Consider the following 56604-nt stretch of genomic DNA (forward strand, 5'->3'; position numbering starts at 1 on the left):
ACGCCCGGTTACATTTCGAACCCGGAAGCTAAGCCTTTCAGCGCCGATGGTACTGCAGGGGGGACCCTGTGGGAGAGTAGGACGCCGCCGAACAACCCGCCCTTTTAGCTCAGTCGGTAGAGCGTCTCCATGGTAAGGAGAAGGTCAACGGTTCGATTCCGTTAAAGGGCTCCATCGAAGAAGGCCCCCGCCATATGGCGGGGGCCTTTTTTGTTTTTGGCCGCATCTTCGGGGGCGGGCCGGCGGGCTGGCGGGCCGGCGGGGTGTCGAGAGCTGGACGGGCAGGACGGGCAGGCTGAATCACAACGGTCTAGGGTGGTTGTGAAGGGCACATAAGGTAAGTCCGGCGGCTCCGAGGTGGTCCCACGGGCCGCGGCCTTGGCCCGGGAGGCGTGATGACCGAATCCCCCGACGTGGCGCCGCAGGGTACACAGAGCGACCCTGACGACTACCTCAAGCAGCTCGGAAGCTCGTGGCACTGGGCACTCGGCTTCGCCCTCGCGACCCTGATCCCCGGCATCCTCATTCTCGTCTGGCCCGACGAGACGCTGCACATCCTGGCCGTCATCATCGGTCTGCAGTTCCTGGTGGCAGGCGTCTTCCGCTTCGTCACCGCCTTCTCACACGGAGGCGACGGAGGTGGCAGCAGGCTGGCGGGCGTCCTGATCGCCATGATCGCGTTCCTGGCGGGCGTCCTGGTGCTACGGCATCCGATGCAGACGATCGCCGTGCTGTCCCTGATCGTCGGGGTGTTCTGGTTGCTGACCGGAGTGCTCAGGGCGTACACGGCGATCGCAGACCGCGCGCTCGTGCACCGGGGCATGCTCTTCGGCCTGGGCATGCTCGGCGTCGTGGCCGGAATCGTCGTGCTCTGCTTCCCGGTGGACTCCGCCGTCGCCCTGACACGGCTACTGGGACTCTGGTTCGTCCTGCTGGGTGTCTTCGAATTGGTGATGGCCTTCGCACTGCGCTCTTCCACGCGCCGGGTCATGAAGGCGCCGCCAACGGTGTGAGTCACCGACGGGCTCGGCTGCTTCAGTCGCCCGTTCGTTGCTGGGGGACGCGGAAGGCCAGGATGGCCATGTCGTCCGAGGCCGGATCGGCCGCGAAGCGTTCCACAGCGCGCAGGATGCGGGCGGCGACGGCGCCGGCGGTGAGGCCCGTACAGGTGGTGAGCACCTCGGCGAGGCCGTCGTCGCCCAGCATGCGAGTGCCCTCGCGGCGTTCCGTCACGCCGTCCGTGACGCAGAGCAGCACGTCGCCCGGGTCCAGTGTGAGGGTCTGTTCGTACAGGTCGAGGTCGTCGATCACGCCGAGCAGGGGCTGCGGGTCCGCGGCCGCGGTGACCTGGCCGTCCGGGCGCAGGCGCAGCGGCAGCGGGTGACCGGCGCAGACGACCTTCATCAGGGCGCCACCGTCCGGCTGGGGGTGGAGTTCCCCGTACAGGAGGGTCAGGAAGCGGCTGCGGGCGCCCTCGTCGAGGATGGCCGCATTGAGCCGCTCCAGTACGGCCGGGCCGCCCAGCCCTTCCCGGGCCAGCAGGCGCAGGGCGTGGCGGGCGAGGCCGGTGACGGCGGCCGCCTCGGGGCCCGTACCGCAGACGTCGCCGATGGCGAAGCCGTACGCGCCGTCGCGGATCGGGAAGACGTCGTAGAAGTCGCCGCCCACCTCGTTGCCCTCGCCGGCCGCGCGGTAGATGACCTCGACCTCCATGCCGGGGATCGCGGGGGAGCCGGGCGGGAGCAGGCTGCGCTGCAGGGAGCGGCTGATCGCGGTGCGCTCGGAGTAGAGGCGGGCGTTGTCCAGGGCGAGGGCGGCGCGGCGGGAGAGGTCCTCGGCGAGTTCGAGGATCTCCTGGCGGAAGTGCTCCTCGGACGGCTTGCCGAGGGTCAGCATGCCGATGACGCGGTTGCGGGCCAGGAGGGGGAGGACGACGGTCTCCCCGCCGACCGCCTGGGCCGTCGCCGGCCAGGGCCGGGCGCCGGCCTCGCGGACGGGTTCGGGCGGGCTGACGCGGGAGAGCAGGGCCTTGAGGCCGTCGATGCGCTCCTCGTCCTCGTGCAGGACGTACGAGAGGTACGGGTCCGAGGACTGGTCGGCGATGGTGTAGACGGCGCACCAGGTGGCCAGGGTCGGGACGGTCATCTGGGCCATGAGGGCCAGGGTCTGGTCCCGGTCGAGGGTGCCTGCGAGCAGGTCGGAGGCCTCGACGAGGAAGGACAGGGAGCCGCGGCGCAGCCGTTCCAGCTCGCCGAGGCGGGCGGATTCGACGGCGAGGGCGATGCGGTCGGCGGCGAACTGGAGGCGCAGGGCCTCGGCGTTGGAGTAGCGGCCGGGGTTCTCGGCGGCGACGCCGAGCGAGCCGGTGAGCCGGCCTTCGACCTTGAGCGGCACGGTGATCACCGAGCGCATGCCGGTGGCCTCCAGGAGCGGGACGGCTCCGGGGACGGCGGCGAGGTCGTCGTGGACGGCGGGCATGCGGGCGGAGCCGTACCGGTTGGTGCCGGCCTCGACGGGGACACGGGCGAAGCGCTGGCGGGTGGAGGGGAGCCCGGTCGTGGCGCGGACCTCCAGTTCCGTCTCGTCGTCGGTGGCCAGCAGCAGGAAGGCGGCGTCGGCGTCGAGCATGTCGCGGGCGCGTTCGACGGTGCGCTGGAGGAGGCCGTCGAGGTCGTCGGGGGCGGGGGAGCCGATGAAGACCTCGAAGGGGTCCGCGGGGCGGGGCTCGGAGAGCTGGAGGCTGTCGGCGGGGGCCACCCGTACGGGGGTCTGGAGCAGGGCCCGCTCGTCGTCGTGGACCAGCAGGCAGACGATGGAGGGCTCGCCGTGGGCATCGCGGACCCGCAGGTGGGAGGCGTACACGGGGATGACGCGGCCGTCGGCGCCGCGGATGCCGTAGCTGCCCTCCCAGCGGGACAGACGCAGGGCCTCGGCGATGCCGGTGCCGGTGCCGGGGGTCTGGGGCCAGGCGGCGAGCTCGGCGAGGGGGCGGCCGAGGACCTTCTCGGCTGTGTAGCCGAAGACGTGCTCGGCGTCCTCGTTCCAGGCGGAGATCGAGTCGGAGGCGTCGATCTGGAGGACGGCGACGCGGACCCGGCTGTCGGCGAGGGGCAGCAGGCGGTCCGGGACGACGGGTCCGGCGGATCGGGTACCGACCGGCCGGTCCGGGAGGTCGAGGCGGAACCACACGTGCTTGTGGGTGGCCGTGTACTCGACGCCCCAGCGGGTGGCGAGGGCGGCGCAGAGCATCAGCCCGCGGCCGCTCTCCCGGTCGGGGTCGGCGTACGGGCGCTCACCGGGGTGCTGGAGCGGGAGCTCGCGTTCGGGATACCGGTCGGCGATCTCGACCCGTACTCCGTCCCCGGAGCGCAGGCACAGGACCTCGGCCCTGGTGCCGGCGTGGACCACGGCGTTGGTGACGAGCTCGCTGGTGAGCACCACGGCGTCGTCGACGATGTCCGCGAAGCCCCAGCCCTGCAGGGTGTCGCGGACGAACGCCCGGGCCGCGGCGACCGAGCGCCCGAGGGGGTCGAAGCTGGCAGCCGCCCGAGCCGTGATCACGAATCTCCTTCGACGCGGTTGGACATCGGGTGCCAGGTTACTTACCTTCGCGGTCGGCATGGTGCCGTCGTCCGGGATTCCACCCGCAGAGTGCGGCCGGTGTGCGATGGTGCCGAAGTGTTATGGCCTGGTTCGGCCAGGGTGAAACACTGGGCAGGATCGGATAGCCGGGCGTGCGACTCGCCGGGTGTCGGTGGAACAGCGGTCGACCCTTTCGGGAGGGACACGGTGGAGTCTGGCGCAGCGGTGCGGCGAACGGGAACGCGCCCGAAGGGCGGGAGGTCCCGCCGCAACGGCACGACGGAAGTCGATACCGCGGCCCTGAACCGGCTGCTCACGGCCCTGGTGTCGATGCGGGACGGGAACTTCCGCAAGCGGCTGACGGTGTCCGGCGACGGCGTGATGGCGGAGATCGCCGCCGTCTACAACGAGGTCGCCGACCGCAACCTCCATCTGACGGGAGAGCTCTCCCGGGTGCGGCGGATGGTGGGCCGCGAGGGCAAGCTCAGCGAACGGCTGGAAACAGGCGCCTGCGAGGGCTCCTGGGCGGCCGCGATCGACGCCTCGAACCAGCTGGTGGACGATCTTGCGCGGCCGGTGTCCGAGGTGGGCCGGGTGCTGTCGGCGGTCGCCGAGGGTGATCTGGACCAGCGGATGGACCTGCGGACGCAGAGCCCGGACGGGGTCGGGCATCCGCTGCGCGGTGAGTTCCTGAAGGTCGGGCGTACGGTCAACAACCTGGTCGACCAGCTGTCCGCGTTCACCGACGAGGTGACGCGGGTCGCGCTGGAGGTGGGTACCGAGGGCAAGCTCGGCGGTCAGGCCCAGGTCCGCGGAATGTCGGGTTCTTGGAAGGATCTGACGGACTCCGTCAACACGATGGCGTACCGGCTCACCGCTCAGGTGCGGGATATCGCTCTCGTCACGACGGCGGTGGCTAAGGGCGATCTGTCGCGCAAGGTCACGGTGCACGTGGCCGGCGAGATGCTCCAGCTGAAGAACACCGTGAACACGATGGTGGACCAGCTGTCGTCGTTCTCCTCCGAGGTGACGCGGGTCGCGCGCGAGGTGGGTACGGAGGGTGAGCTCGGCGGCCAGGCGAAGGTGCCCGGGGTCGCGGGCGTGTGGAAGGACCTGACCGACTCCGTCAACACGATGGCGGGCAACCTGACGGCTCAGGTACGCGGGATCGCGCAGGTCACGACGGCCGTGGCCAATGGTGATCTGTCACAGAAGGTACGGGTCAGCGCGCGCGGCGAGGTGGCGCAGCTGGCTGAAACGATCAATCAGATGACGGAGACGCTGCGCACCTTCGCGGACGAGGTCACCCGCGTGGCCAGCGAGGTCGGGGCGAAGGGCCTGCTGGGCGGTCAGGCGCAGGTGCCGGGTGCGGCGGGTACGTGGAAGGACCTCACCGATTCGGTGAACACGGTCTTCCGCAACCTCACCACGCAGGTGCGGGACATCGCGCAGGTGACGACGGCGGTGGCCAACGGCGATCTGTCGCAGAAGGTCACGGTCGACGTGGCCGGCGAGATGCTGGAGCTGAAGAACACTGTCAACACGATGGTGGACCAGCTCCAGTCCTTCGGTGCGGAAGTGACGCGTGTGGCCCGTGAGGTCGGCGTCGAGGGTGAGCTGGGCGGTCAGGCGCAGGTGCCGGGTGCGGCGGGTACGTGGAAGGACCTCACCGATTCGGTGAACACCGCCTTCCGCAACCTCACCGGCCAGGTGCGCAACATCGCCCAGGTGACGACGGCGGTGGCCAACGGCGATCTGTCGCAGAAGGTCACCGTGGACGTCTCGGGCGAGATGCTCCAGCTGAAGAACACCGTGAACACGATGGTGGACCAGCTCTCCAGCTTCGCCGACCAGGTCACGCGGATGGCCCGGGACGTGGGCACGGAGGGCCGCCTGGGCGGCCAGGCGCGGGTGGAGGGGGTCTCGGGCACCTGGAAGGAGCTCACCGACTCCGTCAACTTCATGGCCGGCAACCTGACCTCGCAGGTGCGGCAGATCGCGCAGGTGACCACGGCGGTGGCCCGCGGCGACCTCTCCCAGAAGATCGACGTGGACGCGCGCGGCGAGATCCTGGAGCTGAAGAACACCATCAACACGATGGTCGACCAGCTCTCGGCCTTCGCCGAGCAGGTGACGCGGGTGGCCCGGGACGTGGGCACGGAGGGGCGCCTGGGCGGTCAGGCGCAGGTGCCCGGGGTGGCCGGCGTATGGCGTGACCTGACGGACTCGGTGAACGGCATGGCCGGGAACCTGACCTCGCAGGTCCGCAACATCGCGCAGGTGGCGACGGCGGTGGCCCGCGGCGATCTGTCGCAGAAGATCGACGTGGACGCGCGCGGCGAGATCCTGGAGCTGAAGAACACCCTCAACACGATGGTGGACCAGCTCTCGAACTTCGCGGAGCAGGTGACGCGGGTCGCCCGTGAGGTGGGTACCGAGGGCATCCTGGGCGGCCAGGCCGAGGTGAAGGGGGTCTCGGGCACCTGGAAGGACCTCACGCAGTCCGTCAACTTCATGGCGAACAACCTGACCTCGCAGGTGCGCAACATCGCCGAGGTGACGACGGCGGTCGCGATGGGCGATCTCTCCAAGAAGATCACCGTCGATGCGAAGGGCGAGATCCTCGAACTCGTCACCACCGTCAACACGATGGTGGACCAGCTGTCCTCGTTCGCGGAGCAGGTGACGCGGGTCGCCCGTGAGGTGGGCACCGAGGGCATCCTCGGCGGCCAGGCGCGGGTGCGCGGGGTGACCGGCATCTGGAAGGACCTCAGCGACAACGTCAACCTGATGGCCAACAACCTGACCTCGCAGGTGCGCAACATCTCGCAGGTCTCGGCGGCGGTCGCCAACGGTGATCTGACGAAGACGGTCACGGTCGAGGCGCGCGGCGAGGTCGCGCAGCTCGCCGACACCGTCAACACGATGGTGAAGACACTGTCCTCGTTCGCGGACGAGGTCACGCGCGTGGCCCGCGAGGTGGGTACGGAGGGCCGCCTGGGCGGCCAGGCGCACGTGCCGGGTGTGTCGGGTACGTGGAAGGACCTCACCGATTCGGTGAACTTCATGGCCTCCAACCTCACCGGCCAGGTGCGGCAGATCGCCATGGTCACGACCGCCATCGCCAAGGGCGACATGACCAAGAAGATCGACATCGACGCCCGGGGCGAGATCCTGGAGCTGAAGACGACGATCAACACGATGGTCGACCAGCTGTCCTCGTTCGCCGACCAGGTCACGCGCGTGGCCCGTGAGGTGGGCACCGAGGGCATCCTGGGCGGCCAGGCGCGGGTCCGGGACGTGGACGGCACCTGGCGCGACCTCACGGAGTCCGTGAACGAGATGGCCGGGAACCTGACCCGGCAGGTGCGCGCGATCGCGGCCGTGGCCACCGCGGTGACCCGCGGCGACCTCAACCTGAAGATCGACGTGGACGCGGCGGGCGAGATCCAGGTCCTCCAGGACAACATCAACACGATGATCGCGAACCTGCGCGACACCACCTTGGCCAACAAGGAGCAGGACTGGCTGAAGGGCAACCTCGCCCGGATCTCCGCCCTGATGCAGGGCCGCCGCGAACTGGACGACGTGGCCTCGCTGATCATGAGCGAGCTGACCCCGGTGGTCTCGGCGCAGCACGGGGCGTTCTTCCTGGCGCTGCCCTCGGGCGGGACCACCGAGATCGGGACCGACGGCGGTCCCGAAGGTTCGTACGAGCTGCGGATGCGCGGGAGTTACGCGTACGCGGGCGGGGCGGTGCCCACGTCCTTCCGGCCGGGGGAGGGGCTGATCGGGACCGTCGCAGCGGAGAAGCGGACGATCCTCGTCGAGAACACCCCGCCGGGCTACCTGAAGATCTCCTCGGGGCTCGGGGAGGCGCCGCCGGCCCATGTCATCGTGCTGCCGGTGCTGTTCGAGGGGAAGGTGCTCGGCGTCATCGAGCTGGCGTCCTTCCAGCCCTTCACGCAGATCCAGAAGGACTTCCTGAGCCAGATCGCCGAGATGATCGGTACGAGCGTCAACACGATCAGCGTCAACTCCAAGACGGAGATGCTGCTCAAGCAGTCGCAGGAGATGACCGAGCAGCTGCGCGAGCGCTCCGACGAGCTGGAGAACCGGCAGAAGGCGCTGCAGGCCGCCAACGCCGAGCTGGAGGAGAAGGCGGAGCTGCTGGCCCAGCAGAACCGGGACATCGAGGTGAAGAACACCGAGATCGAGGAGGCCCGGCAGGTCCTGGAGGAGCGCGCCGAGCAGCTCGCGGTCTCGATGCGCTACAAGTCCGAGTTCCTGGCGAACATGTCGCACGAGCTGCGCACGCCGCTCAACTCCCTGCTGATCCTGGCCAAGCTGCTGGCCGACAACGCGGACGAGAACCTGTCGCCGAAGCAGGTGGAGTTCGCGGAGACCATCCACGGGGCGGGCTCGGACCTGCTCCAGCTGATCAACGACATCCTCGACCTGTCGAAGGTCGAGGCGGGGAAGATGGACGTCTCGCCGACCCGGATCGCGCTCGTGCAGCTCGTGGACTACGTGGAGGCCACCTTCCGGCCGCTGACCGCGGAGAAGGGCCTGGACTTCTCGGTACGGGTCTCCCCGGAGCTGCCCGCGACCCTGCACACGGACGAGCAGCGGCTGCTCCAGGTGCTGCGCAACCTGCTGTCGAACGCGGTGAAGTTCACGGACACCGGCGCGGTGGAGCTGGTGATCCGGCCCGCCGGGGCGGACGTGCCGGCGGCGATCCGCGAGCAGCTGTTGGAGGCCGGTTCGCTGCTGGAGGCGGACGCGGACCTGATCGCCTTCTCGGTGACGGACACCGGGATCGGGATCGCGGCGAGCAAGATGCTGGTGATCTTCGAGGCGTTCAAGCAGGCCGACGGGACGACCAGCAGGAAGTACGGCGGCACGGGGCTCGGGCTGTCCATCAGCCGGGAGATCGCCCGGCTGCTGGGCGGGGAGATCCACGCGGCGAGCGAGCCCGGCCGCGGGTCCACGTTCACGCTCTACCTGCCGCTGCACCCGGGCGAGCTGCCGCCGCAGGGGTACGCGCCGCCCACGCCCGGCGGCGGGCGCGGCGAGGTGTACCGCAGGCAGGTCGACGCGGCGCGGCCCGCGCTGCCGGCGACCCCGGCGGCGGCCGCCTCCGCGGCGCAGGCGCAGGCGCAGCCGCAGCACGTACGGCCCGCGCTGCCGGCGGCCGAGCCTGCCGGTCAGGGGCAGGGCGGGGCCGCCCTGTTCCGGCGGCGGCGCAAGGCGCTGAGCGACCTGGAGCCGCGTACGGCGGTGCCGGGGCAGCCGAACGCGGAGGGGGCCGAGGGCGGTTGGGTCAACCCGGAGGAGGAACTTCCTGTGGTGCCCCGGTCGTACGACTTCCACGGCGAGAAGGTGCTCATCGTGGACGACGACGTCCGCAACGTGTTCGCGCTGACCAGCGTGCTGGAACAGCACGGACTGGCGGTGCTGTACGCGGAGAACGGCCGGGAGGGCATCGAAGTCCTGGAGCAGCACGACGATGTGACGGTCGTACTGATGGACATCATGATGCCCGAGATGGACGGGTACGCGACTACCTCGGCGATCCGGCGGATGCCGCAGTTCGCCGGGCTGCCGATCATCGCGCTGACGGCGAAGGCGATGAAGGGGGACCGGGAGAAGGCGATCGACTCCGGTGCTTCCGACTATGTCACCAAGCCGGTCGACCCGGACTATCTGCTGTCGGTGATGGAGCAGTGGATGCGCGGGAAGTGATCGACGGCCGAGCATTCTGATACCAATTGCTGACTGACTGTGGCGAAAACGGTGTGAAAGGGCGGGAGGCGGGGAACCTTCTGCTCCCCCACACCGTTTCTGCTTCGTGCACAGTGACATCTTGGTGACAGGGTGTGGCGATCTCGGGACTGGGGCTACGATGACCGGCACAAGGACGGACGGCGCAAGGATGCCGTCCTCTTCTGGGGCGGGGCCCGGCGTACAGGCCGGTGCCAGGAACCGGGGAGGCCCCGTGCCGGGGCGAGGAGGACAGGGCATGGTGCAGAAGGCCAAGATCCTCCTGGTCGACGACCGGCCGGAGAATCTGCTGGCGCTGGAGGCCATCCTCTCCGCGCTCGATCAGACACTGGTCCGGGCGTCGTCGGGGGAGGAAGCGCTCAAGGCGCTGCTGACGGACGATTTCGCGGTCATCCTGCTGGATGTGCAGATGCCCGGGATGGACGGATTCGAGACCGCCGCGCACATCAAGCGGCGTGAACGGACCCGGGACATCCCGATCATCTTCCTCACCGCGATCAACCACGGTCCGCACCACACGTTCCGCGGCTACGCCGCAGGCGCGGTGGACTACATCTCCAAGCCCTTCGACCCGTGGGTGCTGCGGGCCAAGGTCTCGGTGTTCGTGGAGCTGTACACGAAGAACTGCCAGCTGCGGGAGCAGGCGGCGCTGCTGCGGCTCCAGCTGGAGGGCGGCGGCTCCAACGGCGACGGCAGCAAGGAGACGGCCGGCCTGCTGGCCGAGCTCTCCGCGCGGCTCGCGGCGGTCGAGGAGCAGGCAGAGGCGCTGACCAAGCAGCTCGGCGAGGAAGCGGCCGACGCGGCGGTCGTGGCGACCGCGGCCCATCTGGAGCGCAAGCTCACCGGACTGCGGCGGGCGCTCGACGCCCTGGAGCCCGGGACCGGCGGCGGAACGCCGGTGCTGCCCGCGCAGAACTGAGCCCGTCGAGGGGCCGGCCGCCGGGCCGTTCGGGCAGGTCCCCGATCTGGCGGTGCGTCAAAGCGCTGACGCGGGGCGCGACACGAACGGGTGAAGGGGTGGGCACGCGTGTCCACCGGCGCGCGCACCGGTAACCTCGGCCCCATGGCCTCACGTACGTCCGGCAAGGGTTCCCAGAGCGCAGCGGGCACCGCGAAGGGCCGCACCGGCCGGACGACGGCGCCGGCGAAGAAGGCGGCCCCCGCGCGCGGGTCAGCCGCGAAGAAGACCGCGGCGCCCCGGCGCGCCCCCGCCAAGAAGCCGGCGCCCAAGCCCGCGCCGTCCCCCACCGGGGGTGTGGTGCGGTTGGTGCGCGCCGTGTGGCTGGGCTGTGCGCACGCGGTCGGCGCGGTCTTCCGCGGGGTCGGCCAGGGGGCCAAGAACCTCGACCCCGCCCACCGCAAGGACGGCGTCGCGCTGCTGCTGCTCGCCCTCGCGCTGATCGTCGCCGCCGGAACCTGGTCGAACCTGAGCGGTCCCGTCGGGGACCTGGTCACCATGCTGGTCACCGGCGCCTTCGGGCGACTGGATCTGCTCGTGCCGATCCTGCTGGGCGTCATGGCGGTACGTTTCATCCGCCATCCCGAGCAGCCCGACGCCAACGGCCGGATCGGCGTCGGCCTCTCCGCCCTCGTCATCGGCGTCCTCGGTCTCGTGCACATCGCCTGCGGGGCGCCCGGCCGCGACGAGGGCACCACCGCCATGCAGAACGCGGGCGGGCTGATCGGCTGGGGCGCCTCGAAGCCGCTGATCTTCACCATGGGCGCGCCGCTGGCCGTGCCGATGCTGGTGCTGCTCACGATCTTCGGGCTGCTCGTGGTGACCGCGACCCCGGTCAACGCGATCCCGCAGCGGCTGCGGCGGCTCGGGATCCGGCTGGGGATCATCGCCCCGAACGAGTACGACGAGGGGTACGGGGAGGGCGGCGCCCCCGCCGACCGGCACGACCCCGAGCAGTGGCGGGCCCGGTCGGGGGCCGCCGGCGCGAGTGCTCCCGCGGATTGCGCCGATCCCGCCGACGCCGCCGAGGAGCAGGCGCTCGCCCGGCGGCGGCGCCCGCGCCGGACCCCGGCCCGGCCGGCCGCCGAGCGGGAGATGGACGCCGTCGACGTGGCCGCGGCGGCCGCCGCCGCGCTGGACGGGGTGGTCTACGGCGGAATGCCGCCCTCCCCGCTGGTGGCCGACCTGACGCACGGCATCTCGGTGGAGCGCGGGGGAGCGGAGATCACCGCTCCGGTGCCGCCCGCGCGGGTGGAGCGGCCCAAGGCCGCCGAGCCGGACCCTGACCCGGAGCCGGCCGAGCCGCCGCACGACACCACCGCCGCGGCTTCCGGGACCCTGTCCGTGCCGGACCTCACCAAAGCCCCTCCGCCGACCCAGCCGCTGCCGCCCCGCGCCGAACAGCTCCAGCTGCGAGGGGACATCACGTACGCCCTTCCCTCGCTCGATCTGCTGGAGAAGGGCGGGCCGGGCAAGACCCGCAGCGCCGCCAACGACGTGGTCGTGGCCTCGCTGCGCAACGTGTTCACCGAGTTCAAGGTCGACGCGGACGTCACCGGCTTCACCCGGGGGCCGACGGTCACCCGGTACGAGGTCACGCTGGGCGCGGCGGTCAAGGTCGAGCGGATCACCGCGCTGACCAAGAACATCGCGTACGCGGTGGCCTCGCCGGACGTCCGGATCATCAGCCCGATCCCGGGCAAGTCGGCCGTCGGCATCGAGATCCCGAACACCGACCGCGAGATGGTCAACCTGGGCGACGTACTGCGGCTGGCGGACGCGGCCGAGGACGACCATCCGATGCTGGTGGCGCTCGGCAAGGACGTCGAGGGCGGCTACGTCATGGCCAACCTCGCGAAGATGCCGCACGTGCTCGTCGCCGGCGCCACGGGCTCCGGAAAGTCCTCCTGCATCAACTGCCTCATCACCTCGGTGATGGTGCGGGCCACCCCGGAGGACGTCCGGATGGTGCTCGTGGACCCCAAGCGCGTGGAGCTGACCGCGTACGAGGGCATCCCGCACCTGGTCACGCCGATCATCACCAACCCCAAGCGGGCCGCCGAGGCGCTCCAGTGGGTCGTGCGCGAGATGGACCTGCGCTACGACGACCTGGCCGCCTTCGGCTACCGGCACATCGACGACTTCAACCGGGCGATCCGGGACGGCAAGATCAAACTGCCGCCGGGCAGCGAGCGGGAGCTCAGCCCGTACCCGTACCTGCTCGTGATCGTCGACGAGCTCGCCGACCTGATGATGGTGGCCCCGCGCGACGTCGAGGACTCGATCGTCCGCATCACCCAGCTGGCCCGCGCGGCCGGCATCCACCTGGTGCTCGCCACCCAGCGGCCCTCGGTGGACGTGGTCACCGGCCTGATCAAGGCGAACGTGCCCTCGCGGCTCGCCTTCGCCACCTCCTCGCTCGCCGACAGCCGGGTCATCCTCGACCAGCCGGGCGCCGAGAAGCTGATCGGCAAGGGCGACGGGCTGTTCCTGCCGATGGGCGCGAACAAGCCGGTCCGCCTCCAGGGCGCCTTCGTCACCGAGGACGAGATCGCCGGGATCGTGCAGCACTGCAAGGACCAGATGGCGCCCGTCTTCCGGGACGACGTCACGGTCGGGCAGAAGCAGAAGAAGGAGATCGACGAGGAGATCGGCGACGACCTGGACCTGCTGTGCCAGGCGGCCGAACTGGTGGTCTCCACCCAGTTCGGTTCGACCTCGATGCTCCAGCGCAAGCTCCGGGTGGGCTTCGCCAAGGCCGGCCGGCTCATGGACCTGATGGAGTCGCGGGGGATCGTCGGCCCGAGCGAGGGTTCGAAGGCGCGCGACGTGCTGGTCAAGGCCGACGAGCTGGACGGGGTCCTCGCCGTCATCCGGGGAGAGACCCAACCGTGATTCGAGGGCGGGCAACCGTTTCCCCTGGGCCCGCGTCAAGTTGAGGGAGGTGGCGGCACCGGGCACGGTGCCGGGCCGCCACAGCACGCCGGACTTCCCACACTGTTCGGATTGCCATTCGGATGGCGTAGGAAGTCCACCCTCCGGTTGCTCCACCCTTTCGTCACCCCCCTAGACTGGACATCCAGCAGGTGGCTACACGCTCGAAAGGCGCCCTCGTGTCCATCGGCAACTCCAACTCCCCCGAAGATGAGCGTCCTTCGACCGACGACCGGTCCGAGGACCGCATCATCGAACGCACGGCCGAAGGCCCGTCCATCGGGACGGCCCTGAAGAAGGCCCGGATCGCCGCCGGGCTCACTGTCGACGAGGTCAGTTCCACCACCCGCGTGCGCATCCCGATCGTGCACGCGATCGAAGCTGACGATTTCACGCGGTGCGGCGGCGGCGTCTACGCCCGCGGTCACATCCGTACGCTCGCCCGCGCCGTCCACATCGATCCGGAACCCCTGGTCGACGCGTACGACGCGGCCCACGGCGGCCGGCCGGCACCCACGCCCGCCGCGCCGATGTTCGACGCCGAGCGCATCCGTCCCGAGCGGCAGCGGCCCAACTGGACCGCGGCCATGGTCGCCGCCATCGTCGCCGTGATCGGCTTCGTGGGCTTCACCGCCTTCAGCGGCGGCGACGCGAAGGACAAGCGGCCGGTGGCGGACGCCTCCGCCGCCCCGCAGGCGGCGCCCAAGCAGTCGGCCGGGAAGCCGGCCGCCCAGCCGCAGCCCCCGAGGGCCCCCAAGCCGGAGCCCTCGGACAGCGCGATCGCCGCCGCGCCCAAGGACCTCGTCACGGTGGTCCTGACGGCCAACGACGGCGAGAGCTGGATCTCCGCGAAGGACCACAGCGGCCGGCTGCTGTTCGACGGGACGCTGGCCCCGGGCGAGTCCAAGACCTTCACGGACAAGGAGTCCATCGACCTCGTCCTCGGTGACGCCGGGGTCGTGAAGCTCTTCGTGAACGGCAAGGAGATCAAGGACGACTTCCAGCCGGGTCAGGTGGAACGCCTCACATACACCAAGGACGACCCCCGCCAGGGACCGGCCCAGGCGGGCTGATATAGCGCTGAATCCGTGATTCCGGGTCCCCGGGGTGCTGCGCCGCACCCCGGGGATCTTGGTTTAACGGGACTTGGGGCGGGGGTCGGCGTTTGGACAAAGTAGTCTTGAGTCCATGCCCGAACGCCGTACCGTCGCCCTTGTCACTCTTGGCTGCGCCCGTAACGAGGTGGACTCGGAGGAGCTCGCAGGCCGCTTGGCGGCGGATGGCTGGGAGCTCGTCGAGGACGCCGCCGATGCGGACGTTGCCGTCGTCAACACCTGTGGCTTCGTCGAAGCCGCCAAAAAGGACTCCGTAGACGCCCTCCTGGAAGCCAACGATCTCAAGGATCACGGCAAGACCCAGGCCGTCGTCGCCGTCGGCTGTATGGCCGAGCGCTACGGCAAGGAACTCGCCGAAGCGCTCCCCGAGGCCGACGGCGTGCTCGGTTTCGACGACTACGCCGACATCTCCGACCGCCTCCAGACCATCCTGAACGGCGGCATCCACGCCTCCCACACCCCGCGTGACCGGCGCAAGCTGCTGCCGATCAGCCCCGCGGCCCGCCAGGACGCCGAGGTGGCCCTGCCTGGCCACGCGCAGGAGCCCGCCGAGGCCCCCGCCGACCTGCCGGACGGGGTCGCGCCCGCCTCCGGGCCGCGCGCGCCGCTGCGCCGCCGCCTGGACAAGAGCCCGGTCGCCTCGGTCAAGCTCGCCTCCGGCTGTGACCGGCGCTGCTCCTTCTGCGCCATCCCGTCGTTCCGCGGCTCCTTCATCTCGCGCCGCCCCAGCGATGTGCTGGGCGAGACGCGCTGGCTCGCCGAGCAGGGCGTCAAGGAGATCATGCTGGTCTCCGAGAACAACACCTCGTACGGCAAGGACCTCGGCGACATCCGCCTGCTGGAGACCCTGCTGCCCGAGCTGGCCGGGGTGGACGGCATCGAGCGCGTCCGCGTCAGCTACCTCCAGCCGGCCGAGATGCGGCCCGGCCTGATCGACGTACTGACCTCGACCCCCAAGGTCGTGCCGTACTTCGACCTGTCCTTCCAGCACTCGGCCCCCGACGTGCTGCGCGCCATGCGCCGCTTCGGTGACACCGACCGGTTCCTGGAGCTGCTGGACACCATCCGCACCAAGGCCCCGCAGGCCGGCGTCCGGTCCAACTTCATCGTCGGCTTCCCCGGCGAGAGCGAGTCGGACTTCAAGGAGCTGGAGCGCTTCCTCACCCACGCGCGGCTCGACGCGATCGGCGTCTTCGGCTACTCCGACGAGGACGGCACCGAGGCCGTCACGTACGAGAACAAGCTGGACGAGGAGACGATCGCCGAGCGGCTCGCGCACATGCAGCGGCTCGCCGAGGAGCTCACCTCGCAGCGCGCGGAGGAGCGGATCGGAGAGACCTTGGAGGTACTCATCGAGTCCGTGGAAGCGGTGGGCGGGGCCGATGAGGACGAGGCCGGCGCCTACGGGCGGGCCGCGCACCAGGCGCCCGAGACCGACGGCCAGGTCGTCTTCACGGACAGCACGGGCCTGGTGCCCGGCCGTATCGTGACGGCGAAGGTGGTCGGCACGCTGGGCGTGGACCTGGTGGCCGAGCCCCTGCACCTTGACGAGGAGGCGGCCGGATGACCGGAGTCCCGGCATCTGCGGCGGGCGGGACCGGCCGCCGGCCCGCGCCCGGCGCGAAGCTGGGGGCCGCGGCGGTCAATCAGGCCAGCCTGTGGAACATCGCGAACATCCTGACGATGATCCGGCTCGTCCTGGTGCCGGGATTCGTCCTGCTGCTGCTCGCGGACGGGGGCTATGACCCCGTCTGGCGGGCGTGGGCCTGGGCCGCGTTCGCCGTCGCCATGATCACGGACATCTTCGACGGGCACCTGGCCCGTACGTACAACCTGGTCACGGACTTCGGGAAGATCGCCGACCCCATCGCCGACAAGGCGATCATGGGGTCGGCGTTGATCTGTCTCTCGTGGCTGGGCGACCTGCCCTGGTGGGTGACCGGGGTGATCCTCGGGCGGGAACTCGGGATCACGCTCATGCGTTTCTGGGTCATCCGGTACGGAGTGATTCCCGCCAGCCGGGGCGGCAAGCTCAAGACGCTGGCCCAGGGGACGGCGGTGGGCATGTACGTGCTCGCGCTGACCGGGCCGCTGGCGAGCTTGCGCTTCTGGGTGATGGCGGTCGCCGTCGTGCTGACCGTCGTCACCGGTTTGGATTACATCCGCCAGGCCGTGGTGATGCGGCGCCAGGGTCTGGAAGCGGAGCGGGCCGCAAGGTGACATATGCGGTGGGGGAATCTCCGGCGGTCGGTGGGGCGTCTTCGGGCGCCGCGGAACCGGCGGGAGAGACCGGGTCCACCGCCGCAGTCGCCGCGGAGGTACTGCGCCTCCTTGCGGAGAGTGACCAGACGCTCGCTGTCGCCGAGTCGCTGACCGGCGGGATGGTGGCCGCGGAACTCACGGGCATCGCCGGGGCCTCCCGGTCGTTCCGCGGTTCGGTCACGGCGTACGCCACCGAGCTGAAGCACCGGATCCTGGGGGTGGACGCCGGGCTGCTGTCAGCGGAAGGTGCGGTGAACGCGCAGGTCGCGGCCGAGATGGCGGCCGGCGTACGGCGCGTGTTGGGGGCATCGTGGGGGATCGCGACCACCGGAGTGGCCGGTCCTGACCCGCAGGACGGGCAGCCGGTCGGCACCGTTTTCATCGCCGTGGCGGGTCCGGCGGGCAGGAAAACCGTCCCGCTGAGGTTGAACGGCTCCCGTGCGGAAATCCGTAGGGAGAGTGCACGGACAGTGCTCGAACTGCTCTCCAGCGAACTCCGCGAGAATGCGCGGGGGCAGGATACGGAACAGAACGGGGGGATTTGATGTTTGCAGCCCTGAGTGAACACGACATAGCTCCCCGCACGGCCGCGGCGCGAGGCGGTACGGTGGGGCGTGAAGGATGCGGCTACACGGTCAGAGGAGGGAGCCACCGATGATTCTGCTCCGTCGCCTGCTGGGTGACGTGCTGCGTCGGCAGCGCCAGCGCCAGGGCCGTACTCTGCGCGAAGTCTCCTCGTCCGCCCGAGTTTCTCTCGGCTATCTTTCCGAGGTGGAGCGGGGGCAGAAGGAGGCATCATCCGAGCTGCTCTCCGCGATCTGCGACGCGTTGGACGTACGGATGTCCGAGCTGATGCGCGAGGTCAGCGACGAGCTGTCGCTGGCTGAGCTGGCGCGGTCGGCTAGCGAACCGGTCACGGTACCGGTCCGCCCGATGCTCAATTCGGTCTCCGTGGCTTCGGTCACGGGCGGGCCGGAGCGGGTGACCATCAAGGCGCCTGCGGAAGCGGTGAATGTCGTAGCCGCGTGAGTTCGATGCGCGAGCTGTGAAGAAATGAGCGTGGCCGGAGCCCCGGCCGGTGCCTGACGCACCGGCCGGGGCTCCGGGCCGTTCTGGGTGCGCTGCCCGGGGGTGTACGGGAGGATGGGAGTCCGGACGAGTCCGGATCGCGGCCCTGATCCCGGGAGGCAGCCGTGCGGCGGTTACTACGGATACCTCCGGTACTGGGCATACCCCCGGTGGTGGCCCTCGCGGTGGTGATGGGCGCGCTGTGGTGGTGGGCGGTGCTGCGGCTGGCGCTGGCGCCGGGCGAGTCGGGTCCGGTGGAGGGCGCGGTGGCCGTGGGTGGCTGGGGGCTGGGGCTGCTGCCCGTGCACTGCACGCCGGGGCCCGTACGCAGGGCCCGGCGGGCGGAGGCCGAGGCGGCGGAGGCCGAGGCGGCGCGAGCCGACGGGCCGGTGGCCCAGCCGGTTGACGGGGTCCCGGCCGACCGGGCGGCTACCAGGGCATCGACACTCCGCCGTTCGGGCGGAGGATCTGGCCCGTCATGAAGGACGAGGCTTCCGAGGCGAGGTAGAGCACGGCCTGGGCGATGTCCTCGGGCTCGCCGACGCGGCGCAGGGGGGACATCCGTACCATCGCGGCCTCGGTCTGCTCCTGGACCTCGGGGCTGTGCCGGCCGGTCATGGGCGTGCGGATCCAGCCCGGGGCGACGGCGTTGACGCGGATGCCGTGGGGGCCGGCTTCGGTGGCGAGCGTCTTGGTGAGCTGGACGACGGCGGCCTTGGCGGCGCTGTAGCAGAGCAGGCCGGGCTGGGCGGCGTCCACGGCGCCGGAGGCCATCGTGACGATCGAGCCGGGACGCCCGGCCGCGATCATGGCGCGGGCGGCCTCCTGGCAGGTGCGCAGCACCCCTTTGAAGTTGATGTCCAGGACCCGGTCGAGGTCCTCGTCGGAGGTCTCCAGGACGCTGCTGGTGTGCATGATCCCGGCGATGGCGGCGGTGATGTCGAGCGGTCCGGCGGCTGCGACGGCGGCGCGCAGGGCGGCCCGGTCGGTGACGTCGAGGGCGTGGACGGTGGCGGACCCGCCGGCCTTGGCGACGAGGCCGGCCGTCTCGGCGAGGCCCTGCTCGTCGCGGTCCGCGCAGTGCACGGCGGCGCCCGCCTCGGCGAGGAGGACGGCGGTGGCGCGGCCTATGCCGCTCGCGGCGCCGGTGATCAGGGCGGTCCGGCCGGTGAGGTCGTACGGGGCTCTGGGTGTGGGCATGCCGGGACGGTACGACCGGATCTGACGGAGCGTCAACTAGGTGGACGGGCTCGGGCCGGATTGGCAGCGGGGGCACCAGTACGTCGGGCGGTCGTCCTGCGGGGCCTCGCGTACGGGGGTGCCGCAGCGCAGGCAGGGGCGGCGGGCGCGGCCGTACACGAAGAGCTCCTGTCCGCGGCGGCGGCTGCCGGTGGTGTTGCGGATCGCGCGGTCGCCGGTGTTGGCGCGCAGCAGGCGGTGGGCGGCGCCTGCGAGGCGGACGGCGGTGGTCCCGGGGTCGGGGAGGCCGCCGACCGGGGTCCAGGGGGTGGCCTGGGCGAGGAAGCAGAGCTCGGACTTGTAGATGTTGCCGATGCCGGCCAGGTTGCGCTGGTCGAGCAGGGCCTCGCCGAGCGGGCGCCCGGGGGTGGCGAGGAGGTTGGCGGCGGCCTTCTCCGCGTCCCAGTCGGGGCCGAGGAGGTCGGGGCCCAGGTGGCCGACGGCCCGGTCCTCCTCGGAGGTGCGGAGCAGCTCGACGACGGGGAGTCGGTAGCCGACGGCCGTGTGCGCGGCGGTGCCGAGGACGGCGCGGATCTCGTACGCGGGGCCGCCGTGCCAGTTCTCCTGCGCGGCGAAGACCCGCCAGGTTCCCTCCATGCCGAGGTGGGTGTGGAGGGTGAGGCCGCCCTCGAAGCGGGCGAGGAGGTGTTTGCCGCGCGGGGTGACGTCCAGAGTGGTGCGGCCGGTGAGGTCGGCGGTGGCGAAGCGGGGGACGCGCAGGTCGCTGCGGGTCAGCTCGTGGCCGGCCAGGGCGGCGTGCAGCCGGGCCGCGGCGCGCCAGACGCTGTCTCCTTCGGGCATGGCGCCATTGTCGCCCGCGGGCGCGGCGGAACGCAGAAGCCCCTGCGCCGGGTGGGCCGCAGGGGCTTGTGCGTTCAGGAGCGGTGCGGGCCCGGTGGGCCGGCTCCTACTTCCAGAAGAGGCCCTTGCCGTTGCTCAGCGAGTTGTACGGGTCGCCCCAGTACTCGGCGCCGGCGACCTTGGTCTGGGCCGAGGGTGCCAGGGCGATCGCGCAGCTGGTCTGCGTCTGGCCGTTGGTGAAGCCCTTCGGCAGCGACTCGTCCTTGCACTTCTCGAACTTGCCGATGACGGAGACGCCCTGGGCTTCTGTGCCGTCCGGGAGCGTGCCCTTCATGTGGCCCACGGAGGCGAACGAGAGGTCGACGGTGCCGACGTTCTTGACCGAGTAGCGGATGTAGTAGGGGATCATCCCCTTGACCTTGTCGCCCAGCTTGAGGGCGTCCAGGTCGGCCGGCTGACCCTGCTCGACGGCGGTGACGGTGAGGGCGATGGTGCCGCCCTTGGTGTTGCCGTAGCTGAACGGCACCGTCGCCGTTTCGCCGATCTTGAACGTCTGGCCGGGCTTCGCCGCGCCCGCCGCGCCCGCGGGAGCGTCGCCGCCGCCGGTGGAGGGGCTGGCCGGGGTGCTGGGCTGCGCGGAGTCGTATCCGCCCGAGCTCGGCTGGGCGGCCGGCGTGCTCGGCTGCGCGGGTGCGACCTCTTCGTTGCCGCTCTTGCAGCCGGTGAGGGTCAGGGTTCCGGCAACCGCCAGACCGATGACGCCCGTTGTCGCTCGCCGCATGGTGTTGGTGCTCATTTTTCTGGTCCCCCATGAATGTGTTCTTTGACGTGGCGTCGTCACGCTTGATGCCTGCGGTGATCTTGATAGTCCAGAAAGGGCCGGGGGTGCCAGTTGAGAGGGGGTTCGTGACGTGCTCAAGACATAAGTGGAACATAAGCGCGATGGTCGAGACCGGAATGCCGGATTCGGCTACCGGGTCCAGTCGCCGGCTTCGGCTGCCGGATTCACGAGCGCAGGCGCAGGCCCCGCGGGGTGGCATGGAAGCCGGCGGCCTCCAGGGCCGGGCCCAGCGGGGAGGTCAACGCCGGGGCGGCGTTGATGCGTTCCACCGTGAGCGCCGGGAGCGTGCCGATCCGGGAGGCCGCCGCCAGGGCCGCGGTCGCCGCCGCGAGCCGGGGGTCTTCCGCGGGGGGCCAGGCCAGCAGCGTCTTGCCGCCCCGCTCCAGGTACAGGACGAGCTCGCCGTCGACCAGGACCACCAGCGAGCCCGCCTTGCGGCCCGGCTTGTGCGTGGCCCCGGCCGGGGGCTCCGGCCAGGGCAGGGCCGCCCCGTACGCGTTCGCCGGGTCGGCGGCCGCCAGGACCACCGCCGCCAGCGGGGGCGGGTTGCGCTCGGCCGAACGCAGCCGGTCCACCGCTCCGTCCATCGCGAACTGGGCCGCGCCCAGGCCCTCCACCACATAGCCGCGGCGGGCCTGCCCGCTGTCCTCGAAGGCCGACAGGACCCGGTACACCGCGCTGAATCCGCCCTCCACGCCCTCGGCGGCCACCGCGCCCCGCGTGACCACCCCGTGCCGGTCCAGCAGGGTCCGGGCCAGCGCGTGCGCCCGGTGGGTGGGGTCGGGGGCCCGGGTGGGCAGCAGCGACCAGCGGCCGGAGACCGTGGGCGGGCCCGGGCGGGACACCTGCGCGCTGAGCGTCCCGTACCGGCCGCGCGGGACGGTGCGCCGGGCCCGGTGGGCGGTGGCGCCCGCCGTACGGCCCGAGCCGAGCAGGGAGCGCAGCGGGGAGAGCGTGTCGTTGGTGAGCCGGCCCGACCAGGTCAGGTCCCAGACGGCCTCGGACAGTTCGAGGTCGGTGGCCTCGGACCACTTCGCGCGCACGGATTCCGCGAGCTGGCGGAAGAACAGCCCGTACCCGCCGGACAGGGCGTCGAGGATCGACTGGTGAAGGGGCGTCAGCTCCAGCGGGTGCGGCGCAGGCAGCAGCAGCGGGGCCGCGTCCGCCAGGTAGAGCGAGACCCAGCCGTCCTTGCCCGGCAGGGCCCCCGCACCCGCCCAGACCACCTCCCCGGTGCTGGTGAGCTCGTCCAACAGGGTCGGGGAGTACCCCGAGACCCGGGAGGGGAGGATCAGCCGCTCCAGCGCCGAGGCGGGCACCGGGGCGCCCTGGAGCTGCTCGATCGCCCGGGCCAGGCCGTCGATGCCGCGCAGGGCCCCGCCCAGGTGCTGCCACTGCGGCAGGAAGGTGGCCAGGGAGGTCGGCGGGACCGGCTCCAGCTCCTGGCGCAGCGCCGCCAGCGAGCGGCGCCGCAGCCTGCGCAGCACGGTTGCGTCGCACCACTCCTGGCCGATGCCGGCCGGGTGGAACTCGCCCTGCACCACCCGGCCGGCCGCCGCGAGCCGGTGCAGGGCGCCCTCGGTCACGGCCGCGCCCAGGCCGAAGCGGGCGGCGACGGTGACCGTGGTGAACGGCCCGTGGGTGCGGGCGTACCGGGCCAGGAGGTCGCCGAGCGGGTCCTTGACCGGCTCGGTGAACGCCTCCGGGACCCCGACCGGGAGCGCCGTGCCCAGCGCGTCGCGCAGCCGGCCCGCGTCCTCGATCGCCGCCCAGTGGTCCGCGCCGCCGATCCGGACCGCGATCGCCCGGCGGGCCCGGGCCAGGGCCTTCGGCCAGGCCGGGTCGGCGCCGCGCTCGGCCAGTTCGGCCGTGGTCAGCGGGCCGAGCAGCCGCAGCAGGTCGGCGACGGACTCGGCGTCCTTGGCCCGCCGGTCCTCCGTCAGCCACTGGAGCTCCCGCTCCAGCTCCTCCAGTACCTCCGCGTCGAGCAGTTCGCGCAGCTCGGCCTGGCCCAGCAGCTCCGCCAGCAGGCGGGAGTCCAGCGAGAGCGCGGCCGCCCTCCGCTCGGCGAGCGGCGAGTCCCCCTCGTACAGGAACTGGGCGACGTACCCGAAGAGCAGCGACCGGGCGAAGGGGGACGGCTCGGCGGTGGTGACCTCGACCAGGCGGACCCGGCGCGCCTCGATGTCCCCCATCAGCTCCGTCAGGCCCGGCACGTCGAAGACGTCCTGGAGGCACTCCCGTACGGCCTCCAGCACGATCGGGAACGAACCGAACTCCGAGGCCACCTGGAGCAGCTGGGAGGCCCGCTGGCGCTGCTGCCACAGCGGGGTCCGCTTGCCCGGACTGCGGCGCGGCAGCAGCAGGGCGCGCGCCGCGCACTCGCGGAACCGGGAGGCGAACAGGGCGGAGCCGCCGACCTGGTCGGTGACGATCTGGTTGATCTCGCCGTGGTCGAAGGCGACGTCCGCGGCGCCCAGCGGGGCCTGTTCGTCGTCGAACTCGAAGGCGTGGGTGGCCGCGGGATCGTGGTCGAGGAGGTCCATGGAGAGCAGGTCCGCGTCGGGCAGCCGGAGCACGATCCCGTCGTCCGCGTGCATGACCTGCGCGTCCATGCCGTACTTCTCGGCGAGGCGGGCGCCGAGGGCGAGTGCCCAGGGGGCGTGCACCTGGGCGCCGAAGGGGGAGTGGACGACGACCCGCCAGTCGCCGAGCTCGTCGCGGAACCGCTCGACCACGATGGTCCGGTCGTCCGGAACGTGGCCGCACGCCTCGCGCTGCTCCGCGAGGTACGCGAGGACGTTCTCCGCGGCCCAGGCGTCGAGGCCGGCCGCCACCAGGCGCAGCCGGGCGTCCTCCTCGGCCAGCCCGCCCAGCTCGCGCAGGAACGCGCCGACCGCGCGGCCCAGTTCGAGGGGGCGGCCCAGCTGGTCGCCCTTCCAGAACGGCAGCCGGCCCGGGACCCCGGGGGCGGGGGAGACCAGGACCCGGTCGCGGGTGATGTCCTCGATCCGCCAGGAGGTGGTGCCCAGCGTGAACACGTCCCCCACGCGGGACTCGTAGACCATCTCCTCGTCCAGCTCGCCGACCCGGCCGCCGCCCTTCTTGGGGTCGACGCCCGCGAGGAACACCCCGAAGAGGCCGCGGTCGGGGATGGTGCCGCCGGAGGTGACCGCGAGCCGCTGCGCGCCGGGCCGGCCCGTGATCGTCCCCGCCACCCGGTCCCAGACGACCCGTGGTCTGAGCTCCGCGAACGCGTCGGACGGATACCGGCCCGCCAGCATGTCCAGCACCGCGGTGAACGCCGACTCCGGCAGCGCCGCGAACGGCGCCGCCCGCCGCACCAGCGCCAGCAGGTCGTCCAGCTGCCAGGTGTCCATCGCGGTCATCGCGACCAGCTGCTGCGCGAGCACGTCCAGCGGGTTCGACGGGATGCGCAGCGACTCGATCGACCCGGTGCGCATCCGCTCGGTGACCACGGCCGCCTGGACCAGGTCCCCGCGGTACTTGGGGAACACCACCCCGGTGGAGACCGCGCCCACCTGGTGCCCGGCCCGGCCCACGCGCTGGAGCCCGGAGGCCACCGAGGGCGGGGACTCCACCTGCACCACCAGGTCCACCGCGCCCATGTCGATGCCCAGTTCCAGACTGGAGGTGGCGACCACCGCGGGCAGCCGGCCCGCCTTCAGGTCCTCCTCCACCAGCGCCCGCTGCTCCTTGGATACCGAGCCGTGGTGCGCCCGCGCCAGCAGCGGCGGGGCGCCCTGGGCGGCCCCCGACTGGGCCATGATCTCCGCCGGGGGCGAGCCGTCGGGCAGCTTCTCGCCCATGGCGCGCTCGTACGCGATCTCGTTCAGCCGGTTGCACAGCCGCTCGGCGAGGCGGCGGGAGTTGGCGAACACGATCGTGGAGCGGTGGGCCTGGACCAGATCCGCGATGCGCTCCTCCACATGCGGCCAGATCGAGGGCTTGTCCCCGCCTTCCCGTCCCTCGGTGGCCGGCGAGCCTCCCAACTCGCCCATGTCCTGCACCGGGACGACCACCGACAGGTCGAACTCCTTCGCCGAGGGCGGCTGGACGATCTCGGCCTTGCCGCGCGGTGCGAGGTACCGGGCCACCTCGTCCACCGGCCGGACCGTCGCCGACAGCCCGATCCGGCGGGCCGGGCGGGGCAGCAGCTCGTCCAGCCGCTCCAGGGACAGGGCCAGGTGCGCGCCGCGCTTGGTCCCCGCGACCGCGTGCACCTCGTCCAGGATCACCGTCTCGATCCCGGCCAGTGCGTCGCGCGTCGCCGAAGTCAGCATCAGGAACAGCGACTCGGGCGTGGTGATCAGGATGTCCGGCGGCCGGGTGGCCAGGGCCCGCCGCTCCGCCGGCGGGGTGTCCCCGGAGCGGATCCCGACCCGGATCTCGGGCTCGGGCAGGCCCAGGCGGACCGACTCCTGGCGGATCCCGGTCAGCGGACTGCGCAGGTTCCGCTCCACGTCGACGGCGAGGGCCTTCAGCGGGGACACGTACAGCACCCGGCAGCGCTTCTTCGGCTCGGCCGGCGGCGGGCTGGAGGCCAGCTGGTCGAGGGCGGCGAGGAAGGCGGCCAGGGTCTTGCCGGAGCCGGTGGGCGCCACGACGAGCACGTCGGAGCCCTCCCGGATGGCCCGCCAGGCGCCCTCCTGCGCGGAGGTGGGCTGGACGAAGGCCCCCGTGAACCAGGAGCGGGTCGCGGGGGAGAACGCATCGAGCGCGGAGCCGGCCATGCCCCCATCCTGCACCCGGGTACTGACAACGGCCCGGACCTGGGCGAACACCGGGACCGGGCGGGCCGCCGAATCGGACGGGGCGCAGAATGGGGGAATGGCTGACGTGGCTGACGGGGCGGTCGAGCGGGAGTGGGCCCGGCACTGGCAGTACGCGGAACTGCCCGGCCTGGACCTCCTGCGCGCCCACTACGTACGCCACACCTTCCCGCGCCACACCCACGACGGGTACGTCATCGCGGCCGTCACCGGCGGCATCGAGGAGGTCGGCCTGCCGAGCGGCATCGTGCGGGCCGGGCCGGGCAGCGTGGTCCTGATCAACCCCGAGGTGCCGCACACCGCGCGCGCCGGGGTACCGGAGGGCTGGGCGTACGCCACGCTCTACCCCTCCCGGGAGCTGATCGCCGAGGTGGCCGCGGAGATCGCCGGCCTGCGCGGGACCCCCGGATTCACCGCCGACTCGGTCGCCGATCCGCAGACCTCGTACGTGATCACCGAGGTGCACCGGGCCGCCGAGGAAGGGAACGCTCTGGCCGCCGACACGCTGCTGCGCGGTGCGGTCGCGCGGATGCTGACCCGGCACGCCGGGCCGCTGCCCGCCCGTACGGTCCGCAGCGCCGGCGCTGCGGGCGCCGCGGCGGCCCGGGCGGTGCTCCAGGAGCGGATGGCGGAGCCGCCGTCGCTGGAACGGCTCGCCGCGGAACTGGGGACCAGCCCGTTCGCCCTGCTGCGGGCCTTCCGGGAGCGGTACGGGATGCCGCCGCACACCTGGCTGACGGACGCCCGGGTCCGGCGGGTCCGGGCGCTGCTGGACGCGGGCACGCCGCCCGCGGAGGCGGCCGTCGCCGTCGGCTTCACCGACCAGCCCCACCTGAACCGCCACTTCACCCGCATCGTGGGCGTCACTCCGGGCGCCTACCGCCGCGGGCGGTCGGGCGGTCAGCCCCCGGCCGGGGGCTGAGCCCGCCCCCTGCGTGCAAGAACGTACAAGACCCGGTCGGGCCGGGCTGCGTACGGTCGGGGGGTGCGAGAACGACAGATGGTGAGGAACGGGACCCCCGGCGAGGTCGCGGAGCGGCCGCGCGCAGCCGTCGTACGGGACGCGCTCGGGGTCGGGGTGGCCGTCGGGCTGTCCGGGTTCGCGTTCGGGGTGACCGCCGCCGGGGCCGGGATCAGCGTGCTCCAGGCCTGCGTGCTGAGCCTGCTGGTGTTCACCGGGGCCTCGCAGTTCGCGCTGGTCGGAGCGCTGGCCGCGGGCGGGAACCCGTTCACCGCGGCCGCCGGGGCCTTCTTCCTCGGAACGCGGAACGCCTTCTACGGGCTGCGGCTGTCGCAGCTGCTCGCCGTGCCCGGGGCCGTGCGGCCGCTCGCCGCCCACTGGGTGATCGACGAGACCACCGCCGTGGCGCTGGCCCAGCCCGACCGCAGGTCGGCTCGGCTCGGCTTCACCGTGACCGGGCTGAGCCTGTACGTCCTGTGGAACCTCACCACCCTGCTCGGCGCCCTCGGCGCCGAGGCCCTCGGGGACACCGCCGCGTGGGGGCTGGACGCCGCCGGACCGGCCGTCTTCCTGGCCCTGCTCGCGCCGATGCTGAAGACCGCCACCGAGCGGGCCGTCGCCGCGCTCGCCCTCGTCCTCGGGCTGGGCCTGCTGCCCGTACTGCCCGCCGGGCTGCCGGTGCTGGTGGCCGCCCTCGCCGCCCCCGCGATCCTCTGGCTGAAGGGACGCCGCTCGTGAACGTCTGGATCGCCATCGCGCTCACCGTCGTCGGCTGCTACGCCGTCAAGCTCGCCGGGCTGCTCGTGCCCGCCGGGGTACTGGAGCGGCCGACGGTGCGCCGGCTCGCCGCGCTGCTGCCGGTCGCGCTGCTCGCGGCGCTCACCGCCCAGCAGACCTTCAGCACCGGGCACGAGCTCGTGCTCGACGCCCGCGCCGCCGGCTTGGCCGCCGCCGGGATCGCACTGCTGCTGCGGGCGCCGTTCCTGCTCGTGGTCGCCGCCGCGGTGGTCGTCACGGCCGGAGTCCGGGCCCTGGGCGGTTAGACCGGGCCCGATGGATCGCCGGTCAGGGGGCGGCCGTACGCGCGCAGGGTCAGCAGGGCCTCCAGGGTGGCGATCGGGCGCCGCTCCAGCGAGCTGCCCGGCGCCCACGCGAGGCGCCGCACCGGCCAGCCCCCGTCCTGCTGCTGTCCGGCGGCCAGGAAGTCCAGCGAGCGCCTCAGCTCCTCGTCGGTGAACCAGCCGCGCGCCAGCGACTCCGGCCGCCGGGCGACGTCGTGCGGGAACAGCTGCTCGCCCGGCGCGCAGCCGGGGTACGGCGGGTACTCCCGGCGCCGGCGCGGGTCGAGTACGACCAGCCGCTGCTCGCGTACGAGGCGCCCCAGCCGGTCCGCGGCCGCCACCGCCCGCGCCCGGTCGGGGGCGCCGTCGAGGAAGGCCACCGCGCTCTGGACCTCGTACGGGCCCGTACGGCGCAGGTTCTCGACCCGCTCCCAGCAGAAGTCCGTGGCCCGGAACAGCCACGCGTGCCAGATCCGATTGCGGTGCAGTACGCCGACCACCGGGCCCGTGGTCAGCAGCTCGCCCGGCGGATCGTCGTACACCGGGTGGTACGGGGCCCCGGGATAGCCGCGCGGCGCCGGGAGGACCACCGGAAGCGCGCCGTCCGCGGTGGAGACCCGGGTCAGGTGGCGGCAGAGCCGCTCGATCCGCTGCCCGGCGCAGCGGCCCAGGCTGTCCAGGACCCGCAGCGCGTGCGCGGTGTGCAGCGGATGGCTGAGCGGGCCGCGCAGATCCGGATCGAGGGCGTGGCCGTAGCCGCCGTCGGCGTTGAGGTACGAGCCGAGGGCGGTGTCCACCGCGTCGGCGTCCCCGCCGAGGAAGTGGAAGGCGAACCGCCGCTGCTCCAGGACCCGGGCCGTGAGCCAGAAGAACTGCTCGGCGCGGGCCAGCGGGGTCGGTGGGGTCAGCGAGGAAGCGTCGTCTCCAGGCATGCGTGACACCGTAGGGCGCGTTGCCGCGCGGGCGGGAGGCGAACGACGCCGGTGCACTCTCCCGGGGCGGGATACTGGGGGCATGCGGTTGACGATTTTCTGGGAGCGGATGGCCGAGCACTTCGGCGTGGGCTACGCGGACTCCTTCGCGCGGGACCACGTCATGACGGAGCTCGGCGGACGCACCGTCCACCAGGCGCTGGACGCGGGCTGGGAGGCCAAGGACGTGTGGCGCGCGGTGTGTTCGGCGATGGACGTGCCCGCCTCGCTGCGCTGACGCCGACGGCCGTTTCCGCGTACGCGGGACGGGTGGGACAGACTGGTCGGCGTGGCAGCCACCGATGAGACGACCGTGACGACGACCGAGACGACGACCGACACCGCCGAGGCGGCCGCTCCGGCCGATCCGGCCGAACCCGCCGGGTCCGCGGCGCCTCCCGGCGGCGCCGACGCGGCGGCGGCGGGGCCCGGGGCCCGGATGCCGCGCTGGCTGCCGCGCGCCGTCGTCCTGGTACTCGCCCTCATCGCCTGCTTCCAGCTCGGCAGCTGGGCCTTCCACCAGCTGACCGGGCTGCTCGTCAACATCCTGATCGCGTTCTTCCTCGCGCTCGCGGTCGAACCCGCCGTGTCCCGGATGGCGGCCCGCGGCATGCGCCGCGGGCTCGCCACCTTCCTGGTGTTCCTGGGCGTGTTCTTCGCCGGCGCGGGCTTCGTCGTGCTGCTCGGATCGATGCTCGCCGAGCAGATCGTCGACATGGTGGGGGGCTTCCCGGGCTACCTCGACTCGGTGATCGGCACGGTCAACACCACCTTCCACACGAAGCTGTCCCGGCTCGCGATCCAGGACAGCCTGCTGCACTCCGACTGGCTCCAGAAGTACGTCCAGAACAGCGCGACCGGTGTGCTCGACGTGTCTGCCACCGTGCTCGGCGGCCTCTTCCGGCTGCTGACGGTCGGGCTGTTCTCCTTCTACTTCGCCGCCGACGGGCCGCGGCTGCGGCGCGCGCTGTGCTCCGTACTGCCCCCTGCGAAGCAGTCGGAGGTGCTGCGCGCCTGGGAGATCGCCGTCGCCAAGACGGGCGGCTACCTCTACTCGCGCGGGCTGATGGCCCTGGTCTCCGGCATCGCCCACTACGTCGTCTTCGCGGTGCTCGACGTGCCGTACGCGCCCGCGCTCGCGGTGTGGGTGGGGCTGGTCTCCCAGTTCATCCCCACCATCGGCACCTACCTGGCGGGCGCGCTGCCGATGCTGATCGCCTTCCCGGGCTCGCCCTGGTACGCGCTGTACGTGCTCGGATTCGTGGTGGTCTACCAGCAGTTCGAGAACTACGTGCTGCAGCCGAAGCTGACCTCGAAGACGGTCGACATCCACCCGGCGGTGGCCTTCGGGTCCGTCATCGCGGGCACGGCCCTGCTGGGCGCGGTCGGGGCGCTCATCGCGATCCCGGCCGTCGCCACGCTGCAGGCGTTCCTCGGTGCGTACGTGAAGAGGTACGAGCTGACCGAGCGGGCGGCCGGGGACTCGGCTACCGCGTCTCCCCGGACTGTTCCCCGGCCGCGGCGACGAAGGCTGCCAGGGCCTCGGTGACGGTCGCCTCGACGACGGCCTTGTCCACGCCGAGGCCGCTGAGCACGCCGTCGCCGTTCTCGAGTTCGAGGAGGGCGAGCAGGATGTGCTCGGTGCCGACGTAGTTGTGGCCCAGGCGCAGCGCCTCGCGGAAGGTGAGCTCCAGGGCCTTCTTGCAGCCGGTGTCGAAGGGGATGAGGTCCGGGATGTCGGCCGCGGGCTCGGGCAGGGTGGCGGTCGCGGCGGCGCGTACGGCGTCGGCGGAGACGTTCTGAGCGCGCAGGGCGAGCGCGGCGAGGCTCTCGGGATCGGCCAGCAGGCCGAGGACCAGGTGCTCGGTGCGGATCTCTTTGCCGCCGGCCGCGCGGGCCTCGCTCTGGGCGGACACCACGACCTTGCGGGCCCGCGGGGTGAACCGGGCGAAGCCCTGGCCGGGGTCGAGGTCGTTGGCGTCGCCCTTGTCGGACTTGGGGACGAAGCGCTTCTGGGCGGCCTGGCGGGTGACGCCCATGCTGCGGCCGATGTCGGTCCAGGAGGCGCCGGAGCGGCGGGCCTGGTCGACGAAGTGGCCGATGAGGTGGTCGGCGACGTCACCGAGGTGCTCGGCGGCGACGACGGCGCCGCTGAGCTGCTCCAGGGAGTCGGTGTGGACCTTCTTGATGGCCTCGATCAGGTCGTCGAGGCGTACCGGATTGGTCATGCGAACGGGTTCCACGGAAGGGTTCGTCATAGGGGCAACCCTAGGTTGACAGTCCGGCGGGTGTCAACCCTGGGTTGTCAGTGGGGTGTCCGGCGAGCCCGCTTGACAGGGAAATCGAACATCCATTCTGATGAGTTATCCACAGCCGAACCGGGCGTGGAAGCGCATTGTCAGTGGCAGGCGTTAGCGTCAATGGCGTGAAGCGATCGACTCAAGCAAACCGGGTGGAACCCATGGCAGGCACCGACCGCGAGAAGGCTCTCGACGCCGCGCTCGCACAGATTGAACGGCAATTCGGCAAGGGTGCGGTCATGCGCCTCGGCGACAAGCCGAACGACCCCATCGAGGTCATCCCCACCGGGTCGACCGCGCTGGACATCGCCCTCGGCGTCGGCGGGCTGCCCCGCGGCCGTGTGATCGAGGTGTACGGCCCCGAGTCCTCCGGTAAGACGACCCTGACCCTGCACGCCGTTGCCAACGCACAGAAGGCCGGCGGCACCGTCGCCTTCGTGGACGCCGAGCACGCGCTCGACCCCGAGTACGCGAAGGCCCTCGGCGTCGACACCGACAACCTCATCCTGTCGCAGCCGGACACCGGCGAGCAGGCGCTGGAGATCGTGGACATGCTGGTCCGCTCCGGTGCCCTCGACCTGATCGTCATCGACTCCGTCGCCGCGCTCGTGCCGCGCGCGGAGATCGAGGGCGAGATGGGTGACTCGCACGTGGGTCTCCAGGCCCGACTGATGAGCCAGGCGCTCCGGAAGATCACCGGTGCGCTCAACCAGTCCAAGACCACCGCGATCTTCATCAACCAGCTCCGCGAGAAGATCGGTGTGATGTTCGGCTCGCCGGAGACCACCACCGGTGGCCGCGCGCTGAAGTTCTACGCCTCCGTGCGCCTCGACATCCGCCGCATCGAGACCCTCAAGGACGGCACCGACGCGGTCGGCAACCGTACGCGCGTCAAGGTCGTCAAGAACAAGGTCGCGCCGCCGTTCAAGCAGGCCGAGTTCGACATCCTCTACGGCCACGGCATCAGCCGCGAGGGCGGTCTGATCGACATGGGCGTGGAGCACGGCTTCGTGCGCAAGGCCGGCGCCTGGTACACGTACGAGGGCGACCAGCTCGGCCAGGGCAAGGAGAACGCCCGCAACTTCCTGAAGGACAACCCCGACCTCGCCAACGAGATCGAGCGGAAGATCAAGGAGAAGCTGGGCGTGGGCGTGCGCAAGGACGCCGCCGCGGAGGCTGCAGCCGGTGCGCCTGCCGCCGAGGCCGCGGCCGTGCCCGCCCCCGCGTCGAAGGCCAAGACGACGGCCAAGGCCGCCGTCGCCAAGAGCTGACCCGTGCGGGAGCAGGAAAGGGGCGGTGGGAGCGGCGGCCGGGAGGCCCGTCGCGAGGGTGACCGCGAAGGTCGTCGCGAAGGCGGCCGGGAAAGTCGTCAGGAACTGCCGCCCCAGAGTCCCGAGGAGCAGGCGCGGGCGATCTGCCTGCGCCTGCTCACCGGGATGCCGCGCACCCGGCGGCAGCTCGCGGACGCCCTGGACAAGCGGGGCATCCCCGAGGAGGTGTCGCAGGAGGTCCTCTCCCGGTTCGAGGAGGTCGGCCTGATCGACGACGCCGCGTTCGCCGGGGCCTGGGTCGAGTCCCGGCACCGCGGCCGGGGCCTCGCCCGCCGGGCGCTCGCGCAGGAGCTGCGCACCAAGGGGGTGCACGCCACCCTCGTCCAGGAGGCCCTGGAACAGCTGGACTCCGACCAGGAGGAGCAGACCGCCCGGGAGCTCGTGGAGCGCAAGCTCCGCGCCACCCGGGGCCTGGAGCGGGACAAACGGATCCGGCGCCTCGCCGGGATGCTCGCCCGCAAGGGGTACCCGGAAGGCATGGCCCTGCGGGTGGTCCGGCGCGCCCTGGAACAAGAGGGCGCCGAGAGCGCGGACGCGGACGACGACGGCCTCGGGTACTCGGGGTTCTGAGGTTCCGGCCTCAGCGCCGCAGGGCCGGGGCAGGGCCCTGGTGTCTCGGCCCGGGGGGTAGGGATAGCCCCCGGGCCGAGACGCCAGGGTGCTTCACTGCCAACCACCGGGCCCGGCGGCAGAGTTGCCCGCATGATGCTGCGTTACGCCCTCCAGACCGTCAGGGACCGCAAGGCCGGCTTCCTCGGCGCCTTCGTCGCACTGCTGTGTGCGGCCGCCCTCATCACCGCCTGCGGCACGCTCCTGGAAACCGGACTCCGCGGAAAGATCGCCACCGAGCGCTACGCGGCCACCCCGGTCGTCGTCTCCGCCGACCAGAACGTGCACGAGACCACGGTCAAGGCGAAGAAGGGCGATCCGCAGAAGGCCAAGACGAAGCACAAGGCCAAGCCCGTCGCCGAACGGGCCTGGCTCCCCGCCGCCACCGTGGACACGGTCCGGTCCGTGCCGGGCGTCGAGCGGGCCGTGCCGGAGCTCGGCTTCCAGGCCGTCCCGCTGGTCAAGGCCCCCGGCGGCGCGAAACCCTCGTACGGGCACGCCTGGACCTCCGCCGTGCTCACCCCCTTCACGCTCGCCGAGGGCCGCGCCCCCCAGGGCGGCGACGAGGTCGTCATCGACCGCGAACTGGCCGCCCGCGCAGGGCTGAAGCCCGGCGCCCCGCTCACCGTGCAGGCCACCGGCGAGCCGAAGACGTACACCGTGAGCGGCATCGCGCAGACCTCCCGCGGCGACCTCGCCCGGCAGAACGCGCTGTTCTTCGGCGACGCCGAGGCGCAGCGGCTGGCCGCCCGCGACGGACAGGTCACCGCCATCGGGGTACTCCCGGCGCCCGGGACCGACCCCGGCGAGCTGGCCGGGCGGCTCCGGCAGGCACTCGCAGGGACCGCCGAGGGCAGGGGCGCGCAGGTTGCCGTGGGCGACGCACGCGGACCCGTGGAGTTCCTCGACGCAGCCGGCGCACGCATCAAGCTGGTCTCCATGGGAGGGGCCATGGGCGGCACCTCGCTGCTCGTCGCGATCCTCGTGGTCGTCGGCACCTTCGCCCTCTCCGTCCAGCAGCGTTACCGCGAGCTGGCCCTGCTGCGGGCCATCGCCGCCACGCCCGGGCAGCTGCGCCGCATGATCGGCCGCGAGGCCCTGGTCGTGGGCCTGGCCGCCGGTGTCGCGGGGGCGTTCACCGGACTCCCGCTCGCCGCCTGGCTGCACGGCCGGTTCGTCGCGAGCGGGGTCGTCCCCGCCAACCTGGAGCGCACCGCCGGGATCTTCCCGATGTTCGCCGCCGTCGGCGCGAGCCTGCTCGGAGCCTGGGCCGCGGCCCGGATCACCGGGCGGCGGATCGCCCGGATCCGCCCGGCCGAGGCGCTCGCCGAAGCCGCTGTGGAGCGGGGGCGGCCCGCGTGGACCCGGATCGCGATCGGGGTGCTGCTGCTGGCCGGCGGCGTGGTGCTGGTCGCCGTACTCAGTGCGCTGCGTACCGAGCCGGCATCGACCCCGGTGACCTTCCTCGCGGTCGTCGTGTTCGCCGCGGCGGTCTCGCTGCTCGGCCCGCTGCTGGTCCGGGGCGCGACCGCGCTGCTCGCCGGGCCGCTGCGGCTGGCCGGCCCGGGCGGGCACCTGGCCACCGCGAACCTGCGCGGCAACGCCACCCGGATGGCCTCCGCCGTCACCCCGCTCGCGCTGCTGATCGGCATGACCTGCACCGTCCTGTTCATCACGCCGACACTGGGCAACGCCGCCCGGGCGCAGGCCCGTGACGGGGTCCGGGCCGGCTGGGTGCTGGCCGCGCAGGGTCCGGGTGTCACCGGTGGGGCCGCGGAGTGGATCCGCCGGACCCCCGGGGTCACGGCGGCCACCGAGATCGTGCACACGTCCGTACGGGTGGGGCTGACGAAGTACGCCGCGCAGGGGGTCACCCCGGCCGGGCTGACCCGGACCTGGGACCCGGGTGTGACGAGCGGGAGCCTGGACGGCTTCGGCGAGAAGAGCGCGGCGGTGAGCGAACTGGCCGCCGATCAGCTGGGGCTGAAGCCCGGGAGCCCGCTACAGCTGGCGCTGGGCGACGGGACCCCGGTCACCCTGACCGTCTCGGCCGTGTACGCGCGGGGGCTGGGCTTCGGTGACCTGACGCTGCCGCACGATCTCGTCGCGGCGCACGTGGACAACCCGCTGGCGAGCAGCGTGCTGGTGGCGGCGCAGCCGGGGACCGGGCGGGAGCAGCTGGCCGCGGCGGTCGGCGGGTTCCCGGGGGTCGGGGTGCTGTCGGCGCGGGACGCGGACGCGGTGCGGGCGCAGCGGCAGCAGGCGGGCGCCGAGATCAACCTGCTGGCGATGGGGCTGGTGCTGGCCTTCACCGCGATCGCGGTGGTCAACACGCTGGCGATGTCCACGTCGGAGCGGCTGCGGGAGTTCGCGATGCTGAGGCTGGCGGGGGCGAAGCGGCGCCAGGTGCTGCGGATGCTGCGGGCGGAGGCCCTGGCGGTGGTGCTGATCGGGGCGGTGCTGGGGTCGGGGATCGCGCTGGCCGTGCTGACCGCGTTCAGCGTGGGGATGACGGGATCTGCGGCGCCGGCGGTGCTGCCGTTGGTGTACGTGGGGGTGGTGGGTGTGGCGGGGCTGCTGGCGCTGGCCGCGACCGCCCTGCCGGGCAGGGTTGCGCTTCGGGTGCCGCCGGTTGAGGTGGCCACGTCGCGGTAGCGGCCCGCCGCCGTCCGTGGCCCGGGGCCCCGCCGCCGAAGCGGTGGGGCCCCGGGCCGACCGGGCGGTCCTCAAGCGCCGGGCGGGCTCACGGGGAGGCCGGCGGACTTCCAGGCCTGGAAGCCGCCCGTCAGGTCCGTTGCGCGGTGGAGGCCCAGGGCGTGGAGGGAGGCTGCTGCCAGGGTGGAGGCGTAGCCCTCGTTGCAGATCACCACCACCTGGAGGTCGTGCGAGGTGGCTTCGGGGGCGCGGTGGGAGCCCTGGGGGTCCAGGCGCCACTCCAGTTCGTTGCGCTCGACCACCAGCGCACCCGGGATCAGGCCGTCCCGCTCGCGCAGCGCCTGATAGCGGATGTCCACCAGCAGCGCGTCGCCCGCGCGGAACGCCGCGTACGCCTGCGCCGGCTCGATCCGCGCGTACGTCGACCGGACCCGTTCCAGCAGGTCGTCGATGCCGATCGGGGCGCTCACTGCCAGTCCGCCGGGCGCTCGACCTGCTCCAGCGTGAGCACCTGCCCGGTGCGGCTGAAGCGGCGGATCAGGGGCAGCGGCGGGTAGTACGCGTGCACCGATACCGCGTGCTCCGCCTCCGACTCGTTGAGCACCTCGTGGACGTGGTGCTCCCCGAAGGCCCGGCCCGTCCCCGCGCCCAGGCTGCGGCTGCGGTCCAGGTCCGCAGCGAGTTCCAGGCTCCGCCAGCCCTCCGAGGGGAGCCGGACCGCCAGGGAGTGCTCCCTCAGCCGGCCCCGGGCGGTGGCGAACGCGCCCTGCGACTCGGCGTGGTCGTGCCAGCCGGTGCCGGTGCCCGGCGGCCAGCCGATCACCCAGGCCTCGCTGCCGCCCGGCCCGTCGAGGCGGATCCAGGTCCGGCCCTCGGGATCGAGGGGGAGGGAGTCGATGACCGCCGGGTCGGCGGCGGTGCGCAGGGCGAAGTCGAGGAGTTCCGCCGCCGTCACCGTACGAGCGGCGGCGCGTACGGGGGCGTGCGGAGGTGCGAGGGGCGCAGTGGATGCACTGGGGGCAAGGGGCGCAGACATGGGGGCGTGACCGTCCTGGGGGTTCGCGAAAGTGCGCGCGGAGCGCGCGGGGGAAGGCGAATCAGCAGGAAGGGCGACACACGCAGCCCGCGTAGCGGAGCAGGTCCATATGGACCCTCCGCCACAGGCGTACGTCATTGCCGGTCATGGTCGCGAGTGAAGCACGCGGACCGGAGACCGGTCAATCGATCACGGCCGGATGTGTCGGTGTCGTAGGCGTCGTCGAGGAAGGGTCGAGCGGGGCGCGAGCGCCTTCGGGCGCCCCCCACCGGACCGTGTCCGCCGCCTCGTACAGCTCCGCGGGCCGCACGCCCGCGAACGTCGCCGCCAGGTGCCCGTCCGGCCTGACCAGCAGGACGGTGTGGGCCGGCGCCCCCGGGTAACCGTCCGCGACCAGCAGTTCGGTACGGACGGGCAGGGCGCTCACCGCCGCGGCGAGCCTCGGCATCAGCCCGGCGCCCAGCCAGTGCCGCCGGTCCCACACCCCGGTGCCGGGGGCGACCAGGACCACGAGCAGCCGGCCCCGCCCCAGCAGGTCGCGCAGCGGCACCGTCGACCCGTCGGGCGCGGTCACCGGGACGTTCGCCACGGGACCGCCCGGATCGGTGTCGGTCGGCACCTCGCGTACGGCCACGGGAGGGGCGTACGAGGGCTCCGCGCCGAGCGGGCCCCGCCCCAGGTGGCCGTCGGTGAGCAGGAGTTCGCCGGTGCGGGCGGAGCCCGGCAGCAGGGTCCGCAACCCGCCCCCGCCGCGGAGCACCGGCATCGACTGGTCGGCGGCGCGCAGCCGGGCCGCGACCGCGGTGCGCCGTTCTTCCTCGTAGCTGTCGAGCAGGGCCTCGGAGGCGCCCTGGTGCCAGGCGAGAGCGAGCTTCCACGCCAGGTTCTCGGCGTCCCGGAGCCCCTCCCCGACCCCCTGAGTGCCGAGCGCGCCCAGCAGGTGGGCGGCGTCCCCGGCGAGGAAGGCCCGCCCGTCGCGCCAGCGCCGGGCCAGCCGGTGGTGCAGCGTGTGGACCCCGGTGTCGAGGAGGTCGTACGGGGGAGTGCTGCCCCCGCACCACCCCGCGAGGCTGTCCCGTACGAGGGTCACCAGCGCATCCGGGGTGACGAGCTCCCCGCGGGCCGGGAGCAGCCAGTCCAGCCGCCACACCCCGTCGGGCAGCGGCCGGGCGGTGGTCTCGTGCGGCGGATCGCGGTGCAGCAGGGCCTCGCCGGGCCAGGGGAGTTCGGTGCGCAGCGCGGCCACGGCGTGCCGCTCGACGGCGGTGCGGCCCGGGAAGCGGATGCCGAGCAGCTTGCGCACGGTGGAGCGGGCCCCGTCGCAGCCGACCAGGTAACTCCCGCGCCACCACGTGGTCTCGGCGCCCCGGGTGTGCGCGGTGACCCCGCGGTCGTCCTGTTCCAGGGAGTCCAGTTTGCTGTCGGTGACCAGCTGGACCAGCGGATGCGTACCCGCGGCGTCGCGCAGCCCGCGCGCGAGGGCGTGCTGCGGCACGTGCAGCGGGGCCGGGGCCGGTCCGTCCTCGAAGGTGGTCCGCCGGGTGTCACGCCCGCGCCGCATCGTGCGCCAGGCGGTGTAGTACGCGCCCTCGTCGCGCAGCGGGCTACAGCCCAACCGCTGCGCCATGGCGGCGGTGTCGGCGTGCAGGACGACCGTACGGGCAGGTCGGGGCAGGTCCTTGCCGGGTCCCTCGTCGAGCACGACGCTGGGCACGCCCGAGCCGGCCAGGGCCAGCGCCAGGGACAGTCCGACGGGCCCCGCGCCGACGACGATCACCGGGTCCATGATGCGGCTCCCGATGTCCGGTATGTGATCACAGAACGTATGCAACCCACTGGAGGTGCCTGCGTCAAGTGACACCGGTCCCGCCAACGCCGTGTGGTGCGGCGGATGAGTTCCGCCGCACCACAGGTGTCACGCCAGTGTACTGACCGGGCGTCAGGACTCCGCTGTCGGGGAGCCGTGTCCGCCGGGTGTCGGACCGGGGGTCAGGGAGCCTCGCCCACGCCGGTGGCTCCGCCCGCGTCGACCTCGGCCACGTCCCCGGCGACGACCGCGCCGGTGCCCTTCTTCGACTTCCGCAGCCGGCCTTCGAGCCAGGAGGCGAAGGTGGTGAGCCCGAAGTTCACCACGATGTAGATCAGTGCGATCACGACGAGGGTCGGGATGGTGTTGCTGTAGTTCGCCGAGATCTGCCGGTTCATGGACAGCAGCTCGGCCAGGCCCAGCACCGCACCACCGATCGCGGTGTCCTTGAGGATCACCACGAGCTGGCTGACCAGCGCGGGCAGCATGGCGGTGACGGCCTGCGGGATCAGGACGTACGCCATGATCTGGCCCTTGCGCATGCCGATCGCCTTGGCCGCGTCGGTCTGGCCGCGGGGCAGCGACCGGATGCCGGCGACGACGATCTCGGCGATGACCGCGGAGTTGTACAGGACCAGGCCGGTGACCACCGCGTACAGCGGCCGCAGCTCGGAGCTGACGGCGCTGTAGCGCACGTACAGCGCGGAGCCGAACAGCATCAGCATCAGCACCGGGATCGCACGGAAGAACTCGACCCAGGCGCCCACGGGGATGCGTATCCACCGGTGGTCGGAGAGCCGGCCGATACCGAGGAGCGCGCCCAGCGGAAGCGCGATGACCATGGCGATGAGCCCGGCCTTCAGCGTCTCGCCGAGTCCCGGCAGCAGGAAGGTCGTCCAGACCTGGTCGTCGGTGACGAACGGGCTCCACTTGTCGGCGTCGAGCTGGCCCTTGTCGGCCATGGCGCCGAGCACCCACCACAGGACCAGTCCGACCACCACGACGAAGACGGCCGTGTAGATCCAGTTGCGCGCCCTGGCCTTGGGGCCGGGGGTGTCGTACAGCACGGAGCTCATCGCTTCACCGCCACTCGCTTGGCCACCCAGCCCAGGAGCAGGCCGGTGGGCAGGGTCAGCACGACGAAGCCGAGGGCGAAGATCCCGAAGACCGCGAAGAGTGCGTCCGCCTCGTTCTCGATCATTTCCTTCATCAGCAGGGCCGCTTCGGCCACGCCGATGGCCGCCGCCACCGTGGTGTTCTTGGTGAGGGCGATCAGCACGTTGGTGAGCGGCGCGATGACCGCCCGGAAGGCCTGGGGGAGCACGATCATGGTGAGCACCTGGAAGAAGCTCAGGCCCAGCGCGCGGGCTGCTTCGGCCTGGCCCACGGGCACCGTGTTGATGCCCGAGCGGATCGCCTCACAGACGAAGGTGCCGGTGTAGGCGATGAAGCCGAGGACCGCGAGCCGGAACCCGATCTCCTTGAACGTGCCGCCGCCGAGCGTGACGCCGAGAGTCTGGTTCAGACCCAGCGAGCAGCCGATGATCAGGACGGTCAGCGGAATGTTGCGCACGATGTCGACGTACGCCGTGCCGAAGGCCCGCATCAGCGGGACCGGGCTGACCCGCATCCCGGCCAGGACGGTGCCCCAGACCAGTGATCCGGCCGCCGAGTAGAGGGTGAGCTGAACCGTCACCCAGAAGGCTCCGAGCACGTCGTACTGCCCGGATTCAAGAAAGTCGAACACGTTGCCCTGCGCTCTCCCCAGGATGGCCGGTGAGAGGGGCCGCCGCCCGTAGCAGGCGGGCGGCGACACCCCTCACCGGGGAATCAGCTGCCTTCGGTGATCTGCGGGGCCGGCTCGGCCTTGTAGTTCGCGGGACCGAAGTTCTTCTGAACGGCCGCCTCCCAGGCACCGTCCGCGACCATCTTCTTGAGCGCGGCGTTGACCTTGGTCTGGAGCTCGGTGTCGCCCTTCTTCAGGCCGATGCCGTACGGCTCGTCGCTCAGCTTCAGGCCGGTGAGCTTGAACTTGCCCTTGTTCTTCTCCTGCGCGGCGTAACCGGCCAGGATCGAGTCGTCCGTGGTCAGCGCGTCGACGGCCTTGTTCTCCAGACCGGTCAGGCACTCGGAGTAGCCCGGGTACTGCTGGAGGTCGGCCTTGGGGGCCAGCTTGTCATGAACGTTCTGAGCCGAGGTGGAGCCGGTGACCGAGCACAGCTTCTTGCTGTTGAGGTCCTCGGCCTTGGTGATCGAGGTGTCGTCGGCGCGGACCAGCAGGTCCTGGTGGGCCTTGAAGTACGGGCCGGCGAAGTCGACCTTCGCCTTGCGCTTGTCGTTGATCGTGTAGGTCGCGACGACCAGCTTCACGTCACCGTTGGCGATCAGGTTCTCGCGCTCGGCGCTGACGGCCTGCTTGAACTCGATCTGGTTGGGCTGGTAGCCGAGCTCCTTGGCGACGTAGGTCGCCACGTCGACGTCGAAGCCCGTGAACTTGCCGTCCGGGGTCTTGAGGCCCAGACCCGGCTGGTCGAACTTGATGCCGATGACGATCTTGTCCTTGGCGCCACCGGACGCGCCGCCGTCACCGCTCGCCTTGTCGCTGCTGCCGCCGCAGGCGGTCGCGGTCAGAGCGAGGACTGCGGCCACGGCCGCGGCCGCACCGGCCTTGAAAACCTTCATGGTGAACTTCCCTCGGATGAGACGTTGTTGGACGACGAGCGACACGCGTGCTCTGAGCCGCCAGAGGATCACTACCAGACAAGACCGTCAGTGGTGCAGGATCTTCGAAAGGAAGTCCTTCGCGCGGTCACTGCGCGGGTTGCTGAAGAACTGCTCGGGCGCGGCCTCTTCGACGATCTTCCCGTCGGCCATGAAGACAACCCGATTGGCGGCAGACCGGGCGAAGCCCATCTCGTGAGTGACGACCACCATCGTCATGCCCTCCCGGGCGAGCTGCTGCATGACCTCCAGCACCTCGTTGATCATTTCCGGGTCGAGCGCCGAGGTCGGCTCGTCGAACAGCATCACCTTCGGGTCCATCGCCAGCGCACGGGCGATCGCCACGCGCTGCTGCTGGCCGCCGGACAGCTGCGCCGGGTACTTGTCGGCCTGCGAGCCGACGCCCACCCGGTCCAGCAGGGACTTGGCCTTCTCGAGCGCGGCTGCCGAGTCCGTCTTGCGGACCTTGAGCTGACCCAGCATCACGTTCTGCAGCACCGTCTTGTGCGCGAACAGGTTGAAGGACTGGAACACCATGCCCACATCGGCACGCAGCCGGGCCAGTTCCCGTCCCTCCGACGGCAGTTCCTTGCCGTCGACCGTGATGGTGCCCGAGTCGATCGTCTCCAGGCGGTTGATGGTCCGGCACAGCGTGGACTTGCCCGATCCCGAGGGCCCGATCACGACGACGACCTCACCGCGGGCAATGCTCAGATCGATGTCCTGAAGCACGTGCAGCGCGCCGAAGTGCTTGTTGACGTTGCTCAGTACGACCAGGTCGTCCGCGTCCGGGGCCGCATCCTGCACGTCCTTGGTCACTGATACTCCGCTCATCGGCTTCTTGCTCCGTCCTCCTCGGTTGGGAGGACAGTAGTGACGTCTTGCGCACACCGTCATTACATCTGAGGGAGAATTGAGCATAACGAAACGGCCTCGCTCCGATACGCTCCGTGCGCACCGCGGCTGCCGGGCTCGTTCGCCCGTACCGGGTGCATAACGGAAGACGCGCCGGAGCGGAACCCCCTTGACGTGGGCCTCTTCATCGGCGTGGATGCAGGGTGGCCCTGACCGCGGGCCCTGATCAGGAAAACAGGAAAAGGGGGACGCCATGAGACTGCTGCTCGTCGAGGACGACGACCACGTCGCCGCCGCCCTGTCCGCGATCCTCGCCCGGCACGGGTTCCAGGTGACCCACGCCCGCAGCGGCGAGGAGGCCCTCCAGGCCCTGCTGCCCGCAGGAGCTCCCCCCTTCGGCGTCGTGCTCCTGGACCTCGGCCTGCCCGATCAGGACGGGTACGAGGTGTGCGGCAAGATCCGCAAGCGCACCTCGACGCCCGTCATCATGGTGACCGCGCGCGGCGACGTACGCTCCCGCATCCACGGCCTCAACATGGGCGCCGACGACTACGTCGTCAAGCCGTACGACACGGGTGAACTCCTCGCACGCATCCACGCCGTCGCCCGGCGCACCGGAGCCTCCGAGGAGGCCGCCGCCACCGGGACGGGCGCCCCCGGCGTGGTCCGGCTCGGCCCGGTCAGCATCGAACTGCCCACCCGCCGGGTCAGCGTGGACGGCGCCGACGTACCCCTCACCCGCAAGGAGTTCGACCTGCTGGCCCTGCTGGCGCAGCGCCCCGGCGTCGTGTTCCGGCGCGAGCAGATCATCAGCGAGGTGTGGCGAACCAGCTGGGAGGGGACCGGGCGGACCCTGGAGGTCCACGTCGCCTCGCTGCGCTCCAAGCTGCGCATGCCCGCGCTCATCGAGACCGTCCGCGGGGTGGGCTACCGGCTCGTCACCCCGCCCGCGCCCTAGCGGGGGCCCGCCGTGCGCGCCCGCCTGCTCCCCCTGCTCGTCGTCCTGATGGCGGGCGTGCTGCTCGCCCTCGGCTTCCCGCTCGCCGTGAGCCTGGCCGCGGGACAGCAGCAGCGCGTGGTCGTCGACCGGATCGACGACAGCGCCCGCTTCGCCGCCCTCGCCCAGTTCGTCATCGACGCCGAGGGCTCCGGGTCCACCGGCTCCACCGAGCGCCTGGAGACCCTCCAGCTGGAACTGGCCCGCTACCAGCAGCTGTACGGCATCCGCGTCGGCATCTTCCTGCGCGACGACAACGCCATGGCCCGCGCGCCCGGCTGGTGGGAGCTCCCGGAATCGGGCGAGGGCCGCCGCGCCTTCCAGGAGGCGCTCGCCGGGCGCCGCAGCCACGACCCCGCCCAGGTGTGGCCCTGGCAGTCCCACGGCAAGCTGCTCGTCGCCTCCCCGGTCGTCCTCGACGGCGACGTCGTCGCGGTCGTCGTCACCGAGTCGCCCACCGACCTGATGCGGGCCCGCATCCTGGACGGCTGGCTGATCATCATCGCCGGGCTCGCCGCCGCGATGCTCGTGGCCTTCGGCGCCGCCCTCGTGCTCACCCGCTGGGTGCTCAAGCCCGTCCGGACCCTCGACGCGGCCGCCCACGGCATCGCCACGGGACGGATGAACTCCCGGGTCGCGGCGGCCGGCGGGCCCCCGGAACTCCAACGCCTCGCACATTCGTTCAACGAGATGGCCGACAACGTGGAAGAGGTCCTGGAGCAGCAGCGGGCGTTCGTCGCCGACGCCTCCCACCAGCTGCGCAACCCGCTCGCGGCGCTGCTCCTGCGGATCGAGCTGCTCGCCCTCGAACTGCCCGAGGGCAACGAGGAGATCGCCTCCGTGCGGACCGAGGGCAAGCGCCTGACCCAGGTCCTGGACGACCTGCTGGACCTGGCGCTGGCCGAGCACACCTCCGCCGAGCTCACCCTCACCGACATCGCCGGGCTGACCGCGGAGCGGGTGGCCGCCTGGCGCCCGTACGCCGAGGAGAAGGGCGTACGGGTCACCGAGACGGGCCGGACCGCGGTCACGGGCTGGTCCGACCCCATCGCGCTCTCCAGCGCGCTCGACGCAGTGATCGACAACGCCCTCAAGTTCACCCCGGAGGGCGAGGAGGTCGAGGTGTCGGTCGCCCCGGCCGGGGCCTTCGTGCACGTCGTCGTCGCCGACCGCGGGCCCGGGCTGACCGACGAGGAGCTGCTCCGCGTCGGCGACCGGTTCTGGCGCAGCGGACGCCACCAGAACGTCAAGGGCTCCGGGCTCGGCCTGTCGATCTCCCGGGCGCTGCTCGCCGCGGGCGGCGGGTCCCTCGCGTACGAGAAGAACCCGCCGCACGGGCTGCGGGTGACGGTGGCCGTCCCGCGCAGCGATCCGCATACGTCCTGAGGGCCAGGAGGCGGGCCGGAGGCGGTCGTCAGGTCCAGGGGAGCGTGGTGCCGGCCGGGGCGGAGACCGCGTACAGCTCGTCCACGGCCCGGACCTCGAAGGCCGCCGCGGGCTCCCGGCCGGCGCGGGTGACGGCCGGGAGGTGCAGGGCCGTGCCGCAGGTGCCGCCGAGGAAGCGGCGGGTGCCGTCCGGGAGCAGCCGGTACAGCTCGTAGTGCCGGACCGGCCCGCCCGCCCGGCGCCAGGACAGCCGGACGGAGGCTCTGCCGTCCTGCTGGGCCGCGGCGTCCACGGTCAGTGCGCTCGGAGCCGCCGGGCGCCGCCGCGCGGTGTCGTCGCGTACCGACAAGGCGCCGAGCCGCCAGGACACCGCTCTGTTCCCGCGGGCCGTGATCCGTACGGCAAGGCCGTACGCGGTCCTGCCCGCCAGGGCCGAGAGCCCGACCCGGGAGGTGCGCCAGCCGCCCTGGCCGGAGCCCTGGACCGGCGCCTTCAGCCAGGTGTACGGGACGGGCTCGCCCGGGGCGGCCGGCTCGCGCGTGGCCACGCCGACCTCGACGGTGACCGTGCCCGCCTCGGTGGCGTGCACCAGCTCCAGGGCCGTGGAGGCGGTCAGGGGCAACCGGGTGCAGTGCAGCCCGATGACGGACGGGGCGCTCAGGGGGCCGGACACGAGGAGGCTGGAGCCGCCGCGCCAGGCCTTCGCGAAGTCCAGCGTGACGGAGGGGCGCGCTCCGGAGGTCTCGACGACCCAGCGGCGGCCCGGGAGCCGGTCCTGGAGCCCGAGGTGGTTCCACGGGGTGTCGGAGGTGACCTTGCCGTCCTCGTACCAGCGCTCCCCGTGCCCGGTGTTGAAGGCGCAGGCGAACGGCAGCGCGGTGACGGTGGACCGGTCCGCGACGGCGGTGGCGGGCGCCCGCCAGGTGCCCTCGGGCGCGGGGTGGGCCGGGTCGAAGGACTCGCCCGTCCAGAACCGGTCGTCGGCGCGGTGGAAGGCGCCGGGGGAGCGGTCGGTGAGGTGGCCCAGGGTCCATTCGGGGCGGTAGAAGCCGAAGCTGACGACGTGGTCGCGGTCGCGCGGGATGATCGCATCCCAACGGACGCTGGAATTCCAGCCGCCCGACTCCACGTCGAGGGCCGCCCACAGCTCGTGGCGGGAGCGGCCCAGTTGGTCGGCGAGCGCCCCGGAGGCGGCCAGGGTCTGCGGGGTCCAGCGGAAGTCGACGAACATCGTGTCCGCGACCCGGCCCGCCCGGTCCTCGAAGAACTCCTGGTTGAGCTGGTTGAGCGCGCCCTGCCAGCCGACCCGGCCGGTGCTGTTCATGGCGTCGTACCAGGTGATCCGCAGGCCGTACGGGCCACCGGCCGCCCGCAGGGCGCGCAGGAACTCCCGCATCCGGGCGGCGAGCGAGCTGTCCCCGCCGTCGGTCTCGGCGTTCACGAACCAGCCGTCGAACCCGTACGTCCGCGCCACCTGTACGAGCTTCTCGGCGATCGGGAACCGGCCGAGGGCGTCCCGCTGGACGAGGTCCCGGGTCCACTGGAGGTCGCCGCCGTACGCGACGGGCGGCAGGAAGATGTTGCCGAGCACCGGGACGCCGTTGCGGTGGGCGGCGTCGACGACGGGCGCGTTCGGGGCGAGCACGATGCCCTCGCCGGAGGAGCCGCCCCAGAACACCAGCTCGTCGAGGTACGCCCAGTGCGTCAGCGCGTAGTGATCGGCGGTCGCGGAGCCCTGGGAGGGGTTCCGGGCGGTGGGCCCGAAGGAGACGAGCGAGGAGATCCGGGCCTGGCCGCTGCGGGCGCCCGCGTTCGGGGGCACGGGGGTGAAGCGGGGCGCGAGGGGCGCGGTCGCGGTGTTGTACGCGAGGTCCGGATCGGACTCGGGGGTCCACTGCTTGAGGGAGCGCCAGGTGATGCCGGGGCCGGGGGCGCCGTGGGGGAGCGAGTCGGGGAACCAGTAGGAGGCGTACGGGGCCAGGTCGGCGGGGGGCGTCGCGGCGGGGGCCGGGGTGGCGGCGGCCGGGGCGGCCTGGGCTTCGGTGGCGGCGCCGGTGGCGCCGAGCAGTGCGGCGGCCCCCGCCCCGGCCCCGGCGGCGAGGACGCCGCGGCGGGTCGGCGGGGCCGTCCCTGACGAACGGGTGGTGCGAGGATCGGCGCCGTTGTCGGTCCGGGACATGCGGGGCTCCTCGGTGAGGGGTGACGGGTGACGGGTGACGGGTGACGGGTGACGGGTGACGGGTGACGCATGGTCAAGGTGCGGGCGGTCAGGTGACGTCCGGTACGCGCAGCACCTCCGTGATGCCGCGCGCCGACAGATGGGCGGGGTCCTCGGCGAGCTCCGCCAGGACCACCGCGGGGCGGACCCCCTGGGCCGTGAGCGCGGCCCAGGCCTCGAAGAAGGCACCGCCCGGGGCGCACACCGAGCGCCCCGGCGCGGCCTGTGCCCCGCCGACGTCCACGGCCAGCGCGGTGGACCGTACGGCCGGGCGGTGTTCCCGGCCCCGCCACTGGGCGGCGATCCGGGCGACGGCCGCCCCGGCCGGCTTGGTCCTGCCGTCGTTGGTGAGCAGGCCGAGCCCGTACTCCAGCTCCGGGAAGTCCGCGAGCTCCCGGGACACGTCGTGCGAGCACCACCAGGTGACGCCCCACAGGTCCGGGCAGTCCAGCACGTTCGCCACGGTCGCCTCGGTGAAGGCGGCCGCGTGCTGCGCCGGGACCAGCGGCGCGGGCGCCCCGACCTCCTGGAGCCACACCGGCCGGTGCGGATCGCCCGCCCAGGCCTTCGCCAGTTCGACCAGGTACGCGGCGTGGTGCTCGGTCGCCGTGCCGGTCCGGCCGTGGCGCTGCGCGGTGCCGTTGAACACCCAGGAGTGCACGGCCGTGGCCGCGCCCAGCCGGGCCGCCTGGGCCGGGGTGAAGGGATGTCCGTCCTGGTACCAGGCGGCGTCGTACTCGGCGTGCACGTGGAACCGGCCCGGGGCGCCCTTCTCGCACGCGGCGAGCATCCGCTCCAGCCAGCGGCCGGCCTGCTCCCGGGTGATCCGGTCCGGGTCCGGATGGGGCGCGCCGGAGAACTGGTTGATCTCGTTGCCGACGGTCATGCCGAGGAAGTTGGGGCGGTCGGCGAGGGCGGCGGCCAGCGTGCGCAGGTACTCCTCCTGCGCGGCGACGACCTCCGGGTCGGTGAAGATGTTCCGCCGGTGCCAGGTCCCGGTCCACGCGGGCAGGAAGTCGAAGCTCGACAAGTGCCCTTGCAGACCGTCCACGTTGACGTCGAGCCCGCGCTCGGCGGCCGCGTCCGCGAGCGCGACGAGCTGCTCGACGGCGCGGGGCCTGATGAGCGTCCGGTTCGGCTGGAACACCGGCCACAGCGGGAAGACCCGTACGTGGTCCAGCCCGAGCGCGGCGACGGAGTCGAGGTCGGCCCTGACGTCGTCGAGGTCGAAGTCGAGCCAGTGGTGGAACCAGCCGCGGGACGGGGTGTAGTTGGCGCCGAAACGGAGCGGACGAGGGGTGAGTTCGTCGTGCATGGGGGCGTCCTGGAGTTCTCGGGAATTCGCCGGGCGACGGACAACCTGCCGCGTGCCGGGAGGGAAGTCAACAGGGCCTCCGGTGCCGGTACTTAAGCGCTTCAGTCCCGTTGACAGAAGGGTTTCGGCCTCTCAAGCTGGTCGAAACTAATGCGGTTTAGTTCCGGCGCCGGAATGCGCACGGAAAATGACCGGAGGAAGAGGCAGGCACGCCATGGCCCGCAGGCCCACCATCAAGGACATCGCCCGGCGGGCCGGGGTGTCCGAGAGCGCCGTTTCCTTCGCTCTCAACGACCGGCCCGGCGTCTCCCGGGACACCCGCGCCCGGATCCGCCGGGTCGCCGAGGAACTCGGCTGGCAGCCCAACAGCGCGGCGCGGGCCCTGTCCGGTGAGCGCTCCGGCGCGGTCGGGCTGGTGCTCGCCCGGCCCGCGCAGACCCTCGGCGTCGAGTCCTTCTTCCTCCAGCTGGTCTCCGGCATCCAGGAGGTGCTCTCCGCGGGCCGGGGCGCGCTGCTCTTCCAGGTCGTGGACGGAATCGATGCCGAATGCGCCGTGTACCGCCGCTGGTGGGCCGAGCGGCGCGTGGACGGCGTCCTCGTCGTGGATCCGCGTACGGACGACCCGCGGCCGGAGCTCCTCGCGCGGCTCGGTCTCCCGGCCGTGATGATCGGTGGCGCGAGCGGGACGGGCGGGATGGGGGGGAATGGGGTGTTGTCCTCCGTCTGGGCCGACGACGCCCGGGCCATGGCCCAGGTCGTGGACCACCTGTGCGGGCTGGGCCACCGGCGGATCACCCACATCGCCGGGCTGCCCGGCCTCGCCCACACCGCCCGCCGCATGGCCTCGCTGCGCGCCGAGGCCGAGGCGCGCGGGCTCGACCCGGAGCAGGTGCGCTCGGTGGTCACCGACTACTCCGACGCCGAGGGGGCGGCCGCCACCCGCCGGGTCCTCGCCGAGCCCGAACCGCCGACCGCTCTCGTCTACGACAACGACGTGATGGCGGTGGCCGGCATCGCCGTCGCCGCCGAGCTGGGCATCGCGGTCCCCGGCCGGATCTCCATGGTCGCCTGGGACGACTCGGCGCTGTGCCGGGTCACCCACCCCCGGCTCACCGCGCTCGTACGCGACACCGCGGGGTTCGGCCGGCTCGCCGCCGAGGAGCTGCTCGCCGTGCTCGCCGGGAGCCCGCCCCGGGCCCGGGAGAGCGAGCAGCCGCGGCTGGAGCCCCGGGAGAGTACGGCCCCGCCGGCGGCCGCATACTGATTCCGACCCCTTCCTGGAGCCGCTTCCGTGACCAGTCCCACCTCCGACGTGCCCGCGCCGCAGGCCGCTGCCGCTGCCGCAGTCGATGCCGCTGTCGGTGCCGATGCCTCTGCGGCGGCCGTGGAGCCGGCCGCCGGTCTGACGGTGGCCATCGACATCGGCGGTACGAAGATCGCCGGCGCGCTGGTGCACCCCGACGGCACGATGACGGCCACCACCCGCCGCCCGACCCCGCGCGGCGCGGACGGCGACGGGGTCTTCGCCGCTGTCGCCGAGGTCGTCGCCGAGCTGGCGCTCTCCCCGCTGTGGCCCTCGGCGGTCCGCTGCGGGATCGGCAGCGCGGGCCCCGTGGACGCCTCGCGCGGCACGGTGAGCCCGGTGAACATCGGGGCCTGGCGGGAGTTCCCGATCCAGGCCCGGGTCGAGGCCGAACTGGCCCGGCACGGCGCGGCCCTGCCGACCGTGCTCGCCGGCGACGGCGTGGCGATGACCGCGGCCGAGCACTGGCTGGGCGCGGCGCGGGGGCACGCGAACGCCCTGTGCATGGTGGTCTCCACCGGGGTGGGCGGCGGGCTGATCCTGAACAACCGACTCCACCCGGGCCCCACGGGCAACGCGGGTCACATCGGCCACATCAGCGTGGCCTTCGACGGTGAGCCGTGCGTCTGCGGGAGTCGCGGGTGTGTGGAGTCCATCGCGTCCGGTACCGCCATCGCCCGCTGGGCCCAGGCCCAGGGCTGGACCCCGGCAGGCCCCGGCGGGGACCCCTCGGCGGCGGGCGTGGCCGTGGCCGCCGAGGCCGGGGACCCCGTCGCCGTGGCCGCCTTCGACCGCGCGGGGCGGGCTCTGGCCGCGGCCATCGCCGCCACCGCGACGCTGGTCGAGACGGACATCGCGGTCATCGGCGGGGGCGTCGCCACATCGGGGGACACGCTCTTCGCGCCGATCCGCGCGCACCTGGCCGACTACGCCACGCTGTCCTTCGTGAGCGGCCTGCGGGTGGTCCCGGCGGCCCTGGGGACGCACGCGGGGCTGATCGGGGCGGCTGCGGCGGCGGTGATGCTGCTGCCGGGTGGGCCGGCGGCCCCATCGGGCCCTACGGCTTGACCGACCGGTAGTACCGCTGCGCGCCCTCGTGCAGGTCCAAGGGGTCCGTGTAGATCGCCGTGCGCAGGTCCACCAGCTGCGCGGCGTGCACCTCGTGCCCGATCCGGTCGCGGCTGAGGATCACCGTCCGCGTGAACTGCTCGGTCAGCTCCGGGTCCGTCTCCTCGGTCGTGACCAGCAGGTTCGGCACGGCCAGGGTCGCCACCGACGAGGTGTTCCGGGCCCGGGCGTACGCGTCCTGCGGCATCACCGCCGCCCGGTAGTACCGCGCCGGGGTCCCGCTCGCCTGGAGCGACTCCACCAGGTCGCCGAGCTGCACGAGCCGGATCTCGTACCGCTCCGACAGCTCGCGCACCGCCTGCGTCGGCAGACCGCCGGACCAGAAGAAGGCGTCGATCCGGCCGGCCTCCAGCTCGGCCGGCATGGTGTCGATGCCGATCGACACCGGGGTGATGTCCCGTGCCGGGTCCAGCTTGGCCGCCGTCAGCAGCCGCTCGGAGATCAGCCGTACGCCCGATCCCGGCTGGCCGATCGCGACCCGCTTGCCCTTCAGGTCCCGCGCCGACTGCACGCTCGAACCGGCCGGCACCACGAGCTGTACGTAGTCGTCGTAGAGGCGTGCCACGCCGCGCAGCTGCTCGGCGCCGGGCTTTCCGTCGACCCGGTACTTGGAGACCGCGTCCGCGGTCGCGATGGTGAAGTCGGCCTTCCCGGTGGCCACCCGCCGGAGGTTCTCCTGCGAGCCTTCGCTGGGCTGCAGCGCGACCTTCACGCCGGGCATGTCCCGGGCCAGGGCCTGCTCCAGCAGCTGGCCGTAGCGGTGGTAGACGCCGGTGCGGACCCCCGTGCTGAAGGTCAGCCCGCCCTTCAGCTCCGGCTCCCCGAAGGGCCTCAGCCACCAGGTGAGCAGCCCGAGCACCGCCAGGACGGCCACCAGCCCCCACAGGGCGGTGCGCCTGCGGATGCGGGGCGGTACGTGAGCCATGCGGCGATCCTGCCACCGGGCGGGGGCCGCTGTCACGGCCCGCCCGCGATGGAGGGGGCCGGAGCGGTTCCGGGCACCGCCTACCCTTGTTGCATGACCAGCAGCAGCGACCGGAGCACGGCAGTGGACGTCAAGGGAACATACGAGGTGCGCACCTACGGGTGCCAGATGAACGTGCACGACTCCGAGCGGCTGTCCGGTCTGCTGGAGGGCGCGGGCTACACGCGGGCGCCCGAGGGCTGCGACGGTGATGCCGACGTCGTGGTGTTCAACACCTGCGCCGTGCGGGAGAACGCGGACAACAAGCTGTACGGCAACCTCGGCCGTCTGGCCCCGATGAAGACCAAGCGCCCCGGCATGCAGATCGCCGTCGGCGGCTGCCTCGCGCAGAAGGACCGCGACACGATCGTCCAGCGGGCCCCCTGGGTCGATGTGGTCTTCGGCACGCACAACATCGGCAAGCTGCCCGTGCTGCTGGAGCGGGCCCGCGTCCAGGAAGAGGCGCAGGTCGAGATCGCCGAGTCGCTGGAGGCCTTCCCCTCCACGCTGCCGACGCGGCGCGAGTCCGCGTACGCCGCGTGGGTGTCGATCTCCGTCGGCTGCAACAACACCTGTACCTTCTGCATCGTCCCGGCGCTGCGGGGCAAGGAGGAGGACCGGCGGCCCGGCGACATCCTCGCCGAGGTGGAGGCCCTGGTCGCCGAGGGCGTCTCCGAGATCACCCTGCTCGGTCAGAACGTGAACGCGTACGGGTCCGACCTCGGGGACCGGGAGGCGTTCTCGAAGCTGCTGCGGGCATGCGGGCAGATCGAGGGGCTGGAGCGGGTCCGGTTCACCTCTCCGCACCCGCGCGACTTCACGGACGACGTGATCGCGGCGATGGCCGAGACCCCGAACGCGATGCCGCAGCTGCACATGCCGCTGCAGTCCGGTTCGGACACCATCCTGCGCGCGATGCGCCGCTCGTACCGGCAGGAGCGGTTCCTCGGGATCATCGAGAAGGTCCGCGCCGCCATTCCGCATGCCGCGATCTCCACCGACATCATCGTGGGCTTCCCCGGTGAGACGGAGAAGGACTTCGAGCAGACGATGCACACGGTGCGCCAGGCGCGCTTCGCGAACGCGTTCACCTTCCAGTACTCCAAGCGCCCCGGGACCCCCGCGGCGGACATGGAGGGGCAGATCCCGAAGGAGGTCGTCCAGGAGCGGTACATGCGGCTGGTCGCCCTCCAGGAGGAGATCTCCTGGGAGGAGAACAAGAAGCAGGTCGGGCGGACGCTGGAGGTCATGGTCGCGGAGGGCGAGGGCCGCAAGGACGGCGCGACGCACCGGCTGTCCGGGCGGGCGCCCGACAACCGGCTCGTGCACTTCACGAAGCCGGACGGGGAGGTCCGTCCGGGTGACGTGGTGACGGTGGACATCACGTACGCGGCCCCGCACCACCTCCTGGCGGAGGGCCCGACGCAGTCCGTACGCCGCACGCGTGCGGGCGATGCCTGGGAGAAGCGCAACGCGGCTCCCGCGCAGCCGAAGGGCGTCATGCTGGGCATCCCCACCCTGGGCATCCCCGCTCCCCTCCCCGAGGCGACTTCGGGCTGCGCCCTGCCGGCGTCTTCCTGACGCCTGCATCTCCGGCTCCGCCGGCGTTGGAGGCGCCGGCTCCGCCGGCGTTGGAGGCGCCGGCTCCGCCGGCGTTCGAGGCGTACGGGTTGGAGGCGCGCGGGTCCGGTGGCGGGGCCCCGGGCCAGGAGTGGCCCGGCGGGGCCCCGTGGGCGGCCGCGCGGGGCTAGGGTGCGGATCATGCTTGTTGCCGCCGCCGTGTGCCCCGCCCCGCCCCTGCTCGTGCCCGAGGTCGCCGCCGGGGCCGCCTCCGAGCTCGCGGACGCCCGTACCGCCTGTTCCGACGCGCTCGCGGTGCTCGCCGCATCCCGCCCCGACCTCCTGGTCGTCGTCGGCGCCGCCGAGCAGGACCACCACGGGCCCTACCCCCAGGGCTCCCGCGGGACCTTCCACGGTTTCGGGGTCGAGGCCGGCGTACAGCTCGGGGAGGGCGAGGAGGGGCCGCGCATGCTGCCGCCGTCCCTGGCCGTCGGCGCGTGGCTGCTGCGGCACGCCCGCTGGGGCGCCGCCCCCGTCGAAGGGCTGGGCGTCGGGGAGCCCCTCGAAGCCGCGCGGTGCCTGGAGGCAGGCCGGGAGCTCGCCGCGCGCGAGGACCGCGTCGCGCTCCTCGTCATGGGCGACGGCAGCGCCTGCCGCACGGTGAAGGCCCCCGGTTACCTCGACGACCGCGCCGCCGCGTTCGACGCCGCCGCGGCCCGCGCGCTGGCCGCCGCCGACGTGGCCGCGCTCTCCGCCCTCGACGCCGAGCTCGCGCAGGAGCTCAAGGCCGCCGGGCGGGCGCCCTGGCAGGTGCTGGCCGGTGCGGCCGAGGGCGCGGGCCTCGACGGGCGGCTGTTGTACGAGGACGCCCCGTACGGGGTCGGCTACTTCGTCGCCGCCTGGTCCTGACCGGCGGACACGGGGAAGGGGCGCGGGTTCGGCCGAACCCGCGCCCCTTCCGCTGACCGCGTCAGGAAGACGCCGGCGGCGTCGGCGGCGTCGGCCCGCCGGGGGCGTCCTTGTGCGCGATCTTGCCCAGGGCGTCCTTCGCCTTGCTCGTGCCGGTCTCGATCTTGCCGTGGTACTTGCCCTTGGTCTTGGAGTCCACGGCCTTGGCCATCTTGTCGAGATTCTGGCCGATCTTCCCCTCGTGCTGCTGCGCGAGGTCGCCGACCTTTTCCTTCGCCGGTGCGAGCTTGGCCTTCAGCGTGTCCAGCAGGCCCATGGGTCACCTTCCAGTGGCGGTAGCTACGTACGGGCGCCTTCGCCGGTCTCGCTGTCCGCGGCCTTCTCCGCCGACTGCTGCTTCGGGATCTCCACGCCCTCCGGCGCGGCGCTCTCCGACTCTGCCGACTCGGCCTCGACCCCGGTCTCCGCCTCGTTCTCGGCGACCGCAGCCTCGGACTCCGTCGTCAGGGTCGCGGCCGCGGCTTCCTCCGTGCTCGCTTCCGCGGCCTTGCGGCGAAACCGACTAAAAACGCCCATGTCTACTCCCATAACGCTACTCGTGCGGGTGAAGTTCCGCCTTGTGCGGCCCGGCCTCCGCCGGGCATGCGCCCGGCGGAACCCCGCCAGGGCAACGACCCCGCCACCACTCCGTCACGTAACTCGATCGGGTACATGCCGGTGTCTTGACCGGGGGCTGCGAAACTGGGGCGGTGAGCAATGCAGCCCCCGCTCCGCGGGTCATCGCCGTCGTCGGTCCCACTGCGGCCGGAAAGTCCGATCTGGGCGTAGCCCTGGCCCGCCATTTCGACGGCGAAGTCGTCAACGCCGATTCCATGCAGCTGTACCGGGGGATGGACATCGGCACCGCCAAGCTGACGACCGAGGAGCGCGGCGGAGTCCCGCACCACCTCCTCGACATCTGGGACGTGACCGAGACCGCGAGCGTCGCCGAGTACCAGCGCCTGGCCCGCGCCGAGATCGACAAGCTGCTCGCCCGGGGCCGTACGCCGGTCCTCGTCGGCGGATCGGGCCTGTACGTCCGCGGCGCCCTCGACGCCATGGAGTTCCCGGGCACCGACCCGGAGGTCCGGGCCCGGCTGGAGGCGGAGGTCACGCTGCGCGGCCCGGGGGCCCTGCACGCCCGCCTCGCCGCCGCCGACCCGGCCGCCGCACAGGCGATCCTGCCCAGCAACGGCCGCCGTATCGTGCGCGCCCTGGAGGTCATCGAGATCACCGGGAAGCCGTTCACCGCGAACCTCCCCGGCCACGAGTCGGTCTACGAGACCGTGCAGATCGGCGTGGACGTGGCCCGTCCGGAGCTCGACGAGCGGATCGCGCTGCGGGTGGACCGGATGTGGGAGGCCGGGCTCGTCGACGAGGTCCGCACGCTGGAGGCTCAGGGCCTGCGTGACGGAATGACCGCTTCCAGGGCGCTCGGCTACCAGCAGGTGCTGGCCGCCCTGGCCGGCGAGTGCACCGAGGACGAGGCCCGGGCCGAGACCGTACGGGCCACCAAGCGCTTCGCCCGCCGCCAGGACTCCTGGTTCCGCCGGGACCCCCGTGTGCACTGGCTCAGCGGCGCCGTCGCGGACCGGGGGGAACTCCTCGGACTCGCGCAGTCGTTGGTCGAACGAGCGGTCACAGCCTGATCACGTGATGGCATCGGGACGCCCCTCGCGCCCGTTCGGGGCCCTGAGCCGTGCCATCATCAAATTCCGCGGGTGCGGTCACCGGCGGTGAACAACGGCGTACGAAGTCCGAGTGGGGAGGGCGCGTGGCGATGGAGGCCGGCCCTCGCGACACCGGGCAGGACGGCACGAGGCAGGAAGCGGACCCGGCGATCTGGGGCACTCACCCGGCGGTCGCCGGTGGTGAGGCTCCCGAGCCCGAGGCCCTCGGCCTGCCCGCCGATCCCGCACGGCTGACCCCCGACGGCCCGGACGCGCCGGACACCGCCGAGGCGGAGGCCGCCGCCGGTCCCGAGTTCGAGGTCGAGCTGCGCCCGCAGCGCCGGCTGCGCATCTGGCAGATCGCCCCCATCGTGATGCTGGCCGCCGCCGGCTCCCTGATGTTCGCCTTCCCCCTCGCCTTCGAGTTCGGCGACGGCGGAGCCGTGGTCGCCATGCTCGGCTTCCTCATCTGCTGCTGCGCCGGCGGCTGGGGGATGATGGCCGCCCGCCGCGTCGGCCACACCTGGCCCGGGCTCCCGCCCCGGGGCAGCGGCCGCCGCCCCGACTGGCGCATGGCCGGGCTGTACGCCCTGGTCGCTCTGGCCGTCGTGGCCCTGGCCGTGTACAGGGTCGCGCGGCTGCGCTAGCCGCCGCCCGGCCGCGGCCCCCCCCGGGGGCGCCGCCGACCTGCCCGAACGCCCCGCTCGGTACCATGGGCGCGTGACGCAGACGAGCCTCTCCTTCCTCAAGGGCCACGGCACCGAGAACGACTTCGTGATCGTTCCGGACCCGGACAACGCCGTCGAGCTGCCCGCGACCGCCGTCGCGAAGCTGTGCGACCGGCGCGCCGGCATCGGCGCGGACGGGGTGCTGCACGTGGTCCGGTCCGCCGCGCACCCCGAGGCCGCGCACCTGGCCGACGAGGCCGAGTGGTTCATGGACTACCGCAACAGCGACGGCTCCATCGCCGAGATGTGCGGCAACGGCGTCCGCGTCTTCGCCCGCTACCTCCAGTACGCCGGCCACGTCGAGCCCGGCGACCTCGCCGTCGCCACCCGCGGCGGCGTCAAGCGGGTGCACCTCGACAAGAGCGGCGACGTGACGGTCTCCATGGGCCGCGCCGTCCTCCCCGAGGAGCAGGTCACCGTGAGCGTCGGCGAGCGCGCCTGGCCCGCCCGCAACGTCAACATGGGGAACCCGCACGCCGTTGCGTTCGTTGAAAGCCTGGACCACGCCGGAAAGCTGCTCGACCCGCCCCCGTTCAGCCCGGCCGAGGTCTACCCGACGGGTGTCAACGTGGAGTTCGTCGTCGACCGCGGCCCCCGGCACGTCGCCATGCGCGTCCACGAGCGCGGCTCCGGCGAGACCCGCTCCTGCGGCACGGGCGCCTGCGCCGTCGCCGTGGCCGCCATCCGCCGCGACGGCGCCGAC

General features: G+C 72.5%; 47 protein-coding genes, 1 tRNA gene and 1 rRNA gene (1 of these 49 only partly in view). 29 read left to right on the forward strand and 20 right to left on the reverse strand.

From position 1 onward, the window contains the following. The 3 genes from rrf to ACIQU4_RS33080 form a co-directional block, all read left to right on the forward strand. Positions 1–93 (forward strand): 5S ribosomal RNA (gene rrf / locus ACIQU4_RS33070); the annotation flags it as partial. A 5-nt stretch (positions 94–98) separates the two neighbouring features. After that, positions 99–174 (forward strand) — tRNA-Thr (locus tag ACIQU4_RS33075). 221 nt (positions 175–395) lie between these two features. Next, a complete protein-coding gene (locus ACIQU4_RS33080; protein ID WP_403738638.1) occupies positions 396–1013 on the forward strand; it encodes an HdeD family acid-resistance protein in 618 nt (205 codons plus the stop codon). 22 nt (positions 1014–1035) lie between these two features. Here the strand turns inward: ACIQU4_RS33080 and ACIQU4_RS33085 are convergent, their stop codons facing one another. Then, on the reverse strand, positions 1036–3621 hold the full coding sequence (locus tag ACIQU4_RS33085; protein ID WP_403738641.1) for a SpoIIE family protein phosphatase: 2586 nt from the start codon (positions 3619–3621) through the stop codon (positions 1036–1038). A gap of 168 nt (positions 3622–3789) precedes the next feature. Here ACIQU4_RS33085 and ACIQU4_RS33090 point away from each other — a divergent pair, with 168 nt between their 5' ends. The 9 genes from ACIQU4_RS33090 (at position 3790) to ACIQU4_RS33130 (ending at position 18185) form a co-directional block, all read left to right on the forward strand. Then, complete coding sequence (locus tag ACIQU4_RS33090) at positions 3790–9327, forward strand: HAMP domain-containing protein (RefSeq protein WP_403738644.1); 5538 nt, start codon at positions 3790–3792, stop codon at positions 9325–9327. 277 nt (positions 9328–9604) lie between these two features. Beyond that, the gene (locus tag ACIQU4_RS33095; protein ID WP_403738647.1) at positions 9605–10285 is read left to right on the forward strand and encodes a two-component system response regulator; all 681 of its coding nucleotides are present in this window, start codon (positions 9605–9607) and stop codon (positions 10283–10285) included. Between the two features lie 144 nt (positions 10286–10429). Then, a complete protein-coding gene (locus ACIQU4_RS33100; RefSeq protein ID WP_403738649.1) occupies positions 10430–13219 on the forward strand; it encodes a DNA translocase FtsK in 2790 nt (929 codons plus the stop codon). A 218-nt stretch (positions 13220–13437) separates the two neighbouring features. Continuing rightward, entirely contained in the window at positions 13438–14331 is an 894-nt protein-coding gene (locus tag ACIQU4_RS33105; protein WP_403738652.1) for a helix-turn-helix domain-containing protein, read from the forward strand. 115 nt (positions 14332–14446) lie between these two features. Then, positions 14447–15940: a 30S ribosomal protein S12 methylthiotransferase RimO gene (gene rimO, locus ACIQU4_RS33110; protein WP_403738654.1), complete on the forward strand. Its 1494-nt coding sequence runs from the start codon at positions 14447–14449 to the stop codon at positions 15938–15940. Next, positions 15937–16593, forward strand: coding sequence for a CDP-diacylglycerol--glycerol-3-phosphate 3-phosphatidyltransferase (gene pgsA, locus ACIQU4_RS33115; protein ID WP_403738656.1), 657 nt, complete (start codon positions 15937–15939; stop codon positions 16591–16593). Before rimO ends, pgsA begins: the two co-directional genes overlap by 4 nt. A gap of 101 nt (positions 16594–16694) precedes the next feature. Next, entirely contained in the window at positions 16695–17180 is a 486-nt protein-coding gene (locus ACIQU4_RS33120) for a CinA family protein (protein WP_403739007.1), read from the forward strand. 109 nt (positions 17181–17289) lie between these two features. After that, a complete protein-coding gene (locus tag ACIQU4_RS33125) occupies positions 17290–17664 on the forward strand; it encodes a helix-turn-helix domain-containing protein (protein ID WP_403738659.1) in 375 nt (124 codons plus the stop codon). A gap of 212 nt (positions 17665–17876) precedes the next feature. Beyond that, on the forward strand, positions 17877–18185 hold the full coding sequence (locus tag ACIQU4_RS33130; RefSeq protein ID WP_403738662.1) for a hypothetical protein: 309 nt from the start codon (positions 17877–17879) through the stop codon (positions 18183–18185). On the opposite strand, the gene ACIQU4_RS33135 is transcribed toward ACIQU4_RS33130, so the two are convergent. The 4 genes from ACIQU4_RS33135 to ACIQU4_RS33150 form a co-directional block, all read right to left on the reverse strand. After that, positions 18133–18903: an SDR family NAD(P)-dependent oxidoreductase gene (locus ACIQU4_RS33135; protein WP_403738665.1), complete on the reverse strand. Its 771-nt coding sequence runs from the start codon at positions 18901–18903 to the stop codon at positions 18133–18135. The genes ACIQU4_RS33130 and ACIQU4_RS33135 overlap by 53 nt on opposite strands. 36 nt (positions 18904–18939) lie before the next feature. After that, positions 18940–19743: an Fpg/Nei family DNA glycosylase gene (locus tag ACIQU4_RS33140; RefSeq protein ID WP_403738668.1), complete on the reverse strand. Its 804-nt coding sequence runs from the start codon at positions 19741–19743 to the stop codon at positions 18940–18942. Positions 19744–19849: 106 nt separating this feature from the next. Then, the gene (locus tag ACIQU4_RS33145) at positions 19850–20539 is read right to left on the reverse strand and encodes a hypothetical protein (protein ID WP_403738671.1); all 690 of its coding nucleotides are present in this window, start codon (positions 20537–20539) and stop codon (positions 19850–19852) included. Positions 20540–20748: 209 nt separating this feature from the next. Beyond that, complete coding sequence (locus ACIQU4_RS33150; protein WP_403738674.1) at positions 20749–25338, reverse strand: ATP-dependent helicase; 4590 nt, start codon at positions 25336–25338, stop codon at positions 20749–20751. A gap of 97 nt (positions 25339–25435) precedes the next feature. On the opposite strand from ACIQU4_RS33150, the gene ACIQU4_RS33155 reads away from it, so the two are divergent. From ACIQU4_RS33155 to ACIQU4_RS33165, 3 genes are all read left to right on the forward strand, one after another. Next, positions 25436–26299, forward strand: a complete 864-nt coding sequence (locus ACIQU4_RS33155) for an AraC family transcriptional regulator (protein WP_403738676.1) — start codon at positions 25436–25438, stop codon at positions 26297–26299. A gap of 78 nt (positions 26300–26377) precedes the next feature. Further along, positions 26378–27076: an AzlC family ABC transporter permease gene (locus ACIQU4_RS33160; protein WP_403739010.1), complete on the forward strand. Its 699-nt coding sequence runs from the start codon at positions 26378–26380 to the stop codon at positions 27074–27076. After that, positions 27073–27381 (forward strand): AzlD domain-containing protein, encoded by a 309-nt coding sequence (locus ACIQU4_RS33165; protein WP_030154242.1) that lies wholly within the window; start codon positions 27073–27075, stop codon positions 27379–27381. The genes ACIQU4_RS33160 and ACIQU4_RS33165 overlap by 4 nt, the downstream gene beginning before the upstream one ends. On the opposite strand, the gene ACIQU4_RS33170 is transcribed toward ACIQU4_RS33165, so the two are convergent. Beyond that, positions 27378–28331 (reverse strand): hypothetical protein, encoded by a 954-nt coding sequence (locus tag ACIQU4_RS33170; RefSeq protein ID WP_403738679.1) that lies wholly within the window; start codon positions 28329–28331, stop codon positions 27378–27380. The genes ACIQU4_RS33165 and ACIQU4_RS33170 overlap by 4 nt on opposite strands. A gap of 82 nt (positions 28332–28413) precedes the next feature. Here ACIQU4_RS33170 and ACIQU4_RS33175 point away from each other — a divergent pair, with 82 nt between their 5' ends. Together ACIQU4_RS33175 and ACIQU4_RS33180 are read left to right on the forward strand one after the other, a co-directional pair. Continuing rightward, complete coding sequence (locus ACIQU4_RS33175) at positions 28414–28608, forward strand: DUF3046 domain-containing protein (RefSeq protein WP_403738681.1); 195 nt, start codon at positions 28414–28416, stop codon at positions 28606–28608. Positions 28609–28809: 201 nt separating this feature from the next. Beyond that, positions 28810–29919, forward strand: coding sequence for an AI-2E family transporter (locus ACIQU4_RS33180; RefSeq protein ID WP_403739013.1), 1110 nt, complete (start codon positions 28810–28812; stop codon positions 29917–29919). On the opposite strand, the gene ACIQU4_RS33185 is transcribed toward ACIQU4_RS33180, so the two are convergent. Further along, complete coding sequence (locus tag ACIQU4_RS33185) at positions 29858–30628, reverse strand: Clp protease N-terminal domain-containing protein (protein WP_403738683.1); 771 nt, start codon at positions 30626–30628, stop codon at positions 29858–29860. The two genes, ACIQU4_RS33180 and ACIQU4_RS33185, sit on opposite strands and share 62 nt — an antisense overlap. Positions 30629–30831: 203 nt before the next feature. Between ACIQU4_RS33185 and recA the strand changes: the two genes are divergently transcribed. The 3 genes from recA to ACIQU4_RS33200 all read left to right on the forward strand — a co-directional run bounded on the left by recA (position 30832) and on the right by ACIQU4_RS33200 (position 35265). After that, complete coding sequence (gene recA, locus ACIQU4_RS33190) at positions 30832–31941, forward strand: recombinase RecA (RefSeq protein ID WP_403738685.1); 1110 nt, start codon at positions 30832–30834, stop codon at positions 31939–31941. Positions 31942–31944: 3 nt separating this feature from the next. Beyond that, positions 31945–32571: a recombination regulator RecX gene (recX, locus tag ACIQU4_RS33195; RefSeq protein ID WP_403738687.1), complete on the forward strand. Its 627-nt coding sequence runs from the start codon at positions 31945–31947 to the stop codon at positions 32569–32571. Positions 32572–32703: 132 nt separating this feature from the next. After that, positions 32704–35265, forward strand: a complete 2562-nt coding sequence (locus ACIQU4_RS33200) for an FtsX-like permease family protein (RefSeq protein ID WP_403738690.1) — start codon at positions 32704–32706, stop codon at positions 35263–35265. A gap of 71 nt (positions 35266–35336) precedes the next feature. On the opposite strand, the gene ACIQU4_RS33205 is transcribed toward ACIQU4_RS33200, so the two are convergent. From ACIQU4_RS33205 to ACIQU4_RS33240, 8 genes are all read right to left on the reverse strand, one after another. Then, positions 35337–35735, reverse strand: a complete 399-nt coding sequence (locus ACIQU4_RS33205; protein ID WP_403738693.1) for a rhodanese-like domain-containing protein — start codon at positions 35733–35735, stop codon at positions 35337–35339. After that, positions 35732–36301 carry a cysteine dioxygenase gene (locus ACIQU4_RS33210; RefSeq protein ID WP_403738697.1) on the reverse strand — a complete coding sequence of 190 codons (570 nt, stop codon included), beginning with the start codon at positions 36299–36301 and terminating at the stop codon, positions 35732–35734. Before ACIQU4_RS33210 ends, ACIQU4_RS33205 begins: the two co-directional genes overlap by 4 nt. A 61-nt stretch (positions 36302–36362) precedes the next feature. Beyond that, positions 36363–36449 carry a putative leader peptide gene (locus ACIQU4_RS33215; protein ID WP_311318651.1) on the reverse strand — a complete coding sequence of 29 codons (87 nt, stop codon included), beginning with the start codon at positions 36447–36449 and terminating at the stop codon, positions 36363–36365. Positions 36450–36482: 33 nt separating this feature from the next. Further along, positions 36483–38087 carry an FAD-dependent oxidoreductase gene (locus ACIQU4_RS33220; protein WP_403738700.1) on the reverse strand — a complete coding sequence of 535 codons (1605 nt, stop codon included), beginning with the start codon at positions 38085–38087 and terminating at the stop codon, positions 36483–36485. 203 nt (positions 38088–38290) lie between these two features. Continuing rightward, positions 38291–39184 carry an amino acid ABC transporter permease gene (locus ACIQU4_RS33225; RefSeq protein WP_403738703.1) on the reverse strand — a complete coding sequence of 298 codons (894 nt, stop codon included), beginning with the start codon at positions 39182–39184 and terminating at the stop codon, positions 38291–38293. Continuing rightward, positions 39181–39855: an amino acid ABC transporter permease gene (locus ACIQU4_RS33230; RefSeq protein WP_403738706.1), complete on the reverse strand. Its 675-nt coding sequence runs from the start codon at positions 39853–39855 to the stop codon at positions 39181–39183. The genes ACIQU4_RS33225 and ACIQU4_RS33230 overlap by 4 nt, the downstream gene beginning before the upstream one ends. Before the next feature lie 83 nt (positions 39856–39938). Further along, positions 39939–40790 (reverse strand): glutamate ABC transporter substrate-binding protein, encoded by an 852-nt coding sequence (locus tag ACIQU4_RS33235; protein WP_403738709.1) that lies wholly within the window; start codon positions 40788–40790, stop codon positions 39939–39941. An 87-nt stretch (positions 40791–40877) separates the two neighbouring features. Beyond that, the gene (locus ACIQU4_RS33240) at positions 40878–41663 is read right to left on the reverse strand and encodes an amino acid ABC transporter ATP-binding protein (RefSeq protein ID WP_403738711.1); all 786 of its coding nucleotides are present in this window, start codon (positions 41661–41663) and stop codon (positions 40878–40880) included. A 274-nt stretch (positions 41664–41937) separates the two neighbouring features. Here ACIQU4_RS33240 and ACIQU4_RS33245 point away from each other — a divergent pair, with 274 nt between their 5' ends. Then, positions 41938–42642 (forward strand): response regulator transcription factor, encoded by a 705-nt coding sequence (locus ACIQU4_RS33245; protein WP_403738714.1) that lies wholly within the window; start codon positions 41938–41940, stop codon positions 42640–42642. A 12-nt stretch (positions 42643–42654) separates the two neighbouring features. Continuing rightward, the gene (locus tag ACIQU4_RS33250; RefSeq protein WP_403738717.1) at positions 42655–44067 is read left to right on the forward strand and encodes an ATP-binding protein; all 1413 of its coding nucleotides are present in this window, start codon (positions 42655–42657) and stop codon (positions 44065–44067) included. 28 nt (positions 44068–44095) lie between these two features. Here ACIQU4_RS33250 and ACIQU4_RS33255 read toward each other — a convergent pair whose 3' ends face one another. Together ACIQU4_RS33255 and ACIQU4_RS33260 are read right to left on the reverse strand one after the other, a co-directional pair. Further along, positions 44096–46246, reverse strand: coding sequence for an endo-beta-N-acetylglucosaminidase (locus ACIQU4_RS33255; RefSeq protein WP_403738719.1), 2151 nt, complete (start codon positions 46244–46246; stop codon positions 44096–44098). Positions 46247–46334: 88 nt separating this feature from the next. Continuing rightward, positions 46335–47600 carry a glycosyl hydrolase gene (locus tag ACIQU4_RS33260; protein WP_403738722.1) on the reverse strand — a complete coding sequence of 422 codons (1266 nt, stop codon included), beginning with the start codon at positions 47598–47600 and terminating at the stop codon, positions 46335–46337. 214 nt (positions 47601–47814) lie between these two features. Here ACIQU4_RS33260 and ACIQU4_RS33265 point away from each other — a divergent pair, with 214 nt between their 5' ends. Next, entirely contained in the window at positions 47815–48864 is a 1050-nt protein-coding gene (locus ACIQU4_RS33265) for a LacI family DNA-binding transcriptional regulator (RefSeq protein WP_403738724.1), read from the forward strand. A 138-nt stretch (positions 48865–49002) separates the two neighbouring features. Next, the gene (locus tag ACIQU4_RS33270) at positions 49003–49971 is read left to right on the forward strand and encodes an ROK family protein (RefSeq protein ID WP_403739017.1); all 969 of its coding nucleotides are present in this window, start codon (positions 49003–49005) and stop codon (positions 49969–49971) included. Here the strand turns inward: ACIQU4_RS33270 and ACIQU4_RS33275 are convergent. Next, positions 49961–50956, reverse strand: a complete 996-nt coding sequence (locus ACIQU4_RS33275; protein WP_403738727.1) for a TAXI family TRAP transporter solute-binding subunit — start codon at positions 50954–50956, stop codon at positions 49961–49963. The two genes, ACIQU4_RS33270 and ACIQU4_RS33275, sit on opposite strands and share 11 nt — an antisense overlap. Before the next feature lie 93 nt (positions 50957–51049). Between ACIQU4_RS33275 and miaB the strand changes: the two genes are divergently transcribed. Continuing rightward, a complete protein-coding gene (miaB, locus tag ACIQU4_RS33280; RefSeq protein ID WP_403738730.1) occupies positions 51050–52576 on the forward strand; it encodes a tRNA (N6-isopentenyl adenosine(37)-C2)-methylthiotransferase MiaB in 1527 nt (508 codons plus the stop codon). Positions 52577–52756: 180 nt separating this feature from the next. Further along, positions 52757–53464 carry a class III extradiol dioxygenase subunit B-like domain-containing protein gene (locus ACIQU4_RS33285; protein ID WP_403738733.1) on the forward strand — a complete coding sequence of 236 codons (708 nt, stop codon included), beginning with the start codon at positions 52757–52759 and terminating at the stop codon, positions 53462–53464. A gap of 61 nt (positions 53465–53525) precedes the next feature. On the opposite strand, the gene ACIQU4_RS33290 is transcribed toward ACIQU4_RS33285, so the two are convergent. Both ACIQU4_RS33290 and ACIQU4_RS33295 read right to left on the reverse strand, forming a co-directional pair. Continuing rightward, entirely contained in the window at positions 53526–53780 is a 255-nt protein-coding gene (locus ACIQU4_RS33290; protein WP_403738736.1) for an antitoxin, read from the reverse strand. A gap of 23 nt (positions 53781–53803) precedes the next feature. Further along, positions 53804–54040, reverse strand: a complete 237-nt coding sequence (locus ACIQU4_RS33295) for a hypothetical protein (RefSeq protein ID WP_403738738.1) — start codon at positions 54038–54040, stop codon at positions 53804–53806. Positions 54041–54213: 173 nt separating this feature from the next. Between ACIQU4_RS33295 and miaA the strand changes: the two genes are divergently transcribed. From miaA to dapF, 3 genes are all read left to right on the forward strand, one after another. Beyond that, positions 54214–55152, forward strand: a complete 939-nt coding sequence (gene miaA, locus ACIQU4_RS33300) for a tRNA (adenosine(37)-N6)-dimethylallyltransferase MiaA (protein WP_403738741.1) — start codon at positions 54214–54216, stop codon at positions 55150–55152. A 125-nt stretch (positions 55153–55277) separates the two neighbouring features. Then, complete coding sequence (locus ACIQU4_RS33305) at positions 55278–55820, forward strand: hypothetical protein (protein ID WP_403738744.1); 543 nt, start codon at positions 55278–55280, stop codon at positions 55818–55820. A 73-nt stretch (positions 55821–55893) separates the two neighbouring features. After that, positions 55894–56604 carry the 5' portion of a diaminopimelate epimerase gene (gene dapF, locus ACIQU4_RS33310; protein WP_403738747.1) on the forward strand. Its footprint extends 165 nt past the window's final position, so 711 of the gene's 876 nt are visible here — the first part of the coding sequence; it begins with the start codon at positions 55894–55896; its stop codon lies beyond the right edge, outside the window.

This window comes from Streptomyces sp. NPDC090741, from assembly GCF_044769045.1.
Lineage (GTDB): Bacteria > Actinomycetota > Actinomycetes > Streptomycetales > Streptomycetaceae > Streptomyces.

Excerpts from the sequence above, each read along its gene's own strand:
- ACIQU4_RS33080 (WP_403738638.1), top strand. The coding sequence starts at position 396 with ATGACCGAATCCCCCGACGTGGCGCCGCAGGGTACACAGAGCGACCCT.
- ACIQU4_RS33085 (WP_403738641.1), bottom strand. The coding sequence starts at position 3,621 with ATGCCGACCGCGAAGGTAAGTAACCTGGCACCCGATGTCCAACCGCGT.
- ACIQU4_RS33095 (WP_403738647.1), top strand. The coding sequence starts at position 9,605 with ATGGTGCAGAAGGCCAAGATCCTCCTGGTCGACGACCGGCCGGAGAAT.
- ACIQU4_RS33100 (WP_403738649.1), top strand. The coding sequence starts at position 10,430 with ATGGCCTCACGTACGTCCGGCAAGGGTTCCCAGAGCGCAGCGGGCACC.
- rimO (WP_403738654.1), top strand. The coding sequence starts at position 14,447 with ATGCCCGAACGCCGTACCGTCGCCCTTGTCACTCTTGGCTGCGCCCGT.
- pgsA (WP_403738656.1), top strand. The coding sequence starts at position 15,937 with ATGACCGGAGTCCCGGCATCTGCGGCGGGCGGGACCGGCCGCCGGCCC.
- ACIQU4_RS33125 (WP_403738659.1), top strand. The coding sequence starts at position 17,290 with ATGATTCTGCTCCGTCGCCTGCTGGGTGACGTGCTGCGTCGGCAGCGC.
- ACIQU4_RS33135 (WP_403738665.1), bottom strand. The coding sequence starts at position 18,903 with ATGCCCACACCCAGAGCCCCGTACGACCTCACCGGCCGGACCGCCCTG.
- ACIQU4_RS33140 (WP_403738668.1), bottom strand. The coding sequence starts at position 19,743 with ATGCCCGAAGGAGACAGCGTCTGGCGCGCCGCGGCCCGGCTGCACGCC.
- ACIQU4_RS33145 (WP_403738671.1), bottom strand. The coding sequence starts at position 20,539 with ATGAGCACCAACACCATGCGGCGAGCGACAACGGGCGTCATCGGTCTG.
- ACIQU4_RS33150 (WP_403738674.1), bottom strand. The coding sequence starts at position 25,338 with ATGGCCGGCTCCGCGCTCGATGCGTTCTCCCCCGCGACCCGCTCCTGG.
- ACIQU4_RS33155 (WP_403738676.1), top strand. The coding sequence starts at position 25,436 with ATGGCTGACGTGGCTGACGGGGCGGTCGAGCGGGAGTGGGCCCGGCAC.
- ACIQU4_RS33160 (WP_403739010.1), top strand. The coding sequence starts at position 26,378 with ATGGTGAGGAACGGGACCCCCGGCGAGGTCGCGGAGCGGCCGCGCGCA.
- ACIQU4_RS33170 (WP_403738679.1), bottom strand. The coding sequence starts at position 28,331 with ATGCCTGGAGACGACGCTTCCTCGCTGACCCCACCGACCCCGCTGGCC.
- ACIQU4_RS33175 (WP_403738681.1), top strand. The coding sequence starts at position 28,414 with ATGCGGTTGACGATTTTCTGGGAGCGGATGGCCGAGCACTTCGGCGTG.
- ACIQU4_RS33180 (WP_403739013.1), top strand. The coding sequence starts at position 28,810 with ATGCCGCGCTGGCTGCCGCGCGCCGTCGTCCTGGTACTCGCCCTCATC.
- ACIQU4_RS33185 (WP_403738683.1), bottom strand. The coding sequence starts at position 30,628 with ATGACGAACCCTTCCGTGGAACCCGTTCGCATGACCAATCCGGTACGC.
- recA (WP_403738685.1), top strand. The coding sequence starts at position 30,832 with ATGGCAGGCACCGACCGCGAGAAGGCTCTCGACGCCGCGCTCGCACAG.
- ACIQU4_RS33200 (WP_403738690.1), top strand. The coding sequence starts at position 32,704 with ATGATGCTGCGTTACGCCCTCCAGACCGTCAGGGACCGCAAGGCCGGC.
- ACIQU4_RS33210 (WP_403738697.1), bottom strand. The coding sequence starts at position 36,301 with ATGTCTGCGCCCCTTGCCCCCAGTGCATCCACTGCGCCCCTCGCACCT.
- ACIQU4_RS33215 (WP_311318651.1), bottom strand. The coding sequence starts at position 36,449 with ATGACCGGCAATGACGTACGCCTGTGGCGGAGGGTCCATATGGACCTG.
- ACIQU4_RS33220 (WP_403738700.1), bottom strand. The coding sequence starts at position 38,087 with ATGGACCCGGTGATCGTCGTCGGCGCGGGGCCCGTCGGACTGTCCCTG.
- ACIQU4_RS33225 (WP_403738703.1), bottom strand. The coding sequence starts at position 39,184 with ATGAGCTCCGTGCTGTACGACACCCCCGGCCCCAAGGCCAGGGCGCGC.
- ACIQU4_RS33235 (WP_403738709.1), bottom strand. The coding sequence starts at position 40,790 with ATGAAGGTTTTCAAGGCCGGTGCGGCCGCGGCCGTGGCCGCAGTCCTC.
- ACIQU4_RS33240 (WP_403738711.1), bottom strand. The coding sequence starts at position 41,663 with ATGAGCGGAGTATCAGTGACCAAGGACGTGCAGGATGCGGCCCCGGAC.
- ACIQU4_RS33245 (WP_403738714.1), top strand. The coding sequence starts at position 41,938 with ATGAGACTGCTGCTCGTCGAGGACGACGACCACGTCGCCGCCGCCCTG.
- ACIQU4_RS33255 (WP_403738719.1), bottom strand. The coding sequence starts at position 46,246 with ATGTCCCGGACCGACAACGGCGCCGATCCTCGCACCACCCGTTCGTCA.
- ACIQU4_RS33260 (WP_403738722.1), bottom strand. The coding sequence starts at position 47,600 with ATGCACGACGAACTCACCCCTCGTCCGCTCCGTTTCGGCGCCAACTAC.
- ACIQU4_RS33265 (WP_403738724.1), top strand. The coding sequence starts at position 47,815 with ATGGCCCGCAGGCCCACCATCAAGGACATCGCCCGGCGGGCCGGGGTG.
- ACIQU4_RS33275 (WP_403738727.1), bottom strand. The coding sequence starts at position 50,956 with ATGGCTCACGTACCGCCCCGCATCCGCAGGCGCACCGCCCTGTGGGGG.
- miaB (WP_403738730.1), top strand. The coding sequence starts at position 51,050 with ATGACCAGCAGCAGCGACCGGAGCACGGCAGTGGACGTCAAGGGAACA.
- ACIQU4_RS33285 (WP_403738733.1), top strand. The coding sequence starts at position 52,757 with ATGCTTGTTGCCGCCGCCGTGTGCCCCGCCCCGCCCCTGCTCGTGCCC.
- ACIQU4_RS33290 (WP_403738736.1), bottom strand. The coding sequence starts at position 53,780 with ATGGGCCTGCTGGACACGCTGAAGGCCAAGCTCGCACCGGCGAAGGAA.
- ACIQU4_RS33295 (WP_403738738.1), bottom strand. The coding sequence starts at position 54,040 with ATGGGCGTTTTTAGTCGGTTTCGCCGCAAGGCCGCGGAAGCGAGCACG.